Source organism: Nostoc sp. 'Lobaria pulmonaria (5183) cyanobiont', from assembly GCF_002949795.1.
GTDB lineage: Bacteria > Cyanobacteriota > Cyanobacteriia > Cyanobacteriales > Nostocaceae > Nostoc.
This window is the reverse complement of the sequence record NZ_CP026692.1, coordinates 115,344-173,014: the sequence shown is the minus strand read 5'-3', so window position 1 is coordinate 173,014 and position 57,671 is coordinate 115,344. Positions and strand designations below refer to the sequence as shown.

Genomic DNA, 57,671 nt, shown 5'->3' with positions numbered 1-57,671 from the left:
AACGAAGATTGTTTTGTAGGGAGTTCAGAAAAAGAAGACCAGATGGCGATCGCCACCACAGAGACAGGTGACAAAATCTGGCCAGGGCAAGTGGTAGATGATACTGAGATTACTGAGGCAGAATATCGCCTGTTTTTCTTAGAGACAACCAACAGCGACTTAACTATTGAAATCAAACCAGGTGAAATCGGCTTTGCCCAAGGAAATGCGTTTTGTGCCTGGTTGAGTCAGAGAACTAGAGAACGATTTGGTGAGGCAGGAATCTGTTATAGGCGCGAAACCTCAACAGAGAAATTTCACCTAGTCCGGTTTCGCATACCCGAAAAGTATCATCAACTCGCTTACTATCTAGCAGCAGGTATGTGGAAAGAGGCTGATGAGGAAACATTTAAGGTGATGCTGGAAGTCGCAGGAAGGGAAAAACAAGGCTATCTGCAAATAGAAGACATTCAGGAATTTCCCTGTGAAGACTTGAGAACTATTGACCAACTGTGGGTTAATTACAGCAATGGAAAATTTGGGTTTAGTGTTCAGAAAAAAATATATCTCGAAGAGGGTGGAATCTTAGAAGGAAGTCGAACAAGTTCACCTTTGTTGAAGATTTTCGCCCCCTTCATAAGGATATATGCACGTTTTGGTGGTATTAGGGATGATTTTGATTTAGACGAAATATACAAAGCTTTTAGTCGCTTCGGCGATCGCGTGGAGTGGAGAGTGGGTGACAATTGGATAGATTTGAGTAAAGTAAAATATAGTGCCTCTGCCTGTGAGGGACACTTACCTTCTAATTTCAATACCAATACCACGAACAGTAAGAACACCTTCTTTTTTCTCGCGTCGCGACTTGTAAAATGTAACATATAAAGCTTTCAGAAATTTGTAAACATTTATCACAGCCTCTTTTCCCACGCAATAATCAACATTTCATAAATCCGATACCTCACCGCAATAATCAACATTTCATAAATCCGATACCTGGCACCGTCGGCTGATAGCGATTTGCCTGAATAAATTTTTCCGCTACCTCATGCACCTCAGTAGATTCCGTCACCCTCTGGTTATCCCAAGGTAAACTCATCTGCCCAGGCGACGACTTTTTAGCCTTCCCACTCTTAATCATCGAAGGCAAAAAGTGACTTCCCCAAAAATTTCGCTTTTCTGGTTGCGCTTTTGGCTTATATTTCTGACAAAATCTGCGATACCTGGCCGCGCACTCTTCTAAAGTTCGCCCCAATTGTAAAAATGCTGGATGCCATTGAGTTATGCCATCATTACTCAAACGGTCGTGAGTGCCATAATTACTAAAGTCATAGAAAAAACCCTGCTGTATTCCCGCCGCTTTTGGGTTAGCGTGAATATATCGCAGAGTATTCAACGCCCGTTGTCGATCTGTGTTGCTAAAACCTGTACTGTGGTATCGCTTCTCCCAAAAATGCCCAGTGCGGTTCAACATTCGATTAAAGCACATGGCAGTATACCAGTTGAGCCAGTGCATAATTTTGGGCAAATCTTCTGGCTGTTGTGGCTCTATCAAGTAATGCACATGATTCGACATAATGCACAAAGCATAGAGTTTAAATTTATACTTATCCTGTGCCTTCTTAATGGCATAAAGGAAAACTTCACGACATTCTAACCGCGTCAGCCGAAATTCCCGGTTATTGCAACGGGTAGTAATGTGATAACAAAAGCCTGATTTAAGTTCGCGTCGAGGGCGGGGCATAAGTATTTAATTGCGTTAGCGTAGCGGGGCGTAGCCCATTGCGAATTGTTTTTCATATAGTGAAAATCTAGAATAGGCTTTCACACTGCATAAGATTTATGACTATTGTCACCTTAGAGCTACCCGAAGAAATATTTTCTGCCCTGCGCCTATCATCTAATGAGTTTGTCCGTGAATTGCGTTTGGCTGCGGCCATACACTGGTATGGACGCAGTGAAATTTCTCAAGAGAAAGCAGCTAATATCGCCGATTTAGATAGAACAGATTTTCTCCTGGCTTTATCCCGTGAACAAATCGATGCCTTCATTGTTGATTTTGATGACTTACAACGGGAATTAGAACGTGGCTGAACCACCTATGATTCTGGCATTAGTTGGCGAGTAGTAAGCGATCGCCCCATCTCCCCTTCCACTGCTAAACTAAAAAACAACCCTTACTCCTGCAAAGGTAGTCTTATGACCTCTGCAACCGATCCATCCACCGCCCTCACCCCGTTCCCAGACCATACACAGCTTCCTGAGTCTGATGGTACATTCGTGAAAAACTTTCAGGAACATCCCCAAAGCATTCTCCTAACCGACTCGATTAAACCGATATTGCAAAAACGTCATCCTGATGGGCAATACTGTATTGGTCAAGATAGCGGTATCTACTGGCGCATTACTGACCCCCCAGAAAAAGGCGCAGAAGCACCAGACTGGTTTTATGTAGGGAATGTACCACCTACTCTGGATGGACAAACGCGCAGGTCTTATGTACTCTGGCGAGAGTTTATTGCCCCATTAATTGCATTAGAATTTGTTTCTGGCGATGGTAGTCAGGAGCGAGACAAAACTCCTTGGAAGGGAAAATTTTGGATTTATGAGCAGGTGATTCGTCCTCCCTTCTACAGCATTTATGAAATGAATAAAGCCAGTGTGGAAGTTTATGAATTAATTGGTGGACAATATCAGTTATTAATAGCAAATGAACGGGGACATTATCCTATACATCCTTTAGGAGTTGAGTTAGGAATTTGGCAGGGACAATATTACAATATGGAATTACCTTGGCTACGCTGGTGGGATTTGCAAGGTAATTTGTTGTTGACTGGTGAAGAAAGAGCCGATCGCTTGACTGCTCAATTGCGCTCTTTAGGCGTTGAACCAGAAGTCTAATCTTTACCTATTTATTCACATCCAGCAACCGCGAAGTTTGTAACCGACTCATCCACTTCTCTAAATAAATTTGATTACCTTTTTCCTCATTTGGATCTTTAGTATCTAAAGGATAAGGCATCAGTCCCAAAATCGTTGCTGTCGTCACGCAAAACATCGATTTTTGGAAACTCATGCAAATTTGGACTCGCAAATCATCTTCACCCCGCAGACTGCGACGATAAATTTCGTGCAAATATTCTGGAAGATAATGACGCATATCTTGCATCAACAAGGTAGGAGGAATACCCGCACCACCGATGGGTAAAGGATCGGCATACAATGCACCATATTGAAATCGAGTTTGATCTGGGGGAATTTGATATCCTTGGGCGTTGTATGAAACAGTACCGTGGAAAGGAGTTCCTCGGAAGAATACTGCTTCTACATAAGGTATTGCTGTATCTGCTAAGAACGTCAAACCAACGCTTTTAGGAATTATTTCATAGACCTTACCTCGAATTTTGACAGCGTAGGTAATTGGGTTTGATGCATTTGCCACTAACCCTGCTTTAATGTGGTCTACAACTTGGGGAATCGATTTGATTTCGCCTCGGTCATAGCGGTCTGATAAGCTGAGGAACATATCAGCCATGACTCGCCAGAATTGACCTAAACCGGTGTAGTAAGCAGAGACACGCAACTGTTCTGTTAAGAAATCTGGAAACAGTTGGTTAATACCCAAAATGAAGGGATTATTTTTAAATTTTACGGCGATAACAGCTTGCGCTCTTTCTTGAAATTCTTGTGTATCTAAATACGTATCTAGTCCGCCGCCACCGTGCCACATCATGCCTTTCATGCAATATTCGGCATATTCAAAATTAATTCGGTCATGCCACCAGTGACGAAGTAATTTCTGAAAAGAAACGTCCCCATTAAAGTATTTAAAAAATGGGAAAAATACTAAAAACTGATGCTCGGCAATATAGTTAAGATTTTTTGAATAGGCATCTAAAACTACCCCATAGCTTTTAAGAATACCAACAACTTCCAGCACATTCTCTGGACTATCGGGGAGTAATGCATCTCCTTTTTGTAGACGTTCAATATACTCAGCTAAGGGATTGCGAGTAGCTTTTTTTTTAATAGTTACCATTGCCATATCTCCAAAAATTTTAGGGATTGGGGCATTGGGCATTGGGTATTGGGCATTAGGAAAACTTTTCCCCAGTCCCCATTCCCTAGTCCCCATTCCCCACTGCTTTATCCAAGGACACTGCTAATACTACATTTTGGGTATTTACCATTGCTGTAATTGTTGGTTCAGTCCAGCGCACTAACCAACTAGGTTGAATGCCGAAAATCACAATCAGCACAGCTAAAATTGCAGGTGGGATGCGATCGCTCCAATACACACGCGGTAAGTTGGTAACTGATGCAGATAGGCGTCCAAAAAAGGCGCGGTTGACGAGTATTAGGAAATAAACTGCTGTTAAACCAGTACCAAGCATACATAACAGAGTTTGCACTGGAAAAACTGGAAAACTTCCCCGATAAACTACGAATTCGGAAATAAACCCTAGCATTCCCGGTATACCAGCGCTGGCCATGACTCCGACAATCATCAAGCTACCGATTACTGGCATACCTCGTTCTGGGTTCAGTAATCCTTGGATGATTGCTAAATCACGGCTTCCGGCTTTTTTATACACAACCCCTACCAACAAAAACAGCATTGCGGAAATCAAGCCGTGGCTAATCATTTGCATCACAGCACCTAACACACTTAAAGGTGTGGCCGCCGCCGCCGCTAAAAGCACGTAACCCATGTGTCCAATGGAGCTGTATGCTACCATTTTTTTCATATCGCTTTGGGCGATCGCGCATGATGAACCATACAGCACACTTACTACTGCCCAAGTTGCCAACCAAGGAGCTAGATAACTCCAAGCTTCTGGTAACAAGTTCATCCCAAAGCGCAGTAAGCCGTAAGTTCCTAACTTCAATAGCACCCCAGCCAATAGCACGGAAATCGGTGTGGAAGCTTCAACGTGAGCATCTGGCAACCAAGTATGAAAGGGAACTAAGGGAATTTTAATCCCAAAACCTACCAAAATTCCCGCTAGCAGTAATAGCTGTGTTGCTAGAGGTAAAGTTGTCGTGTTCAAGGTTGCTAGTGCAAAGTTAGAGGAACCACTCAGCCAAACCATGCCGAGGAAACTTGCTAAAATCAGGATTCCTGAAACGGCTGTATAAATGAGAAATTTAGTCGCTGCATAACCCCGCTTCGCGCCACCCCAAATGGCTATCAGCAAATACAGCGGAATTAGTTCCAATTCGTAAAACAGGAAAAATAACAGTAAATCCTGTGCTAGAAAAGCTCCTGTCACCCCAGCGCTTAATAATAGTATCAAAGAGTAATAAAATTTCGGACGCTGTAGGGATTCATCGCTGCTGTAAATGGCAATACAAGTTAACAATCCATTTAGAACCAGCAATGGCAAAGATAAACCATCTATCCCAAGGTTATAGTTCAACCCTAAAGCATCTACCCAAGGAAGAGACTCAGCAAACTGTTGAGTAATTTCTTTGGGATGGAACTGAGTTACTAATAGGATTGTCCACAAGAAAGCAATACTGGCAAAGACCAAAGCCACCCTACGGGCGAATTTCCCACTGATGCCAGAGGGTGAGAAACCAATTAAAGCTGCGCCGATTAGCGGCACTAAAATTAAAACACTAAGCATAGACTTTAGGTAAGGGGAACAGGGGAGTAAGGAGAAAATAATAAATTTTTAACTCCTTAACTCAGCACTCAGCACTCAGCACTCTTAAAAAGGCAATTTATCTAGTAAACCCAATGACCAACTGATGAAAAAACCCAGGACGCTGACAACTGCTAGGATGGTCAACATATAGCCCTGAGATTGTCCAGAAATGCTGTACTTTAAAGTTTGTCCGCCAAGAATGGTTGCAAACCCAACCAAGTTTACTAAACCGTCAACCAAGTAGCGATCGCTCCAAGCAGAAATTTTAGATAGCAGTGCTACTACACTTACCACGGTTACAAGATAAACTCGGTCAATATAAAAATCATAACCTAACAGGTCTTGCAGAAATCTCCATGCCAAGATTCTGGATCTAGACCAAGCTTTGTGTAGATAAACTGTACACCCTAAACCTACGCCCACTACTGTAGACCCAAACAACGCTAAGGCCACATACCAATTAATACTTTCCCAATCGGGTAGTAAGTACCATTGCTGTAACATTAGAGGTAGAAGTAGAGTTAGCACTGTCAGAAATACCATTGGGAAGGCCATCTGCCAACCAACTTCTGGGGTGCGACGGGTTTTTTGTTGCGGTTTACCCCAGAAGACTAATCTAAATACTCTTGTCAAATTCAATGCTGTCAAACCATTGACTAATATTAAAACCCCAATTACCCAAGGGCTAATACTCACGAAACCATCAGCCCATGCTAGCATTGCCCAGAAACTTCCTAGTGGTAGCAGTGTCACCATCCCGGCTGAACCGACCACAAAGGCAGTGGTGGTGGCCGGCATCCGTGACCACAAACCGCCCATTTCTGTTAAGTCTTGGCTTTGGGTAGTCAAGATGACTGAACCAGAACTCATAAATAATAATGCTTTGGCGATCGCATGAGCTAACAGCAACATCAAGGCTACACCCCCTTGCTGTAACCCCACTGCTAAAAACACTAACCCCATATATGCACTGGTGGAATGAGACAGCGATCGCTTAATGTCAATCTGAGCTATGGATACTAATGTCGCCCCAATTGCTGTCACTGTACCCATGACTACCAAGGCATTCAAGGCAACTGGCGATAGGGCTAATAATGGTTGAAATCTATACAGTAAATAAGCACCACCAGCTACTACCAGAGAGTTGCGCATTACCGACGCGGGGTTGGGCCCTTCCATTGCCTCATCTAACCACAGGTGCAGTGGAAATTGGGCACATTTACCAGCAGGTCCAGCAATTAACGCCAACCCTAGTAACGTCGATGTCATTGGGCTTAAATTAGCTGTTTGTGCCCACTCATATAAATCCGAAAAGTTCAAACTCCCGGCTAAGGTGGAAAGTGTCACTACAGCCATCAACAGCAACAAATCTCCCACCCGTTTAGTCCAAAACGCATCTCGCGCCGCCGTTACTACTAGTGGTTGAGCATACCAGAACCCCACCAGCAAGTAAGTCGAAAGCGTCAGGACTTCCAAAAGGGCATAACTGAGAAACAAAGAATCACTGATTGCTAGACCACTCAGCGCCGCTTCAAAAAATCCCAGCAGCGCAAAAAAACGCGCTAACGACCAGTCCTTTTCCATGTAACCCAGAGCGTAAACTTGTGCCAGTAAGCTTAACCCTGTAATTAAAACTGTTGCCCCCATGCTGACTGGCGATAGTTCCAAGGCAAAAGATAAGTCTAAATCTGCCGCTTTGAACCAATTGATTAGTAAGTTTTCTGGTTCTCTATCCCAGATATTTTTAAATACAAACAGGCTATGGACAAAAGCTAAAACGGTCGTCAACAAGTTGAAGTATGCCGCAGGTCTTGGCCCTGTTCGCTGAATTATTCCTATTCCCCACGGCAAGGTCAAAATTGCGCCTAATAAGCTATACAAAGGCACAAACCAACTTGTTGAAAATAGAAATTGATCCATTTAAATTTCCCTTGATGACTCAGCCTTGATTTTAAAAAAATTCAAAACAATTTTTTTTAATAAAATTAATTTATCAAAATATCGATGTTTTTTTACTATTATTTTAACTAAACTTACAGAAGTACTTTTACTTAAAGTTACCCTATTAATTATAAGTAAAATATAACTTTACATAAGCAAAAGCATTTACTTGCTTTAACATCACCGACCTTTTTACATTTGTATTTCTACTTTGACCAAAGTACTTTATACGATATATTTAAAAAACTTATATATGTTTCACCTAGTCCTTGTACACTTAGCAATATTTGAGAAAAGATAGATACAGCAAAACATACAGCCGCTGCTTACCCCTCGTCAGATAGGATTAGCCTTGGTTATGAATGTCGTTTTGTAAATGTGATAAAGAAATTATAAAGCATAAGTGGCTGCTCAAGGAATCAGTAAACTTTAATTGCTCAGAAGCCAAGATAAATTTATGTTAAGTTTTTTAAAACTTTCTTATCATAAACTATTATAGTAATTTATATTGCCAGGAACGCCAAGCTTTCCTATGCTTAATTTGGAAGTGTTTTCTTAGCTATAAGATCAGGCTCTCCCCGTCAAAAAATTCAAACGACAGTACAGATTGCATTAATTTTGTAGGAGTTCTGCGATGCCAATTGCAGTTGGAATGATTGAAACAAAGGGCTTTCCAGCAGTGGTGGAAGCTGCTGATGCGATGGTGAAAGCCGCCCGTGTCACCTTAGTAGGGTATGAAAAAATTGGTAGCGCTCGCGTCACCGTGATAGTTCGGGGAGATGTATCGGAAGTGCAAGCTTCTGTAGCAGCTGGAGTTGAAGCGGCGAAAAGAGTCTTTGGTGGTGAAGTGTTATCCACTCACATCATTGCTCGTCCTCACGAAAACCTGGAATACGTCTTGCCGATACGTTACACAGAAGCGGTCGAACAATTCCGTACTTAAAAGCTGTTTAAACAAAGAAATTAACGCTCTTTACCCGATCGAGCATCACTTTTGTCCAAGACTAAAAACTTTGAAATAGGGATTAAAACTAATGTCAATTGCAGTGGGAATGGTTGAAACGCTAGGCTTTCCAGCAGTGGTGGAAGCCGCTGATGCGATGGTGAAAGCTGCCCGCGTCACTTTAGTAGGTTATGAAAAAATCGGTAGTGGTCGGGTGACAGTAATTGTCCGGGGTGACGTTTCAGAAGTGCAAGCTTCTGTGGCCGCAGGAGTTGAATCTGTAAAGCGAGTCAATGGCGGACAAGTGTTGTCTACTCATATCATTGCTCGTCCTCACGAAAACTTGGAATACGTCCTCCCAATTCGTTATACCGAAGACGTAGAGCAGTTCCGGGAGAATGTGAACGCAATTCGTCCTTTCGGTAGAAGACCGTAATTTGTAATGCAAATTGCCAAAGTTCGCGGCACAGTAGTTAGCACCCAAAAAGATCCAACTCTTAGAGGTGTGAAATTACTGTTGTTACAATTAGTAGATGAAAACGGCAATATCCTACCAGAGTATGAAGTAGCAGCAGATATTGTGGGAGCAGGAGTAGATGAGTGGGTACTCATCACTCGTGGTAGTGCCGCTCGTCAAGTTGTTGGCAATGAACAGCGTCCATTGGATGCAGCAGTGGTGGCGATCATAGATACTATTTACGTTGAAGATCGCCTCATTTACAGCAAAAAAGATCAATATCGATAGTCATTGGTCATTAGTCATTAGTCATTAGTCATTAGTCATTAGTTCAGGGCAAATGACAAATGACAACTGACAAATGACAACTGACAAATGACAATACAGGAGGAATCTCGCGATGGCAGTCCGCAGCACGGCGGCACCCCCAACCCCGTGGTCAAGGAATTTAGCTGAACCCAAAGTCCATGAAACTGCCTTTGTACATTCATTCTCCAATGTAATTGGGGATGTACGAATAGGTGCAAATGTAATCGTTGCTCCGGGGACTACGATTAGAGCGGATGAAGGCACACCTTTTTATCTGGGTGAAAACACCAATATTCAAGATGGTGTTGTCATTCATGGGTTGGAGCAAGGCCGAGTAATTGGCGATGACCAAAATAAATACTCAGTATGGATTGGTAAAAACACTTGCATTACCCACATGGCTCTAATTCACGGGCCAGCTTATGTAGGTGATAATTCCTTCATTGGCTTTCGCTCTACGGTGTTTAATGCCAGGGTGGGTGCAGGTTGCATCGTGATGATGCACGCTTTGATTCAAGACGTAGAGATTCCATCTGGGAAGTATGTACCTTCGGGAGCAATAATTACCAGCCAGCAGCAAGCGGACCGTTTGCCAGATGTGCAAGATCAGGATAAAGAATTTGCTCATCATGTGGTTGGGATTAATCAGGCATTACGAGCTGGTTATCTCTGTGCTGCGGATAGTAAATGTATAGCACCCATTCGGGATGAGAACGCTAAATCTTATACAGGTAATGGTATTACTGTTTTAGAGTTGGAAAGGAGTAGTGAAGTGTCGAGCAATAGCTTGGGTGGAGAAACAATAGATCAGTTGCGGTATCTATTGGGGCAAGGGTATAAAATTGGTACGGAACATGTAGACCAAAGACGTTTCCGCACAGGTTCTTGGACTAGTTGTCAACCAATCGAACCGAGATCGCTCAATGAAGCGATCGCAGCATTAGAAAGCTGTCTACAAGAGCATAGCGGCGAGTATGTCCGACTGTTTGGCATTGACAAAGGTAGACGACGTGTGCTAGAAGCCATCATCCAACGTCCCGATGATGATGCAAAACCAGCTACCAGTTTTAAAGCGCCGGCTAGTCGTGGCAATAGTAGTTACAGCAGCTACAGCAGCAGTAATGGTAATGGTAACAGTTCTAGCAGTGGCCAAGTCAATGGCGAAACTCTAGAGCAAATTCGCCAACTCTTGGCAGGTGGTTACAAAATTGGCATGGAACACGTAGATGAGCGTCGTTTCCGCACTGGTTCCTGGACTAGTTGCAAGCCAATTGAAGCAACTTCCACAAATCAAGTCATCTCCGCTTTGGAAGAATGTATAGCAAGTCATCAAGGCGAGTATGTACGTTTAATCGGCATTGACACCAAAGCCAAACGGCGGGTATTAGAGACCATTATCCAACGTCCAAATGGTCAAGTAGCTTCCTCTGGTGGTCACAAATCATTTACTAGTAGTGCAGCACCCTCTGTCGGAACAGCTAGCAGTAACCGCTTGAGTTCTGAAGTGGTAGACCAACTTCGGCACTTATTGGCTGGCGGGTCTAAAATTAGCCTCGAACACGTGGATGAGCGCCGCTTCCGTACAGGTTCCTGGACTAGTACTGGTCAAATTCAAGCCTCCTCAGAAAGAGAAGCGATCGCAGCCATAGAAGCACACCTCGGCGAATACGAAGGGGAATATGTACGCTTAATTGGCATCGATCCTAAAGCCAAACGGCGGGTATTAGAGACCATTATCCAGCGTCCAAACGATCAAGTAGCCTCCTCTGGCACTCAGAAATCATTTACTAGCAGTGCATACTCTACTACTGCTATAGCAACAGCTACCAGTACCCGCTTGAGTAGTGAAGTCGTAGACCAACTCCGGCAATTATTGGCTAGCGGCTCAAAAATTAGCATTGAACACGTAGATCAACGGCGATTCCGTACAGGTTCCTGGACTAGTACCGGTCAAATTCAAGCCTCCTCAGAAAGAGAAGCGATCGCAGCCGTAGAAAGACAACTCGGTGAATACCAAGGGGAATATGTGCGCTTAATTGGTGTTGACCCCAAAGCCAAGCGTCGCCTATTAGAAACGATCATCCAACGACCATAGCAGTGCTGAGTTAAAAGTGCTGAGTGCTGAGTTAACACTTGAAAGACACCAGTCACACCAACTGTAAACTCAGATTTTGAAACATACTAATTACTCAGCACTCAGAACTCAGCACAGGCTAAAGGCCCCGAAGAAAGCTAACAGCACTCAGAACTACATCCGGCTTCCGAGGTTAAAATTTCCATGTCTGTGCCGCTACTGCGCCTCAGCAATAACTTTGATTCTTACATTAGTGGTGAGGTGACTATTCATCCAAGCGCGGTACTTGCACCTGGGGTGATCCTCCAAGCGGCTGTAAACAGCAAGATCGTCATTGGGCCAGGGGTCTGTATTGGCATGGGAGCAATTCTCCAAGTCCATGAAGGCACCCTAGAGGTAGAAGCAGGTGCAAACCTGGGAGCAGGTTTTTTGATGATTGGCAAGGGCAAAATTGGCGCAAATGCTTGTATTGGTTCTGCGACTACAGTTTTTAACTATTCGGTTGAACCTGGACAAGTAGTACCGCCTGGTTCAATTTTAGGAGACACCAGTCGGCAGATTGCCAGGGCAAAGCAGCCAGAACCATCTACAAATAACCCAACTTCTACTACAAATGCACCATCACCGAAGGAAGAGGAAAATCGCTCCGGTGGAGTTAAGGAAAAGGAAATTTCCTCAACTAATTTCTCAGCTTCGGCTTTTGTAGATTTCAAACAAAACAAGTCGATTTCTTATTTTAAATCTCCCGCGACTCCAGAAAGTCAGCCTTCTCCTGTGGAGGAACCAACGAATTATGCTGACTCCACTTTGGCAGAAGCCGCCCAACCGTCTACAGAACAGAACTCAGACCCCAGTCAGCTAGCCGCAGAATCCCCTAACGGTTTTGGGACTCAAATTTATGGACAAGGAAGCATAAACAGACTGTTGACTACACTGTTTCCTCATAGACAATCCTTGAGCGACCCAAACTCTGACGATTAGTCCGAGTAAGTGTTAATTGTAAGTTGTCGGCTTTTTCCGTATTTTGGAGAATTGATCATGGAAACATATAATCAACGGTCTATTCGCACCATTCAGGGAGTGAGTAATCAAGAAACCTTTCAGGATACTGCTTTGGGTTTAGTTTCTACCCGCAGCTTTCCGGCGATCGTTGGTACAGCGGATATGATGCTGAAATCGGCGGGAGTTCACCTCGTTGGGTATGAAAAAATTGGTGGCGGTCATTGTACTGCGATCATCCGGGGTGGAATTGCTGATGTGCGTCTGGCGGTAGAATCAGGTGTGCAAACGGCTGAACAGTTTGGTCAATTGATTTCTAGTTTGGTAATTCCCCGACCTTATCCCAACCTAGATATAGTGCTTCCGATCACAACCCGTTTCACTAAATTAATGGAAGAGGGCAATTCCAGCCGTCTGAGTAACCAAGCAATTGGTTTGGTAGAAACGCGAGGATTTCCCGCGATGGTAGGAGCGTGTGATGCCATGCTCAAAGCTGCTGATGTTCATTTAGCAGCATACGAGAAAATTGGTGGGGGTTTGTGTACAGCGATTATTCGGGGTTCCGTAGCAAATGTGGCGGTAGCAGTGGAAGCGGGAATGTTTGAAGCAGAACGCATTGGGGAATTGAATGCAGTGATGGTAATTCCCCGACCGCTGGACGAAATGGAGTTAACCTTGCCACTAGCAAGCTGCTGGATAGAAGAACGCGAACCGTTAAACTTGCCAGTGAATATTAAAGAACAAGTTGCGGAACTTGAGGTACTAAGATTACCAGACTTAACCAAGCTACCTACAAAAGTTCAAGAAGAATTATGGAATGATGAATGATGATAGATGAATTTTGAGAAATCATTATTCAACATTCATCGTTTAGATGGAAGGCATCTTACGCTTAAGCTATTCTGAATAATAGCTTTTTCAATCCATAAATAAAATACCTTTATTCCAATAGAAAGTATAGAGTTTTATCTATGATAAACCTCGTAACTTTCTGTGAGCATCACTATATCATTTGCCAGTATTCAGCAATACTAGTTTTATATCTATTAATCGCTATATATAGGAGAATCACCCTTGAACCAAGCGACGCTGCACCAGTTAAAGGTGTTCGAGGCGGCGGCACGGCACAGTAGCTTTACTCGTGCTGCTGAGGAATTGTTTCTCACCCAACCTACTGTTTCTATGCAGATCAAGCAACTCACAAAATCGGTAGGTTTGCCATTATTTGAGCAAGTGGGGAAGCGATTGTATCTGACGGAGGCAGGACGGGAATTATTTGCTACTTGTCGGCAGATTTTTCACAATATAGCCCAGTATGAAATGAAGGTAGCAGATTTAAAAGGGCTAAAACAAGGACAATTACGTTTGGCAGTGATTACAACAGCAAAATATTTTATCCCACGTTTGTTAGGACCATTTTGCGAACTTTATCCAGGGATTGATATCTCGCTGCAAGTTACAAATCACGAACAAATTTTGGAACGGATGAGTCAGAATCTGGATGACTTATATATTATGAGTCAAATTCCAGACAATATAGATGTGACTTGTGAACCATTTTTAGAAAATCCTTTGATAGTCTTTGCACCAACTAATCATCCTTTATCCAAAGAAAAAAATATTCCTATACAACGCCTGTCTAACCAACCTTTTATTATGCGGGAACCAGGTTCAGGAACTCGTCGCGCCGTCCAAAAGCTATTTGAAGAAGAAGCGGTGACGGTAAAAGTCAAGCTAGAATTGGGAAGTAATGAAGCAATTAAACAAGCGATCGCAGGTGGTTTAGGAATTTCTGTTTTATCCCGTCATACCTTACTATCAGACGCTTCAGAGTTCAGCATTTTAGATGTGCAACACTTCCCGATTCAGCGGTATTGGTACATGGTTTACCCATCTGGCAAGCAGCTATCTATCGTCGCTCGTGCCTATTATGAGTATCTACTAGCTGCGGCAAAGAATTTTGTCGAGCAAAAAGCTGATACTGCTTATAGTACGTTTTAACCAACTCACGGTTAAAATAATTCCTAATTACGAATTACGAATTCCCTAAAGGGGTTGACTGTTAGACCGATAAACATTGACAATTAACCAGCAGAATCATTAAAAATGGGGGAAAACTAGCAGTGGTTAACCCGGAAATACCGTCTTGGCGCAAAACAGTACAAAGCGAGATTGTAGCTGTTACCGTGTATTCTGACAGAGCATTAGTTACACGGCGGGGTGTAGTTGATTTAACAGGAATTGAACAGGAATTAGTAATTACCCCAGTGCCAATGACTCTAGAAACTGAGTCTGTTCGGGTTAGCGGTACAGGTACGGTAGGGGTGCGCTTGGTGGGAGTTAGTAGCGATCGCATCTATACTACTGAACCGCTAGCGGAGCGAGTAGCACATTTGACAAGGCAAATTCAGCAATTAGAAGCAGAAAAACGCCACCTACAAGCTCAGGTGGATGCTTTAGCATTGCAATCTAGTTTTATCGCCGGCTTACGTGAAAAAACAGAAGAACCCTTTGCACAGAGTTTGTCTCGGAAAAATCTTAGCCTCAGCGAAACTTTGGATTTCCTCAACTTTCTTGGAAGCCAGTATAGTGAGTATGCGATCGCATCTGGAGAGTGCAAAACTCAACAGCAGGAATTAGATAAACAACTGCAAGCACTCCACATTTCATTGCAAATAATTCAAACACCCCATCCCAAAGAAAGTTTTAGCTTAGTTGTAGCCGTTGAAGTAGCGGGTGAAGGTGAATTTGAATTAGAGGTATCATACTTAGTGAATCGCGCTAGTTGGACTCCCCTTTATGACTTACGCTTTAGCACTACCAGCGATATTGTGCATCTGAGTTACCTTGCAGAAATCACTCAAAGCACTGGCGAAGATTGGATTGGTGCAAATCTCACCCTTTCTACCGCTAAACCAGGATTAGGTACACTCCCACCCAAACTTGAACCTTGGTATATTGATACCCCACGTCCACGAATAGCGCGACAACGACGAGCTCGATTTGCTGCCCAGCCACCACTGCTGCCTAGCATACTAGATCAGCCTGCTTCTGCTGCCAGAACGGATTGGCAAGGAGAAGACGAAGTTACAGAGGATAGTCTTATCCCAGCAGAAACCGTTGCAGCAGAAGTATCCAAAGAAGGGAGTGTAGTTACCTTTAAATTGAATGGCGGTGGTAATATTCCCAGTGATGGCGCACCCCATAAAACTACGATTTTCAACGATGATTATCCTTGTAGCTTCGATTATGGGGCAATGCCGCGCTTGGTAAGTTTTGCTTATTTAGAAGCTAATGTGAAAAATAGTCCCAACGGTGCGACTTTGTTAGCAGGTAAAGCAAATATTTTCGGCGATAACGTTTTTGTCGGCACTACTCGGTTAGAAAATATTGCACCAGGGCAAGAGTTTAAACTGAACTTAGGAATTGACGAAGGTTTAAAAATTGAGCGCGACTTAGTTGAGCGCCTGGTAGATAAAAGATTAATTAGCAACCAGCGCCGGATTACTTATAGTTATCGGTTGATTGTTACTAACTTACTTGATAAAGAAGTAAATCTAAAATTAACTGAACAATTGCCAGTTAGCCGCAACGAGCAAATTAAAGTACGTCTCAATCGCAGCAACCCACAAATTCAACTCGCTGAAATGGGAATTTTAGAATGGCTGTTAACTCTTCCAGCCCAAGAGCGACGAGAGATATATTATCAGTTTAATGTTGAATATCCGCCTGATTTAATGGTAGTTGGATTAGATATTTAGGGGATCTTAAAAAATAAATTCTCTAATATTAGTAGGGTGTGTTAATTACTCTGTGGGCGTCCTGGTAGATCGAGATAGCGAGTCAGCCATAACGCTTCTTGATTTTTTCGTTCAAAATAAGCAATTACCGTGAACTTTTCCTCTGTCTAGAGTGGTAAAAGAGGGCTATATACAAGCTGCTTTCATTGCCTAGAACCGCTTCGCCAGAATCTGCGATCGCTGATAAGTCACTTTTAAATCTACTATCAGTCTTTCTTTGTCAAGTCATATTGACGATTTGTAACATGATTGTTATATTTCGTTATATAAGTAAACAAAGAAGAGAAAAAACTATGTACACTACCACTAACGAAGACGGCATTTTCAACAACTACGCAGCAGAACCCAAGATGTACTACGCTGAGTACCCAGCAATTTGGGAACAACGTAAATACGTTTTACAGGGTCTTTTTACAACTTTAATCGTCACCGCTTTAGTTTTGGTTGGTTTTAGCGTTAGCTAAGATTTTTTGATTTCGGTATCGCTGTATCTCATCGTTAATCTCACTTCTCGACTTTACCTCGGCTAATTTAGTCGGGGGTTTTTGTGTTTTAGAGGCTATTTATAAAGTAAACCTAAAAGCGGCAAACTTTGGTTGATAGTCTGGGGCTTTTGTTAAAAGTGGTTGTTAGTGAAGCAAATGCTGGAGAAAGATTACTTGCTGATCGCTTTAGCATATTTTGCACCGAAGCCTAGAAAGTTATGGCTATTAACCCAAGCTGCTAGTTATGCGATCGCTAGCGCTTCAGGGTAGTGTATGGAGTCAGTATGTATAATAAAATCCCCTCCAGGAACAAAAACGGAGGGGAAGATGTTAAACGAAATAATTGCTATCTATGCGTATCACTAATGACTTGTTAAAAGCGATTGGGCATCATGAAGATGTCGCACAGAGATGAGTGATGCGGAAATTATCACAACGGCACTGGTTGCAGCAATATTTTTTAGTGGTAATCAGAGCGCAACTTGTAACTAGATGAAAGACCACAATCTGATTTCTACAATGTTAGAAAAATCACGTTTTAACCGACGATTACATGGAATCTCGATGCTGATGAATGATTTATTCCATCAAATAGGGATGATATTAAAAGAAAGTAGTGATTGTACGGAATATCTTTTAGACTCATTCCCTGTACCAATCTGCGATAATATTCGCATCTTCAATGTGAAAATGGTCAAATTAGAGGATTACAGAGCAAAGCCAAAAACGCTCCGCCTCCGGGTTATATAGCTTCAAAAAAACGCTATTTCTACGGGGTTCAAGTTCAGTTATTAACAACTAAAAGGTTAATACCCTATCCCTTTATTCACAAATTACTTTTTGATCTTCCTAAAACCATACTTTGCTTTGAGTAAAGGTTAATAGATAATCTTAGCAGAAACAGAGACATAAATTGGTTTGCCTTTAAGATCGGTAAGAATTTTAATTGCTGAGTTGGGATGTGCAATCAGACACAAGGTTCTTTCTTGAAAATTGCTGTAACTGTAGCTATGGTATTCACGGCATCGATGCCATAAATCATAAATAAATCTACCGTACCCCCATCAACAATTGAGTACCACTGAGAAGCTAGAGACCACTCCGCCTTGATAGTTACATCTAAACCTGTAGTCTTTGTAAATACCAGTGGCGTAGGCGCAGCCCGTCGTAGACATCGCTTAGTAAAATCCACTGCATTCTGCTTGTGCTATCTAGTTTGTACTAAAGTTAGCTTTAATTCAACCGAGAATTGCTAGTTGACGGTTGGTTGCTGTTAGTACAAGCAGCAATGACGCTGCTCTTAATTCAGATAGAAGCTTATTGAATAAAACTATGGTAACTAAGGCGATGAATTGTTGTTGATGAGGATGATAACGGATTCATAAAACAGTATGATACTCTCTCCTATCTGCCGTTGTAGCTAAATCTAAATGTACATTCTAGAATCAACTTTTGATTCACTAGCGAATAGGGCTGAATTTCTAAAGCACGTTGAAAAGCTCGGATAGCTTGACCATACTCTCCTATTGCTGCATAACATAAGCCCATACCATGAAGCGCTCCAAAATGTATTGGATTTATCTGCACAACCATCTGACAATCTGCCAGAGATTTTTGATAATCGCCAATACTGTAATAGAGGAAAGCTCGACGATTCCAAGCTTCGGCAAAATCTGGCTGGTCTTTAATTAATGCCGTCAGCGCTGTTTCAGCTTCAGCAATTTCACCTGCATCCAGTAACTTTTGACTGCGGTCGATTATTTCCAGCCCATAGATTCCCTTTTGCTGAAACCAGATCCGCCAGATTTTTCTGGTTGCGTTGTCGCGCACTGTGGGATCCGGGTTTTTCAACTCTTCAAGTAAGGAATTGATAAATAAAGAATCCATGAATTTGAGATCAGTGAATATACCTTTGTATTAACTTTCTCACAAAATATATCGATTAAATCATTTTTAAAGTCATCTTTAAATTAGCCATGATTAATCGCTAATTATGAAATTCTTGTGTAATTTATTGGGTTCAACAATACGACTAATACCACACTAGATATTTAAAGCCATAAAAATAAAAACTGATTAGAGGTAGCTAACAGATCCCTTTGGCGACATCAATATGCCAGAACTGCAAGATGCAACAGATAAAGGTTGTTTGCAGGTAGATGGCAAGATTATGAAGCCAGGCGGTAATTTGGTTATTACCAAAGCCGCAGTTGAGCCAGTTCGGTATTTACCAGGAATTACTAAGCGCTTTGACATTGTAGAATCACAGTTGCTTTGCTCGTAAAGAATGTGTCACCAGAGTGGAGGATATGGGCTTCTAAGAATTAATGTCGAATATGTTGTATTGGTTTTTCACAAATTGTCTTAGTGGCTAACATAGTCTTTATTAGAACCTAAATTTATCTGCTTACTAGCTGCACCGGAAGGTATAGAAAATTTTGTAATTTACATTACATTTTGATGTGGTACTATATGCATTTGTCATTGATGACTATTTGGATAAACATGACTAATTAAGTATTGGATTGTGAGATACAGGTACGGTGGGCTACGTCTAAGCTGATGTAGCACAGAATAAGCTGATTAGCCATGAGCAAATGACGATAAAATCCAGTTATTAACCTAACACTGTACAAATTGTGAGTTAACAAATTTTACTTCATCAAATTTGCAAATATTCTTAAATAAATACATACTAAATACATCACATTGATACAGGAACTTTATATAAAATAGTAATTAATTCTCTCAGCTATTCCATAATCATCTACTATAATGTTGAATATTCCAATTCCCCGATTATAACGACAAGTATTACATAGTAGCACTAATGATACAACAGACTATAGGACAATTAGAAACAGAAATATCACAGCGGATTACAAATTTATATAATGATAAACTAGGAAAGTCTCCTAGCCAAATCATTTGTCATTTTTTTGATACTGAAATCGTAATTTCTATAGAAAACTCTGTTACCCAAGCTGAACAAACTTTACTGAAAGGAGGTTATGATACTTTAGCTGAACAAGTACGATTATATTTAGAGAAAATAATTAAACCAGATTTAAAAAATTTGATTCAGGAAATTATTGGTCAACCTGTCCTCTACCTGATGACAAACACAAATCTAACAACAGGTCGTTCTGGGATTGTTGTAATTCTCAAGGAATTATCTGAAGTTCGTAATCCCGAATCTATTCCCAAGATAAATGTTAGGAATTTAGCGGAGTGATGTAGCGACTAATTACTACTTCTAATTGATTAAAATCATAAGGTTTAGTAATGCAATCATCTGCTGTGAGCATTGTGGAGCGATCATCTTGTATAGTTGTTAGAGGTGTGACTGCAATGATGGGAATGGTAGCAGTTTTTGAGTCATGTTTGAGATCGTCAATGACTTGGTTCGCACTCAAATTAGATAGCTTCATATCTAGCAGGATTAAATCTGGTTGATGAGTTTGTGCCAACATCACAGCCCTCACCCCTTGTTTGGTGCAAATACATAAAAAATTTAATATTCCTAGATGAGAATTAAGTAGCTCTAAATCATGTAAACTCTGTTCTACAACCAAAATTAAAGGCTGTCTATTCATAAGCACTTAGTCCTGTCTAAGAAAAGCTGGGCATAAAAACTCTATCGATCAGGAAAACCTGAAAGTCTTTATTTATAGTATGTGTTTAATTCAATGTACGAACGACCAACTCAGGCATAAAAATGAATAGGTTAGTGTATAGTTCATTCGGTTATCCATCGGCGCTAAATTTTAGGAAATAACATAGCAAAGCAGTCATAACATCAAGCAAATATTAGCATAAGTGATGTATGCAATTGCCAGGATTGACTATAAAAATCCGTATTTTATGGTAAGTAGGGGATACTTAAAGGATTTGAAATTGCAGATTCACCAGCCTTAAGCAGGAGTGCCCAAATTGCGTAGGCATGGACTTTGTTACATTACCATAAATTAATTAAGTATATTTAACCATCAATTAACTGACGTGCATAAGCGATCGCCTCTGTTGGTGTAGAAACTTTCCCCTCAGCTTGTGCTATGCCAATTTCAGTCAGCAGTTGGCCAATAATTGGCGAAGCTGGAATATTTAATGTTGTAATCAACTCCTTCCCGCTTACTAGTGGAGTGGGATGAGCGATCGCATCATCAGGGTTGAGGTAGCGGTTAATCAAAGGTGCTAAGACTTGGTAGCTCATTGCTTTATTTTCCACTAGTGTGTGTAGTGGCTTGTCACCAGATATTGCCTCTACCAGATTATTAATTGCTACAGCTAGCACTGCCGTAGCGGGGAACACAATATCTGCGTCATGAAACAAAAAGTATTGTTCTCGCAACGACATATCAACTACTTGAAACTGCGGTAACAGTTTCAGAGCAGTAGTTACACCTCGGATTTCGGCACGACTATAAGTTAGTTCCTGTAGCTCTATTTCTGCTAATTCTGGATCTGGGTTGACAAGACAAGCAAGTTTGGCAACACCTAGCCAAGTAGTTTTAATACTATCGCGGACATATTCTTGGAGTTGTACCCCTAGTTGTTGCCACTTTTCTGTGAGTAAGGCGGCGGCTGTGTCAACTGCTGCTAGTTTGAGTAAGCTTTCACGGGTAGCATTTTTGAAGAAAGGGGCAAGTAAACCATCTTCCCAAGCCATTGTTATCCAAGGAGTACCCTGAAAATTTGCCAGTAGATAGCCAATTTCTACCCTAACTCTTTCGGCTGCAACTTTGCCAAGATGTGATGCCAAAGAACGAATTGCGGCTTGGGTAGCTGGCTCAATAGTAAAACCTAGTTGGGCGGCTTGGCGATAACCTCGCATTAACCGCAAAGGGTCATCTTCTAGGTTCGCGGATGATACCATTCGCAAAATGCCCTGTTGTAAGTCTATATAACCTTGCAGAGGATCGATAATTTCTTGCGTATGGGGATTATAGGCGATCGCATTTACTGTAAAGTCTCGTCTGTGCAAATCAACTTCTAAACTATCTCCTTCCTGTTGGGCAAAGTCAGCCGTAGCATGGGGAAAAACCACACGCGCAATTTGTCGTTGTGCATCAAGTAACACAAAACCAGCTTTATAATGATGAGCGATCGCTCTTGCTACCTTTACCGCCTTAGATGGTATAACAAAATCTAGATCCAGATATTCGCGAGTTCTGCCAAGGATCGCATCTCGGACAGCGCCACCTACCATGTAAGCTGGTTGTGGCAAGAATTCCAAGCTGAAAGGCCAATTTTCGGGAGCTAGGGTAGAAGGAACTGATTCGTGCATTGTAATAAAAATCAACCCAGCAACTCATGAATAACAGTTGGGCTTAAGTTAGATTAACAATAAAGGCCCCTGGAGTTGGTTCTATTATGTGTATTTGTGTGAACTGCCACTATGTAGACAGCTGTTTTACCTATCATGCCGTAGAAGGGCAGCACCAACAGCCTCACTTGACCGAAACACCAAATTTTGATCCGAATGAACCTTCTATCAATGTCAACATTCGGACTCAAGATGATGTGATTGAAATGGAATGGGATGTTGTTGGTTGTCTGAGCTTTAAGCGGGAAACAGGTAAGTGGTCGAAATTGCGTCCTGGTGAATTAGTGCCGACTTGATAGAAAATGATTGGTGTATCTTACAAGCTATTTTCAGGTAAATAGACCACGCGGTAGGGGCACAGCATTGCTGTGCCCTTACGACAGATGTACATCAAATATATGAAAACTGCTGTAGTAAGATTTTGTCCTTCAACGATCGCAAATTCATGGTACAGGGAGGAGATGTCAGGAAAGCGATCGCTATTAGAAAGTCAACAGCAAGCGAACATTTGCGATCGCCTACAGCGGGCGCTTGCGCCATCACGTTCTGATTTTGTTGAAACAGCAGAACCTTTGCCCTGAGAATTCTGTCCAAAGCAGAAGAAAAGATATGTAGTCTATTCTAATTAAGAACTGCTATGTTATATGCTTGAATAATTCACGTTAACTTTATGAAAATAGATATTTTAAATAACTTTGCTAACGGAACAAGACGACCTTGCCATAAATAAATACGCTTTAGCACTACATACCACCACACCAGAATTAGGTTTGGAAATTAGTAATTTTGCAGGCGATACTCGCTCTCAAATTTGGAATTTAGGGCGCGATCTATCTAGCTTAGTGCATCAATATTTAATTGAATTTATCAAACCGCAAATTTGGGCAGATTTATCCTTTATCGCAGTTGCAAAAGGACCTGGTGGCTTTACGGGAACTCGGATTGGCGTTGTTACTGCTCGTACTTTAGGGCAACAGTTAGATATTCCTGTATTTGCGATTTCAACTTTGGCTGCGGTAGCTTGGTCAGAAGCAGGTAAAAGTCAAAATCCAAAAACTATTGCTGTGGAAATGCCAGCACAACGAGGTCAAATTTTCGCTGCTATTTATCAGTTTGAGCCAGATAATTCTAAACTAAAAGTGTGTTTGTCAGATAGAGTATTAACACCAGAAGCATGGCAGAAAACTTTAGCGAATTGGAACACTGATTATCAGTTGATTCAAGCTCAATCTGGGTTAGCAGCGACGGTGACAAGTATTTTGGAATTAGCTAACCTCGATTGGCAAGAGGGCAAATTTCCTAATTGGTCAGAGGCTTTACCATATTATGGACAGCATCCAGTACAGGGTGCATAATAAGTACGCTCATCGGCACACGGTGGTTTCTACCGTGCGTATGGTGAGATTCAGAAATTGAGCCAGCAATAAGGCGTGGAAAAATTTGGTTGTTTAGGTATCAAGTAAGCATTAAGAAGTTATAAACATTGATAGCAGCGGGGGAGTGATAGAGGTGAAATGTGAGTGTTAAATAGCAAATACTACAAACAGCGATCGCATTCTCAAAAATCCGCTTCAAGGAACTTGTAGTAATAAAAAGTTATATTTGACAACACAGCTTTCTTGACGATCAAATTTATGCTAGCTAAATTACTGGAGTTTAGACTAAATCTGTCATAAAAAAAAGTGGAAATGGAAACGCACCCGCCATACTCATAAGAGAAAACAAGACCCAGAAAAACAACGACTTGAAGCTTGCAGACCTAGATACCTTAAAGCAAGCGGTAGTAGAGGGTTATGTCGAGCTTAAGTATCTTGATGAGTCTGGGTGTTGTCCTTGGAGTGCCGTTAGCTACAGTTATATAGCGGTTCCCATTCAGATGCAGTACAACATTATATCGTGGGGTGTAGGGGCACGGCAGTGCCGTGCCCCTACGGGTGTATCTCACGCAAACGAGAAGCGCTATAGTCGTATCGGTAGCCAAAAACAAATGGCACAAGTTGGTAGCCGTGGTGGTTGCATTAGTATTTTGGGTTTATGGCAACCTCAAGTCAGTTTCGAGTACGCCTTAGTTCAAGGTGGTTTCAAAACAACACGCTACATCGAGGTTATGGATTGGGTTACAGCTAAGGCACAAAACACTTTAGTTCAAACTGGTCGCATCAGTGTCATTGTTCACGACAATTGCTCCTTGCATACCAGTAAGAAAGCAAAACAAAAATGGCTTGAGTGGCAGGAAATAAGTTAGAGATGATTCACTCTTAAAAATATGCTTCAATGTAGCATAAGTTATATGAATCTATTACATTCTCATGAATGACGCGCCCTCTGCCACTCATTTCTACTAGCTTACCGCGCTACTTATAACACCCTTAAGGGCTGCTATTCCCTGTTCAATGCTAGCCCACAGACCCATGTCAGGTTCCTTACCGGCTATCTCTCGTGTTCCGACGAAGTAAAGAACGCCTTTAAGAATCTCTTGGTGAGCGCGATTTTCAAAATTAACTCGGTTGAGCGGTTCCATCAAATCTTGAAGGTCATCATTCAAGGACTGGGCAACCTTGTGTAGAACCAGCCCGGTCATTGTCTGTTGATGCTTTAGCAACTCAAGCTGTAAGTACTTGTCATACAGAGTTAGCTCGGAGCCGCTCATCATTTGGTTTACCTTCTGGGCATGTTGTTGAGTAATGTCGCGAGGTTCTGCTGCGTTGCCGTATCTAGAAATAACTGCTTCGATGATACCGAGATTTTCGCGGTCGCTGTTTATCATTCCTTCGAGCCGCTCGCAAATCGTATTGTCGTCAGTCTGTGCTATTAACTTCTGCTCACTTTCCAACAGAACATTCTGAAAAAGCTTTAGATCAGCAAGCTTAGTCGCTATATTTGTCACATCGGCCATTTTTATTAACTCCAGACTATAGGTTTTATCGGTTATCACAAGCAAACTCACTTTTTCCATATTCTCGTGAAGTTTGAGTAAGTCCGTCCCTCCTCAGAAAGATTTATATCAAGTTTAGTAAGTATGTTTCAGCCTTTTTCTAGAGACTGGAGTTTAGACTAAAAGCGATATGAGAGAACGCAAATCAAAAGGAATTACAGGTTAAAAATATTCTCAAGTCAGCCTCAAAGCATCCGTGACCTTTAAACAATTATTGTGTAGTATGGTTGGCAATAAAATAATACAATAATGATAATCATGAAAAGGGGTGTCTGATTGAATACAGTCCCCCTTTTGACAGAAAGTGAGAAAAGAACTACCATTACTCACCTGCCAACATTCCATGTGACATTCTTGTACGGTTGCGTAGTAGCGATCGAGTTTATGCGGCAAGTTTAGCGATGAACAAGGTCAACAAAAGACGCGCTACATACATCTATGTCACAGAACTGGTCAGGTGTTAGAACCATTGGTGCAGGTTGTACTTCCACCTTCGACTAAGCGGATAGTACAAGTAGATGTGATTTATCCACCAGATTCGACACCACCGCAAGTGCTGAGTGTAAGAACTTTAGAAAAGTGAGAGATATTTCTTCAGCACTGTCAAGAAAATCAAAAGCTGGTGATCACAGAAAGTTAATCATATTGACAGATCGCGTCACAGTGCAAAAATCCAAAATCAAAATAGCCACAGCCAAACTGGGAGAGTAACCAGTAATACTATAGCCCCAGCAGCTAAGGCAGTAACTGCCAGATCGCGATCAAGATTGAATGTCTCAGCAATTACCAGTGTGGCGAAAGCTGGAGGCATAGCCATTTGTAGCACGATTATCTTTGCTATGGGCCCAGTTAATCCAAACAGTGGTAAAATGCTGCCCAATATCAAGGGAACTAGCAGCATTTTGATTCCCAAGCTCATCCCTGCTTGTGGTAGGCTACGCCAAGATTTGAGCAGCGCCAGTCGCATTCCAATTAATACTAGAGATAAAGCTACACTACTCCAAGCAAATTTTTCTAACCAGAATTCCGCAACTGTGGGAATTGTCACCTGCCGAAACAGCAAGCCAAATCCGAAACCCCACAGGGCAGGATTAATTAAGATGGGCCTAGCAATCTGCCAATGATTATGGATACCACCGCCAAAACGCGCTGCTAGTAACACACCCAAGCCATAAGCTCCTGGGAATGAACCTAGCAAATCGTAAAATAACGCCCAAGCAAAGTATTCCTTGCCTACCATTGCTAAGGTAATCGGAAAGCCAAGATAACCTGTATTACCCAACATTGCTGCTAATATCAAGCTAGCCTGAGTTGGTGCTTGGGGGACGGTATTTCTAAAATGGACTTGTGCTTTAATCCCTAAGCAAGCTAAAAATGCTCCTAGTAAAATGGCTAGGTAAGCGATCGCAGGTGCAATCCAAATTTGCCCCGACAAGCTAGATTGACGCAAAAACGATACTATGCTTATAGGTACTCCCACCCAAAAAAGAAACCGTCCCAAACGTGTAGGAACTGTTACAGGTAGTTTGCGTCCCAGTATAAAACCTACCAGGACTAATCCTCCCAGCTTGACGTATAGTTCTAAAAGGTTTGTCAAGGTTGCGCCTAAGAACCACAGATGTAAAATGCTACCTGTTACGTCTACTTTTGTCCAGTGCAAAATCTGTTATGGCTATTCCACAAAAACAGGAGTTTACCCTTGAATAAGGCAGGGTTTTCTGGAAAACCGCAAAACTCATCGAATGACCTTGGCGATGATATTCCAGTGGCTGTACGCGATACCCCTGTTGCAGCACCTAAAATTTGGTTGCAACCCCGAATTATCTTTATTGGGGGAATTGCAGGATTTGTCTTGCTGGCTTTAATTAGCAGTTTTTTGTTTTTCGTCACAGCACCCAAAAAAACCGCCGATTCTCAACTTTTACCAGCTACTTCTACTCCTACAACTCCAACAACATCTAATAATTCTAGCGATACTGTGTTAGGGCATTTTCCATACCCAGAAGCCCCTGAGTCAGAACTAGTAACCATCTTTGCAAATAGGGGCATTAGAATGCGAAAAGCTGCTGCCCAAAAGTTTGAGGAGATGGTAGCAGCAGCGCGGGGTTCAGGTGTAATTTTAGTGCCGATTTCTGGCTTTCGCTCCATCAAAGACCAAGAGCAGTTGTTTTTTGCTGTCGGCGCCCAGCGAAATCAAACGCCAGCAGAACGAGCTGCCCTCAGCGCTCCTCCTGGTCATAGCGAACATCACACAGGTTATGCTGTGGATGTTGGAGACGGAGCAGTACCAGCAACTAATCTTCAAACTAACTTTGACAATACCAAGGCTTATCGGTGGCTGCAAGCAAATGCAGCACGTTTTAGCTTTGAAATGTCTTTTCCCAAAGATAATGCTCAAGGTGTAAGTTATGAACCTTGGCACTGGCGTTTTGTAGGCGATCGCAATAGTTTAGAAATGTTCTACAAAGCCAGAAACTTGAAACCCGCTAAGATATCGCCATAAAAGACAGCAGTCAAAATAACTCCCTCAGGAGTAATTAGTTTTGCTCTCTGTGTGCTAAAAGAGGCTGAAGAACTAGTTCTGTAATAACTGGACAATAGTATTCAGCAATTTTCTTAGCGATCGCATCTGGTCGAGAAATTTTATCTAGATTGCAAAGTAAAATCACGGTAATTTTGTCATCAATAAAGCGGGTAATATTACTTGCGAATCCTAGTCTCGAACCATTATGACCAACTACTCGGCGATCGCCATAATTCAATACCCACCAACCTAATCCTGCAACATATCTTAACTTTTCCCAATCATCGCCCTGATTTGGAAAATGAGGAGTCCACATTAAATCAAGGGTTGATTGTTTTAACAGAGTTGCACCACAAAGCGCCTGTTCCCATTTCACCATATCTTCTACACTGGAAAGTTGACCTCCAGCAGAATAGATAACAGAAGGACTGTAGTAAGGTTTGTTAACAAGTTTGCTGTTTGTGAACCGATAGCCAGCAGACCAGTGTGGCACTATGTCACTGGGATTATTCATCACGGTTGCATTCATTCCCAAAGGAGCAAAAATGCGCTCTTGTAACAAATCTCCATAAGATTGTCCAGTTACCTTTTCTAGGATCAAACCCAATAGATAGTAGCCTGTAGCCTACACATTAACAATGCAAGCCATTGCATTAACAATGCAAGCCGACGCATTGGCATTGTAGGATATTGCCAAATTTAATTTGCTATGAATTAATGAAATGCTGTACTAAGTCTCTGCTCAATGCCCAATGCCTAATGCCTTCTGAGAATTAAGAGAACGAACCGCATTCGCGTTAGCGTCTCCCCTTGGGAGAAGGACGCAAAGAGCGCAAAGTATAAGAGGTAAAGAAGAGAAATTTAAAACTGATTCACCTATCAAAATTAATGGGATAAACTAGAAACTCTTACACTGTATATCTGTTTGACTTTTGAATGCGTGACTTTCGCCCTGCGGTACTAGTCTCCAGTACCATGTCCTGAACTTTGAGTTTTAGCTTCTGATGGGTCAGGCTGAGGTTTTTGATACTTACCTGGATACTTATGCAGAAAATAAGCTTCTAGTACTTGTAAAACCATCGGGCCGCAAATAGTACCGCCATGTTCGCCAGTATTTTCCCCAAAGGCCACAACCACAATTTCTGGCTTATTACTGGGCGCATAAGCACCAAACCATGTATGATTTGGGCGACCAACACCGGCTTCAGCTGTGCCACTCTTCCCGGACGCAGGGGCAATTGTCGGCACGTCCAAGCGCTTACCAGTGCCTTCACTCACCACCTTCCGCAGTCCGTCGCGGAGAACTTTGATAGTTGTCGGCTTCATATTTAAGGATTCTCGCCAACTTTTTGCTTCTTCGTTATCTTTAAGCAAATGCGGCTGAACTCGATACCCACCATTAGCAGGGACAGAAAACATAATCGCCGATTGCAGAGGTGTCACTTGCAAAGCGCCTTGACCAATTGACATATTAATGGTGTCGCCAACAGTCCAAGGCATTTTCAAAGCTTTCTGCTTCCATGTTTCATCTGGAACCAAGCCGATTGATTCTTCATCACGAAATTCAATACCAGTTCTTTGACCAAACCCGTATTTGCGACTCCATTTGATTAAAGTTGGGCCACCAACTTTTCTGCCAACTTGATAGAAGAAAGTATCACTACTCATAGCGATCGCTCTCGGAAATCCTAATGGGCCGAATCCGGCGTGGTTCCACTCACCAAATGTCACCCCACCCACGGTAAGAGAACCAAAGGTTTGTAGTATTGAGTCAGGAGAAAATTCACCTGATTCGAGTCCAGCTGTTGTAGTGACAATTTTGAAAGTACTGGCGGGTGGAAAGGCACTCAGGGCACGATTAACCAAGGGATGATCTTTACCTTGCAAGCTTTCCCAATCTTTCTGGGAGAGTTTTTGTTTAGAGAAGATATTCGGGTCAAAGGTGGGATAAGATACCAACGCGAAAACAGCACCAGTATTCGGATCGAGTGCTGCGATCGCACCTCGGTGATTTCCCAAAGCTTTTTCGGCTGCCTTTTGCACATCTAAATCTATGGTCAGGTGCAAATCATTACCAGCTTTTGCCTGTTTCTCCCCGATAACCCGGATTGGTCTACCCGCACCATCGACTTCCACTTGCTGACCGCCCCATTCACCTCGTAGAGCTTTCTCATAAGCCTTTTCCACGCCCATCTGACCGATTACATCTCCCAGTCGGTAGCCTTCCTCCTTCTTCCCTTTTAACTGGTCGGCGGTCAACTCCCGCGTATAACCTAGTACGTGCGCTAATTCCTTGCCGTGAGGGTAATAACGTACAGAATCTGTATTGATTTCCACTTCTGGAAGTTCATTTTTATACTCCTTTAATGCCGTGATTTCTGCTTCGTTTAAATCGCGAGCAACCCGGATGAGTGAAGAGGAATTAGCACCTGCTTGTTCTAATTTCTTTTCCATCTCATCTTGGGGAATGTTGAGAATTTGCGCTAGACGCGGGCCGACTACAGACCAGGAAGGCTTAGTATGTGCCATCGGCCACAAATATACAGAGCTAGGATAGCGAGTACTGGCTAAAAGTTTGCCATTCCGGTCAAAAATATTGCCCCGTTCTGGTTGTTTGGGAATCATCCGAATTCGGTTTGCTTCGGCTCGTTCCCGGAGTTTTGGCCCTTCAACTATTTGCAAGTAGGCCAAACGAGCCTCAATCCCACTGGTCATTAATAGGGTAAATACGATTAAAAATATTGATTGGAAACCACGTCCAACTGTACGTGTATCTTTTTTGCTGCCAATTGATGGGAATAAAGACATAACTATCAATTCAAAATTCAAAATGACTAAACGCAATTCCAGCCGGCCTTTTAGCAATTGCTAATATGCAATTTTAAGGCATGTTAACTTAATCACAGAGTTTATAATGAATTTTTAGGTATATAAATTTACCATAATTCTATTTTTTTCCTGAGTATGAAAGAATCGGACGAGTATATTCTTGAACAATTGTTTTTGGCGGATACAATAAACCAAAGTGTCAAATATAGTCTGCCCAAAAGACTAGAGCAATTGACAAAATAACGTAAGATCGCGGCATTCTACTGAGGATTATGGCTCAAATTGTCATGCAAAATCAGAGGGGGATAACAAGTTTTCAGCCACTTGATGTTGAACTGCGTAACGTCTTCAAGCTTTTTAACCAAGAACCAGCAGTAAATGGCATTGATTTGGATGTCAGACAAGGAGAATTTTTTAGTATTTTAGGCCCCTCCGGTTGTGGTAAAACAACAACACTACGCTTAATTGCTGGGTTTGAAATTGCTGACGCTGGTAAGGTGTTTATTCAGGGTCAGTCCATGACTAATGTGCCCCCTTACCGCCGACCCGTCAATACTGTATTTCAAAGTTACGCTCTATTTAACCACCTGAATGTTTGGAATAACATCGCCTTCGGACTGCGGTTAAAAAAAATACCCAAATCGAAAATTGAAGCTAGAGTCCAAGAAGCTTTAAAACTCGTGAAAATGGAAAGTTTGCGATCGCGCTTTCCCAGTCAACTTTCTGGTGGTCAACAGCAGCGAGTAGCTTTAGCAAGGGCTTTAGTCAACCGTCCCACTGTCGTACTACTGGATGAACCTTTAGGGGCGTTAGATTTAAAACTACGTAAGGAAATGCAGGTTGAGTTATCAAATTTACACAAAGACTTGGGGTTAACCTTTGTGATGGTGACACACGACCAAGAAGAAGCATTGTCTTTGAGCGATCGCATTGCTGTAATGAATCAAGGCAAAATTGAACAAGTTGGCACTCCCAGCCAAATTTACGAACGTCCCTGTACATCCTTTGTTGCTGATTTTATTGGTGATACTAATTTATTCAGTGGTGAAATCGTCGCGGTAGACTCCTCTAATATTAAAATTTCAACAAAAATGGGACTATCAATTGTTATTAGCCGTGCTGAAGATACACCAACTGAATTATCACAAGCTGTAGTAGTGAGTGTACGTCCAGAAAAAATACAGCTTTCGCTATATCCACCTAATTTGCCAGCTAACTGCTTTGAAGGACGGCTTGTCAACGTTATGTATTTGGGCACACACGTTAATTATGTTATGGAATTAACAAATGGCATTAGCATTAATGTGTTGCAACCTAATATTTTTGGTACTTTACCAGACCGTGACACACCTATTTACGCCTGGTGGGCAGAAACTGATTGTTTAGCTATTAGTCAATAGTTAATGATCATACAAAGCGGTGGCAAACCAGTACCGTCGGTTTCAATCGATGCAAATAGTTCCTGGGTTCGTTCAGTGACTCGTTGCTCTAGTTGCTCAGTGAACTGTTGCAGTTCTGTATTTCTAGCTTCAAGAGACTGGCTCAATTGGTTAAACTTTAAATGAGTCCGCACCCGTGCTAAAACTTCACTTTGTTGAAACGGTTTGGTAATGTAGTCAATGGCTCCAAGTTCAAAACCTGTGACTTTATTTACCGATTCAGACAGGGCGGTGATAAAGATAATCGGAATATTTCGAGTTTTCGGATTGGCTTTGATGCACTGACAGGTTTCAAAGCCATTCATACCTGGCATCATTACATCTAATAAAATCAAAGACACTGAAGCATGTTCCAATTGCTGTAAAGCACCCTCACCACTGGTAGCGATCGCAACTTCAAAACCAGCTTGGGCTAAGGTGTCTGAAAGCACCTTCAAGTTATTTGGCACATCATCGACAATCAGGATAATACCATTATCAAATGGGTTTGTAACAGGATTGTTAAATGCAATGGAGTCAGGATGAATCTCCTGCGCCTTTGCCAATCCTTCTCGACCATTGCTGACATCAATCACTGTAAAACCCAAAGGTTCCAGTAAACTCACCAAAACTGAGCGATTGTCCCAACGGTCATCGACTACCAGCACTTGGCGCTTACTACCTTCAAATCCGATAATCTTGCTTTGGTTAGTTGTTCGCCAAGTTGCTGCCCATTCTTGAGCTTCGGGAAGTTTGACCTCAAACCAGAAAGTGCTACCTTTTCCCAACTGGCTGTCCACATTTAGGGTGCTACCCATCAGGGAAACGATTTGCTGACAGTAGTAACTTATTAACAGTTGCACAGGTAGATACACTTAAGTTAATCTTTAAACTACCTATGGGCACTCCAATTAAAGGCATATTTAGAATCAATCGGCAAAAATACAAAAGATGATTAACTATTAACTTAATGACTAACAGACGCCAATTTTTAAAAGGGGTGGCAGCACTTTCTAGCTTATCTTTAGGTGGTTGTGGCTGGAGGCTGGCTGAAGTACGTGCTAATTCTAATACCAATAGTCAGCGTGACCAACTTTATATCTTTACCTGGACGCAATATACTGACAACCAATTATTGAAAACTTTTAGCGCCCAAACTGGCATAAAAGTGCTGGCAGATGTCTATGATTCCAATGATGTCATGCTGGCTAAATTGCAAGCTGGAGGCGGTGGCACTTATAGCATCATCAACCCATCTGATTACATGGTACAAAAGATGGTAGACAAAGACTTGTTGACAGAAATAAATCACGATCGCTTAATCGGTCTAGAGAATTTATTTCCCCGGTTTCATAATCCTAGTTATGATCCCAATAACCGCTACAGTATCCCTTTTAACTGGGGGACAACAGGTTTACTTTACAATTGTGAAAAAATTAAAGATATACCCCAAGATTGGGATTTTATTTGGCAAAATAAAAAGCAACTTAATCAGCGTATGACCTTGCTCAATGATGTTCGAGAAGTGATGGGTGCAACCTTACGAATGCTTGGTTATTCTTATAACTCAAAAAATGAACAAGAAATCAAACAAGCTTATGAAAAATTGAAGGTGCTAAAACCTGCGATCGCCCGTTTTGACACTGACGCTTGGCAAAATCAAATTCTCGCAGGAGATTTGCTATTGGCAATGTGTTATTCAGCAGATGCAGTGAAAATCTCTCAAGAAAACCCTAAACTCAAATATGTGATTCCTCGCAGTGGTTCTTCATTATGGACAGACACTATTGTGATTCCCAAAACAGCCCCCAACCAAGCTGGAGCCTATGCTTGGATTAATATGATTTTGCAACCAGAAATAGCAGCCCAAATTACTCAACGCCTGAATATTTCTACACCGAATAGCGCCGGATTTGAGCAGTTGCCAAAAACAATCCGAAACAACGCTAATTTGTTTCCGCCAGAGTCGCTGTTAAAAAATTGTGAGCGTGTTACACCTGTAGGAGAATTTGAAGAGGTTTACGATCGTTATTGGACTCAATTAACTAGCAGCTAAAAGAGTTAAGAGTTAGGAGTTAGGAGTGATTAATTTGGAAAAAAATGAGATTTATAAAATAGAAAAATTGCAGCATTCCGTCAGAAATTGGCTCCAACCCTTGGTATTGCTTGCACCATCTGGGATTTGGTTATTACTTTTGTTGGTGCTGCCAACTTTGATAATTTTCGAGTTAAGTTTAGTTGCAGACATCCGACCGGGAGATTTGGTCAATCCCAACGGATTCAAAAACTACATCCGAATATTTGACTCACTTTACGTGCAAGTAATTGGGCGATCGCTATTTTTTGCGTTTGGTACTACAATAATTTGTTTAATTTTGGGCTTCCCCGTCGCCTATTGGATTGCTCAGATAGCACCACAGCGTTGGCGAAATTTGCTGCTATTAGGCTTTGTTCTACCTTTGTGGACTTCTTCGTTACTCCGTTCTTATGCTTGGATTACAATTCTTCGTCCTACTGGTTTATTGAACAGTTTACTTAGCAATTTAGGCTTGCCTACTTGGGAATTACTCAACAATAGTCAAGCTGTATTGATTGGTATGAGTTACAGCTTATTACCTTATATGGTTTTGATTTTATATGCTTCTCTTGAAAAGCTAGACAAGCGGTTACTAGAAGCAGCAGCTGATTTAGGTGCAAATCCGGTGGAAACTTTTTACCAAGTAACTGTACCGCAAATTATTCCGGGAATTGCGGCTGCTTCCATGCTTGTATTCATCACAGGCTTAGGGGATTTTGTCGATCCAGAATTACTTGGTGGTGCTTCTAGTATGACGGCGGCGCGGTTAGTTTATAACCAGTTTCTTGGAGCAACGCAAAATTGGGGATTTGGTTCAGCCTTGAGTATGACGTTAATTTTGCTTGTTAGTATTGCGATCGCACTTTTAATTAAGTTTGGGGAAGCTACACCCAAACGTTAAACTTTTGGTCACTCACTTATAATAAAAGCATCAAACGCCAGCGAGACAAAGGTTATGCTCTCACCCGATCTCAAAAATGCGTTACCAACGACCGACGAACTCCCCTGTTCAGACGATACACCAGTGGATAACGAAGATCAAAACTTTTTGCCCAATATTTTACTCTTCTTACTCAACTCTATTTGGGCAAATCGCATGGATTGGTACTTCGGAGTAGATATGGGAGTGTATCACACCACAGGAGTAAATCCTAGAGTACCTGTAGTGCCAGATGCTTTTTTAAGTCTGGGAGTAGAACGCAAAAAGGGTGGCAAATCACGCAAAAGTTATGCAGTTTGGGAAGAAAATGAGATAGTTCCAATATTCACATTAGAAATGGTATCCCATACTCCAGGAGGTGAATATGACGAAAAGCTAAATATATATAAAAAACTCGGTGTATTGTACTACGTAATTTATAACCCTGAGTTTTGGCAACGCGAGCGACATCAACCCTTGGAAGTGTATAAGTTGATTGATGGAAACTACCAACTAGAAATAGGTGAACCCTATTTGATGCCAGAGATAGGGTTAGGTATTGGGCGACACCAAGCTGTAATTGGCGGCATACAACAGGAGTTTTTATGTTGGTATGACGAGCAAGGAAAGCGCTATTTGACAGATGCAGAACAGGCACAACAAGAGCGATCGCGGGCCGAACAAGAACGGCAAAGGACTGAACAGTTAGCGCAGTATTTACGTTCTCTAGGTGTAGATCCAAATAATTTACCTGGTAATTCGTAATTCGTAATTACGAATTCTTAATTGTTTTTCACTATGAGTAAACGATCTAAATTATCTGACACAAAATACATAGTATGTAAGGCTTTAAAAACCACATCTGTCGTAGGGGCACAGCATTGCTGTGCCCCTACAGCGCGGGTTTACTGATCATCAAAGAACAATTAATAAAGGCTGAAACGACCTATTTTCGTGAAACATACTATGATTAATTTGTACAGTGCGTAAGTCCTAACCATTTTGAGCTTGTATAACCTGATAGCCAGATTTTTGTAGAGTCAGAGAGAGTTTGCCGGAGACTAATTGCATCATCTACTAAAGCAGCCTTTCCCTGATTTCGCTGTACCAAAAGTACCGGATTTTTGGCTATGCTTGGGTCGTGAGTATTTGATGTGTTGTATGGAGTAGCATTATTAAATAATGAATCATTATAATTAGTCAACTTTGAAAGTTGATGAAGGTTGACTATAGTGTCATCATTGTCTATATTCCAATGTAAGACTTTTTTCCCTTCAATTTATTTAAAATATTTATTTAATTTTACTATTTTTAATTATTCTAATTAATGTCAACTTTTTTAGGGAATATTTTTATTAAAAAAGGCGTGCTACTAAAACAAGTAGCAGCCAGATTATAAAGTATTTATTTAGAAAATTTCTTCAAGGTTCGTTATGGTTTTGATAACTGACAACAGCTGCCCTGAGATTACTTTGGTGTTCTGAAAGCAGCCGATCGCCTTCGTCTTTTTCCAAACCAGTCCAGTGCATCAATAGTGCCAGCTTAACCCATTTACCACTACGTTCTAGTAAAAAACCAGCAGTTTCCCGACTTAAACCTGTGAGGTCTTGCAAAATTCGCAAAGCGCGATCGCGTAATTTTTGATTTGTTACTGCTACATCCACCATGCGATTGCCATAAACTTTGCCTAGCTTAACCATCACACCGCTAGAAAGGATATTTAAAGCTAATTTAGTGGCTGTAGCAGCTTTCAGGCGAGTTGAACCGGCGATTATTTCTGGCCCTGTCAATAGGCGAATATCAATATCAGCATCAAAGCTAACTTGTTCAGCAGGAACACAGGCGATAAAAATAGTTGTGGCTCCTCGCTGACGAGCAGCATGAAGCGCACCGTGGACATAAGGCGTTGTCCCACCAGCGGTAATGCCAACTACGACATCTAATTGGGTAATCTGTCGCCCTGCGATCGCAGCCTCACCATCTTCAACGCTGTCTTCTAAATCCTCAGAACTGCGTACTAATGCGCCAGCACCACCAGCAATAATCCCCTGTACCAACTCTGGGGGTGTACAAAAAGTAGGTGGACACTCAGCAGCATCTAACACCCCTAACCGACCACTTGTCCCTGCACCGATATAAAATAGGCGTCCTCCGTGGCGCAAACGCTCTGCGGTGCGCTCAATTGCCTCTGCTAACTGAATTTTCGCTGCTGCAACTGCTGCGACAGCCTTTTGGTCTTCGTCATTAAACAACTCCACCAATTCCAGAGAACTGAGCTGGTCTAAGTTCAGACTGTTAGGATTTACCAGCTCAGTTAAAAGATGCCCGCGTTCTTGCAAATTTGTCATTTGTCATTTGTCCGTTGTCATTTGTCATTTGTCCGTTGTCATTTGTCATTTGTCCGTTGTCATTTGTCAGTTAGCGACCAGTGACTAATGACCAATGACCAATGACTAATGACCAATGACTAATGACTAATGACTACTTACAACAATCCTTCCAATTTGCGACGAATCTTCTCTAGTTCAGAATCAGACAATTCTGGTTCTTCTAGTGGCTGTTCATTGAGAGGGAAGGTGTCTTCAACAGTATCCTCCTTCTGGGCATCTTCTTGCCAGTCAGTTTTTTCGACGTTAAGTTCTGGGGGAGTTACAACTAAATTGCTGTTTTCTGGGATGATTTCCCATTCATACCCAGCACTTTCGCAAAATTCCTTGATTTCTTCAGCATCCATCGGCTCTGGTGTGGGTGGAGGGAAATCCTGAGCTTCTAACATCAGGGCAAAGCGCGTGGCATCGTCTTCTGACTCGAACATCAGAATTTTATTGCGCTCGCCCTCCCGAATCGTGTGAATCCCCTCATTTTCCGTTCGAGCATTAAAAATTAACACAAAAACACGCATTGGTGTAATCATCTGTCCTTTTTAAGGTTTATTCATATTAAAGTTCGAGATTGTGTCTTAAGGAAAGTCATAGGAACAATTTTCACTCTAATTCAGATTTTCCTGAAAACGCCAATATCATTAAGCATAAGTATTGGATCGAGCAAATACCGTAACTCAACCAATGGGGTCTTGGGTTTCGTTGGCGTATCCTGGAAATGGCATACTGAACCAATGTGCCAGTTAATGCTTGTGTGTGCCAGCGACATCCGGCAATTAATACAGTGAAAGCAAATGACTAAATATCCCGATCGAGATCCTTACTACCTTTCCCCTAACCGCAAGCGTATGTGGTTGCTGGTGTTGAGTCGGGGTAGCATTGCTTTGAGCGGACTTTTACTGTTAGGAGTGATTGTCGGTATTTGGCGGTTGTGGACTTTTGTTCAAACAGAGTTAACACCCTTGGCACAACAAAGTCTCACTACTACACTCAACCGTCCGGTAAACCTGGGAAGAGTTACACAATTTTCATTGACGGGAGTGCAGTTTGGGGCTTCAACTATCCCACCCACACCCACAGATCCAGATCGGGCCACAGTCGAATCTGTAGAGGTGGGTTTTGATCTGTTGCAATTAATCTTTAACCACCATTTAAAGCTAGATGTCACCTTAGTCAACCCAGATATTTACATTGAACAAAATGACCAAGGACGCTGGGTTTCCACTACTATAGCGTCGTCAGGTAAAGAGGGTGCCATTAAAACCGATTTGGAAAATCTGCGGTTTCGCAATGCCAAGCTGGCATTGATGCCGCAGAAGAGAGTAGGGGTAAATGAGGGGGCAGGGGGGCAGGGGGGCAAAGGAAAATACCCAATTTCTAACTCAGCACTGCCTAAACGCCCCGTTACCGCTAACAAGACTCAGCACTTACCCGTGCTATTTTCTCAACTCAACGGCTCTGCTCAACTTTTAGCAAACAACCAGTTGATACGGTTTGAAGTCGGGGGTCAAGCAGACAGTGGTGGCAATATTTCCATTCAGGGAGAGACACGTTCTAGGGTGCTAGCAGGGAACTTCCAAGTGCAAGCACAAGATTTTCTGGCTGAGAATATTACTCGGTTGATTAAGTTACCAGTGAACTTACAGGCGGGTCGAGCTAATGGCGACTTGTTAGTTCGGTTGACACCAGGACAGCAGAGTTTATTGTTTGGCAACGCTACTGTGCAAGGGGTAACGCTTCAAATACCCAAAGTCCCGCAATTATTGAGCAATAGCCAAGGAAACCTCCACTTCCAAGGAACGGAGTTGCAGTTAAATAATGTTACTAGCAACTACGGCAAAATTCCTTTAGTGGCTACGGGAATCATCGACTCTAAAGCAGGCTTTAAGTTGGCAGCGCGTGTAAATGCGGTGAGTTTGGCGAATGCCCAGGAGACTCTCAAGGTAAAACTACCTGTGCCGATCGCTGGACAAGTACAAGCTTCTTTGCAGATTACTGGATCGACAAAAGAGCCAATTCTTTCCGGCTCAGTTGCCACGATTCAAACTGCCCGAATTGACAAAGTTGATTTTAATAATATCAGTAGTAAGTTTGAGCTTGTTACTAGTTCCTCTTTAATTACCCTAAAAGATATTCAAGGTAAAGCTAAAATTGGTGGTGAGATTACGGGTGCTGGTACAATTCAACTTGGTAAAAGCCCGCAACTGGATTTAAATTTCGCTGCCAAGAATGTTCCAGGAGATGCGATCGCCAAAGTTTATGAAATAACACCCACCTTTCAAATCGGCAATGTCTCAGGTACAGCTCAACTAACTGGCGCTCCCACCAATGTCCAAACTGTGGTACAGTTTCAAGCTCCCAATGGAACTTACCCCGGTACAGGCGAAGTTGCGTTCCCCTCTGGGGTTGCCGGAGGCATCGCTCCAAATCGCACCGTCTCTTTCCGTAATGTGGCTCTGAATGTAAGTGGTGGTACTGTCAGGGCAACTGGTAGTTATGCCAATGAGCGTTGGCAAGCTGTAGCTGTTGCCTCTGGGGTAAAATTAGAACCCTTTGTAGACAAAAGTCAACTGCAAAATGTCTCTTTGGCTGGGGCACAATTCAATGGTCGTCTCCTCCTCTCAGGCAGCACAGCACCATTTAAAATTGCCACAATTCGCAGTGATGGTGCAGGAGTTCAAATTGGTGGCGGCACAGTTGCAGTTTCTAATATCCAACTGCAAGACCAAAGCTTCTCGGCTCAACTTGTAGCTAATGGTGTACGGTTGGGACAAATATTAAAACAGTCTCCCCCAGCTTTAAATAATCCTTTAGCGGGAACGTTCCAAATCGCAGGTAGCAGAGATAATTTCAGCCTGAAAACCTTCCGTGGCAGTGGTGAGGGCCGCCTTGCTATTGGTGGCGGTACGGTTACAGCCTCTAATATTCAAGTGGCGAATGGTGTCTATCAGGCGCGAGTTCAGGCTAAGAATGTGCCTGTGCAGCAATTGGCAACAGTGCCAAAGCAGTTTCAAGGGGCGTTAACTGGTCAGTTCGACGTAGCGGGTTCTGTTGATTCTTTTAAACCACAAACTATTCAAGCCAACGGTCAGGCGCGGGTAAATGTTGCGGGTGGGACTATTACAGCCTCTAATATCCAACTGGATAATGGTGTATACCAGGCACAAGTTCAGGCAACTAATGTACCTGTGCGGCAGTTGGCAGCAGTACCACCGCAATTTCGAGGGACGTTAACTGGTCAAGTAAATGTGGCAGGTTCTGTTGATTCTTTTAAACCGCAAACTATTCAAGCCAACGGTCAGGCGCGGGTAAATGTTGCGGGTGGAACTATTACAGCCTCTAATATCCAAGTGGGTAATGGTGTATATCAGGCGCAAGTTCAGGCAACTAATGTACCTTTACAGCAGTTAGCAGCAGTACCACCGCAGTTACGAGGGACGTTAACTGGTCAAGCAAACGTGGCGGGTTCTGTTGAATCCTTTCAACCACGAACTATCCAAGCCAGTGGTCAGGGACGGCTGGATGTTGCAGGTGGAAATATTACAGCCTCTAATATCCAAGTAGCTAATGGGCGCTATCAAGCTGTAGTTAATGCTGCTGGTGTGGAATTAAATCGATTAAATCAGCAATTAAGGGGTCAGTTTGGCGGTCAGTTACAATTAGCTGGCACGCTCGGATCGTCTAAATTAGCTGATGTGCGTGCTGCTGGACAGGTGCAATTATCCCAAGGTATTCCTGGTCTTGAACGACCCCTGAGTGCTGCAATCGCTTGGAGTGGTGAAAGACTGACCATTGAGCGAGCAACGGCTCCCGGTTTAAGTGTGACTGGTAACATATTAGCCAATGCAACAAAGGTAGGTATACCGGAAATTACTGCCCTAAATCTCAACGTCCAGGCGCAGAATTACAACTTAAAACAGTTACCAATTAATCTTCCTAATCAGGTTGCTGTGGCGGGAAGAGTAGATTTTAATGGACAAATCACTGGTAAACTACCCTTGCCAAATGTAGTAGGGCAAATTAATTTACGAGACTTAGTTGTTGAAGATATTGCTTTTGAGCCGTTGTTAACTGGAAACATCGATACCGCACAGGGACGCGGTTTGAGTTTGAACTTGGCGGGAAATAGCGATCGCTTATCCTTCAATTTAGATGCCAATAATCACCCGAAATCTTTCTTAGTCAAATGGCAGCAAGCATCAGCCATAGGTAATGTTCAAGGGAATGATTGGGCAGTGAAAGTTGCTAATTTCCCCTTACAAATATTGAATTTGACTCCGCCACCAATTACTCGACTGGGTGCTGGTAAGATAGCTGGATTGTTAACTGGGGATTTGTTGTTTAATCAGCAGACATTGGCAACAACGGGGAATTTAGCGATCGCAAATCCCCAAATTGGCCGGATTAAAGGCGATCGAATAGCTGCTCAATTCCGCTACGGTGACGGTAAAGCCACACTCGCAAGTAGCGAATTTGTCAAGGGGAAAAGTCGCTACGCCCTTGTCGGTACTTTTGCTCAAAGTGCTAAAGGCCCTCAACTACAAGGTAAAATCAACGTCAACCAGGGTGAGATCCAAGATGTTCTAGCTGTAGCAAAGATATTTGATTTACAAAATTTGCCCGGTGGTTCAGCAGAAATCTACGGCACAGCAGCGGATCTGACTACCAACCCCCAAGGAACGCCAAACGAACCCTTATTCACCCAAATCCAACGGTTTTCTGAAATTCAAGCTTTGCTGGCAGAACAGGAAGAACAGCGACTTAATTCTACTCCCATACCAGATTTGGCAGACTTAAAGGGGACTTTCAATGGGGAAGTGGCTGTAAATACAGCTACAGCTAATGGATTATCAGTGGATTTTAATTTGAATGGACAAAAGTTTGTCTGGGGTAAAAAGGAAGAACCAAATCGTTTTTATACTGCTGATCAAGTGATTGCCGAAGGCAACTTTGAGAACGGTGTTTTGAGTTTGCGACCATTACGAATCCAGTCTCAAAACAGGCTGATTGCCTTTACGGGTAACGTTGGTGGTGATGAACAATCTGGTCAGTTACGGGTGAATAATTTTCCAGTACAACTATTGAATAATGTTGTCAAACTACCAATTGGAATCACAGGTAATCTTAACGCTACAGCAGCTTTAGCAGGTAGTATTGCTAATCCCCAAGCTAGAGGGGAATTGCAAATCACAGAAGGAATACTAAATCAGAACAAAATAGAGTCAGCGATCGCAAGTTTCAGCTATGCCAATGGACGCTTAAACTTTGGTAGTACTGTAGCAGTTGCTGGGCCAAAACCCGTTGATATTACTGGCAGTATCCCTTATAAATTACCTTTTGCTTCCGTCGCACCAGACAGCGATCAAATCAGTTTAGATATGAAGTTGGAAAACGAGGGATTGGCACTATTAAACGCATTGACTAATCAAGTGGTATTTGAGAAAGGTGAAGGAGAAGTAGACCTCAAAGTGCGGGGAACACTGCAAAAACCCGAAGTAAATGGAATTGCTACTATTAATAATGCTACTTTTTCAGCCCAGGCTTTGCCAGGTAAGTTGAGACGCGTCACAGGTAGAGTACTGTTTAATTTTGACAGTATCTTAGTAGAAAATCTTCAAGGTAGATTTAGCCGTGGGACGGTAGAAGCTGCTGGTGAAATTCCCATTTTCAACAATGAGAACATAACTATCAAAAATCCTCTGACTGTTAATCTCGATCGGCTGAAGTTAACTCTAAAGGGACTTTACCTGGGAGGTGCTAGCGGCAATTTACAGATTACTGGTTCTGCCCTTAACCCAGTAATTGGCGGTCAAGTAAATTTATTTGATGGTCAGGTATTGCTCGCAGAATCTACCAGCACCGCTTCATCTGCAAATGGTAGTTTTGGTGTATCACCCACCAAAGCCAATAAGCAGAGCAAATTTGAAATTGAAAATGGGACGGGAAATGCGATTGCTAGATTTAATAATCTAGATTTAGAACTCGGTAAAAACGTCCAAATTACCCGTCCACCTATTCTCAGTTTCCGCGCAACTGGTAATCTCATAGTTAACGGCTCAATTAATCAGCCAATACCCGATGGTACTATCCAGTTAGAAAAAGGTGGGGTGAATTTATTTACTACCCAATTTAACCTTGTTCGTGGCTATAAACACACTGCAACTTTTAGTCCTTCTCAACCCCGCGACCCCAACTTAGATATTCGGTTATTTGCCAAAGTACTGGATGTAATTCAAAGTAATGACTTTGGGCGGGTAAATTCCACAGGTTTATCAGCGTTAGAGAGTGTTCGAGTCGAAGCCACTATCAACGGTTTAGCCAGCAAATTGGATAAAAATTTAGAATTAACAAGTAGTCCGTCACGTAGTCAAACTGAAATTGTTGCTCTTTTAGGAGGTGGATTTGTAGACACCCAAGGACGTGCAGACAGTACTTTAGGTCTGATTAACATCGCAGGTTCGGCTGTGTTTAACAATTTTCAGTCAGCTTTTAACCAGATTGGAAGTACCTTTGGCTTAAGTGAACTGCGGATATTTCCTACCGTTATTTCTGAGAATCCCGAAGCTGGAAGAAGCAATTCATCTTTAGAATTAGCAGCGGAGGCTGGGGTTGACATTTCTTCTAAAATATCCGTTTCCAGTATTAAAATTTTGACAACAAACGACCCCTTCCAATGGGGTATTAATTACCGGATAAACAATGAATTTCGTGTGCGTGCTTCCACTAACTTAACTGATGACAGTCGTGCAGTAGTGGAATATCAAACGCGGTTTTAAATAAATAAATCTCTTAAATTACAAATTACTCTTTATGTTCTCTCTTCTCCTTGCTTCTCAATAGCTTGTCGTATCTGTTTAACATCCAATTCTAATGCTTCAGCAATTTGCTCTATACTTAAACCAAACTTAAGTAGACGTGGTATCGTATCGAGCTTTGTTTCTTCCTTTACTTCCTGGTAAAATTTAGTTTGTCTCCAATCGGTTAATCCAAACATCGCTTCTAACTCCTGCTGAGTTTTGTTTACAAATTTGTAGATAAGCATTCTCTCTACTAATTCTAAAAGATTGCTACGGTTAGCTTCATCCGTTTTTTGTACTTGTTTTATCAAGTTTTTCGCTTGCTGTACGGCTTGATCTTCTGCTGCAAGTACTAACTTAATTATGCCTAGCCCAATCGAAGGTGATGGTACATCATCTAACTCGTCTAAATAAATTATACGAATTTGCTGTGGAGCTAATGAAGCCATCGATGCAACGTGCTAATTATTTGATTTGTACTGAGGTAAATTGGTAGTGTAATGCTAAAGCTTGCGATTGTTCCAAAAGTTAAAATAACACACCTGGAAGAGTTTGGAATAAGATGTAAAAAATCGTGTCTGTTTTCATGCACTCTCGATATTTGAATATTTTCAGATTATCGGGGCTGAGAGAAGATGATTTGTCTATATTTAATATATTTAAATTCAGGCAATATTAAATTGTGATATTATCATCACCTTGCTGATTAATAGTTAATCGCAAAACTGACAATGCTAAAATTATCAAAAATAGCACTAGTCCAATTGTGCAAGCATAGCTAATTTCCAAGTTGTTGAAGGCTTGCTCATATAAATAATAAACAATCGTTTTCGAGCTACTGAGTGGGCCTCCTTGAGTCATAATATAGACTTCTTCAAACACTTTGGTCGCAGAAATAGCCGAAATTACCGCTACTAGTGCTAGATATGGCTTCATTAAAGGTATGGTAATATCCCAATGTTTGCTAATACCATCAGAGCCATCAATGGCTGCGGCTTCATACACATCAGCGGGAATTGATTGCAACCCCGCTAAATAAATCACCATGTAGTAGCCTAATCCTTTCCACACGGTGACAGCCATGACGCTGGCAAGAGAAATTGGTACAATGCCAAAAATTTTTGCTGGGCTAGTTAGCCAAGGAATACCTTCTGGAAAAAGACCTAAAGCTTTAAATAACTGATTCAGTAATCCGTTTTCTGCATACAGCCATTTCCAAGCTATTCCCGCAACCACCATTGAAATTACCACTGGAGTGTAGTACGCTGCTCTAAACCAATTCATTCCCCGCAGTTTCTGATTTACCAAAATTGCCAGTATTAAGGGAGCAATTACTAAAATTGGTACTACACCTACAAGATATAAAAAAGTGTTTTCCAAGGTTTTCCAAAAAACTGCATCCTTCCAAAGCTTAAGAAAGTTGGCGAAACCTATCCATTGTGGCGGCTGGGCAATGTCTTCATAGCTGGTAAAGCTGAGGTAAAACGCTTGCAGTGCAGGCCAAAAGACAGTTAAGCCTAAAATAACTAAGGCGGGTAGTAAAAATAAATAAGGAGTGAGCCGCTGTTTGATGAAAATCCAATTTTTAGGTATCAATTGATTCATAAGAAGTTTAATAGTTGTTTTTGCTTTGTCAGAACAAGGATTTGGAGATGTGAGTAGATTTAAGCTTCAATATTTTAAGGGCATATATTTACTTGCGTAAGTATTGGTGTAGCCTCTCGTAGAGAAGCTCGTCGTAAACATCATTAATTAATAACTTGGAGATCAACTGCAATGGAAACTCAGCACAATCCGCCAATTGAACATCAAAATGTCCCCATAAACCACCGTGGACTGCATGATTTTTTGTATAGTTCTGACAACGAACACGCCGCCATTGAGGTGAGTATAACTCCTGAACTGGCAAACAATGGTACTGAAATTATTGACTTTGAGGCTTGGAGTGTAGCTGCTCAGAACGCTAAAATTGCCGGAGTTTACGCAGTATTAGATGCAGAACGTTACACGCAGTACATTGGCTATTCTCGGAATGTGTTGCTTTCCTTAAACGGCCATCTTCGCCAAAATGGTGAGCAAAAGTGTGCTTTTGTACGTGTGCAAGCATTCAAGTTTCCCAAACGTCAAGAAATGGAAGATTTGCGAGATGCGTGGATAGCAGAACTCGAAAGTACGCCACCTGGTAATGCAACTGATTGCGGAATGTGGGCTAGTACGGTAGGTGAAGCGACTAAGGCGGTAATGTCAGAAGCCCAACTTCAAGCCTACGAGGAGAAAAAGCTAAAACTGCGGAAAGCAATGGCTGATACAACCCTTTCTAAAGAGTCAGAAACAATAGATGCAAGTGAAGCCGAACGTCAGCGTCAACTTGAAGCTGCTGTGAAAAACGATGACTGGAGTGTAATTATCGACGCACAGACACAGGAAACTAAGTATTGATTTTTGTCTGCTTGAGTGCGCTATCTGACTTTTTGAGTAAGTGGCATGAAAGTGCTGTGAAACATGAGAGTTAAGATTTTAAAACGCAGAGGGGCGCTGAGGGAAGCGCAAAGGTTTGCAGAGGAGTTAATTATCTGCGTTCCTTTGCGTTTCTCTGCGTTAAAAAAAAAGGATATAAGTTATGACGACAAAATTAGATGCTCTGATTAATTCTCTAGAAGGTATAGAAACTATTACCGACTCTACCCAAGTCGCAAAACTATCCCAGGATTATCACACTTTTAGCCCCGTGTTAGTGTCGAAACTAGAGGGAAAAGTTGGAGATATCGTAGTGCGTCCTGCTAATGAAGCAGAAGTTTTAAAAGTTGCAGCCGCCTGTGCAAAACATCGTATACCTATAACTGTGCGAGGCGCGGGAACTGGGAATTATGGGCAATGTGTACCGTTGCACGGTGGCGTAATTTTAGATATGACGCGGCTGCAAGAGATTCTTTGGGTAAAACCGGGAGTGGCGCGGGTGGAAGCTGGGGTGAAGTTGGCAGCTTTGGATAAAAAAACACGAGAAATCGGCTGGGAAATCCGTATGGCACCCTCTACGTACCGCACAGCGACAATTGGGGGATTTATCGCTGGGGGAAGTGGCGGTATTGGCTCGATCCAATATGGGTTATTAGCCGATCGCGGTAATATCTTAGCACTGCGAGTGATAACTGTAGAAGACGAACCCCGTGCGATCGCATTACGCGGCGATGATGTCCAAAAGGTAAATCATGCTTGGGGAATTAATGGCATCATCACTGAAGTCGAAATTCCTTTAGGGCCAGCTTATCCTTGGGCAGAAGTCATTGTCACCTTTGACGACTTTATGACAGCAGCAAAGTTTGGTCAGGCAATTGGCAATGCTGATGGCATGATTAAGAAGTTGATTTCTGTCTTTGCATCCCAAATTTCTCAGTACTTTCACGCTTTACAAGAGTATATTCCTGAAGGGACTCACTCAGTCTTTTTGATAATTTCCGAGCCAAGTTTGGAATTTTTACCGACTTTGGTGCAGCAATACGGCGGACAAATTACATATAAAAAACTAGATGAGGAAGCAGCCAAAGGTACACATTTAGCAGAATTTTCCTGGAATCATACCACTTTACTTGCCCGGAGTGTAGATACTGGTATTACATACTTACAAAGTCTCTTTCCTAGTGATGCCTCTGGCGGGCTGCGCCTACGCAGTTTGCAACTAGTAGAGCAGATGTATAATTACTTCGGCGATGAGGTAATGATGCATTTAGAGTTTTTTCGGGTGAATGGTGTCGTAGTTCCTGGTGCATTGCAACTTGTGCGCTACACCACAGAAGAACGCCTCAATGAAATTATCCGCTATCACGAAGAACAGGGTGTGAGTATTGCCAATCCTCATACGTATATTATTGAAGACGGCGGCAGAAAAGTTATCGATCGCGAGCAGTTAAAATTTAAAGAAATAGTCGATCCTTATGGGTTGATGAACCCTGGTAAAAGCAAGGTTATTCAATTCCAAATTCAAAATTAGCAAACTAGAGAAATACATATCAGAAATTTCTCTGTATATTTGTGTAACCTCCCTCTAAAAAGCTAGCTGTTGGGCGTTTATAATTTGTGGTTTGATTTTAACAGCCGTGGGGATAACCCAAAATCCAACATCTCAAAATCGCCCATGATTGAAATTGACGGTTCCTACGGAGAGGGAGGCGGACAAGTTCTTCGTACTTCCTTAAGTCTAGCCGCCATCACCGGTGAACCCATACGAATTACTGGCATTCGCGCTGGACGTAAAAAGCCAGGATTAGCAGCACAACATTTAACAGCAGTTCGGGCGGCGGGTAGAATTTGTAATGCCCAACTACGAGGTGATGCTTTGGGTTCAATGCTGCTGGAATTCATCCCAGGTAGTGCTGTGCAAGCTGGAATTTATACCTTTGATGTTAGTAAAGCACAACAAGGTGGTTCTGCGGGTGCGATCGCTCTAGTTCTTCAAACAATTCTCTTACCTTTGGCGCTAGCATCTGGCAATTCCCTGGTGACACTAAAGGGTGGAACTCATGTGAACTTTAGCCCGACAGCGACGTACATTGAGCAAGTTTATCTGCCCATACTGCAACGCATGGGTATAGAGGCCCAAGTCAAGTTAGGCGCTTGGGGGTGGTATCCCCAAGGTGGGGGAGAGGTAAAGTTACAGGTGCATGGCGGTGGTAAACTCGGTGGGATCGACTTGTTGGAACGGGGCGATTTACAACAGGTGCGGGGGCTAGCAGTGGTGACGGAATTGCCTTCTCATATTCCGCAACGCATGGCGAATCGTGCCGAGAATTTGTTACGGTCAGCCCATTTAAAAGTTGCTGTACAGACCTTGCGAGAAAGAGGTGTCGCACCTGGGGCGGGTATTTTCCTCACTGCTGAGTATCAGAATAGCTTAACTGGCTTTGGTGGATTTGGGCGTTTGCGGTTGTCGGCGGAAACAGTTGCAGAGATTGCTTGTCAGCAACTGCTTGAGTTTCATTACACCGGCGCAGCAGTGGATGAACATTTAGCAGATCAGTTATTATTGCCAGCTGCTTTAGCTTCACAAGAAAGTCAGTATCGAGTCGCTGAGGTGAGTAGGCATCTGACGACAAATGCAGCGGTTATTGAACAGTTTGGGCTGGCGCAAATAACAGTAGATGAAGCTGATAAAATAGTGTCGGTAAAGAGTTTGAATAGATGAACAAGTGCTATTACTTTAGTACTGCTATATGGTAGAGTCTTATAAAGAACTATTCTGTAAATTTAAATCAATCTTGTGATCCCTTCTACCTTCAAATAAAAGCTGCAAGTTTTAGCAGACAACTTTGATAAAGATTTAAACCTACTTTCCGAGATTCGGGTCATAAAGCAACTTATGTCATTGCAACCTGATCAAGCTATTGAAGTGTTTTATTCTTATGCTCATGAAGATGAAAAACTTCGCGACAAACTAGAAAAGCACCTCACTCTTTTAAGACGGGAAGGAGTGATTACAGAATGGCATGATCGCAAAATTTGAGCAGGAAAAGAATGGCAGAATGAGATAGACACTCACTTAAATTCATCTCATACCAATTCTCTATGAAGTTGCACTTAATAAAGCGGAGGTGATGTAATCCCATCCACAAATTGAGGCGATCGCAAGTAGGGTTAAAACTGAGTTCAGTTGTTCTTGATACTTACTATTTACTTAAATATCGAACATAGTTTTTGAATTTACCTCTGCTAAAGGCATATATTTAGGTTAAGTTAGTTTGCGATCGCAAATACAAGGGACTGGGAATTGGGCATGGGGCATCGGGCATTAGACACAGAGATATTTGTTGTTGGCTGTGATTATGCCCAATGGGGTATCGGACTTTTGCATCTAGTAAATTATGCTCTAGGATGAACCTTTGAGCTTTGTGGATAGACCTAATTTTTGTCAATGGGATCATGCATGGAGTGTTCAGCAAAATAGAAATTGGCCCTATTCCCAACACTGGAAATAAGGCAAAGGAGTTTTTATAAGGGGAGATAGAAAACTGAGGAAGCTGTCATTAGCGGACAGTTTCTGCAATAAACATACTACTTTGAACCTAGCCTTGTGGATAAACCTCCACTCTTCACCCCTGAAGAAGAATTTGCCCGAACCGGTATGTTTACAGAAACGATTTAAATACTTAGAATGCTATAATTTCCCTCCTTCAAAGTTTCGTAAGGAGGGGAATTATAGCGCAACCTATTAAAACCCGTTTGCTTGACCTACAGCGTACCAAACACTTGTGGGTAGGGACTTCCAAAAAATAGTCTAATGAGAATCGCCCTTGGTAACTTTAAATATCGATGATATAAAGGAGACAATAAAAATAGCAAAAGTAGAAACTTGCCCCGAAAAGGCAATTTCAATGCTTTGAAAAGTCACAGCATTGGCATCTCACGCTGTATGTATATGCCTTTGAATATCCTCTAAAATCAATGTTTAGAAGCGTAAAGGTCTAATTTATAGAGGATTTTTCCTAACAGACAACCACCGATGTAGCCTGTAACCAACACATGACCAATCGAGAGGAATTAATGAAGAACGAGTCAACGTTAGCAAGCAACGCCGACGTAAATTTCCTTATCGGTGGGGGTGAAATGGGTGCTAGGATGCGAGAACAGGATTGGTCAAAAACATCCCTCGGCCCAACACAGCAGTGGCCACAGAGTTTGAAGACTGCCGTGCGAATTATGCTAACTTCCCGTCAACCTATGTTTGTTTGGTGGGGTGAGGAACTGATTAACCTTTACAATGACGCTTATAAGACTATTATTGGTGGCAAACATCCAGCAGCATTTGGACAGCCAGCTTCATACGTGTGGCGGGAAATATGGGATCAGGTTGGGCCGAGAGCTGAATCTGCGATGCTGAAAAATGAGGGTACTTACGACGAAGCGCTGCTGCTAATTATGGAGCGCAATGGCTACCCAGAAGAAACTTATTATACTTTTTCATATAGCCCGGTTCCTAATGACCAGGGCGACACAGGTGGGATCATTTGCGCCAACACAGAGGACACGCAACGGATTATCAGTGAGCGTCAGTTGGCACTTTTGCGCGAATTAGCGGCGAGGACAGTAGACGCGCGAACATTCGATGAAGCCTGTACGCTAAGTGCGAGTTGTCTGGAGAGCAACCCTTACGATCTCCCTTTCGCCATGATTTATCTGGTTGATCCCGATAAGCAGGAAGTTTTCCTGGCTGGAACGTGCCGCATTGGGCAAAACCACGTAGCAGTTCCAGAAACAGTGGCTCTCGATGCTGATTGCGTTTGGCCCTTTGCGGAAGTGATCAGAAAGCATCAAGCCAAACTAATTTCCGATTTGGAAGTGTCTTTTAGTAGTCTACCCTGTGGTGTTTGGCAGCGATCGCCCCATCAAGCGATCGCAGTACCCATTGCCCCATCCGGTCAAACCGGAAAAGCTGGTATATTAATCGTTGGTTTGAACCCCTTCAGGCTATTCGACGACAATTATCAAGGATTCATTGATTTAGTTGCGGCTCAAATTGCAGCCAGCATCGCTAACGCCCAAGCTTACGAGGAAGAACGCAAACGCGCTGAAGCCTTGGCAGAAATCGATCGCGCGAAAACCGTCTTTTTCAGTAACGTCAGCCACGAGTTCCGTACCCCACTTACTTTGATGTTGGGGCCATTAGAGGACACCTTAACCACTTGTGCTACTCTGCTTCCAGCCAAAGAACGAGAGCAGCTAGAAATGGTGCAACGCAACGGACTTCGGCTGCTGAAACTGGTCAACAGCTTACTAGATTTTTCACGCATTGAAGCCGGAAGGGTTGAAGCATCTTATGAACCCACCAACCTTGCCACCTTCACCGCAGAACTAGCTAGTGTATTTCGTTCAACGGTAGAACGAGCAGGGATGCAGTTATCAGTCAATTGTCCTTCCCTGCCAGAACCAGTGTATGTAGATCGAGAGATGTGGGAAAAGATTGTTCTTAATCTGCTCTCGAATGCCTTCAAGTTCACAATGGCTGGAAAAATTACAGTTAGTTTGCACTGGTCAAACGATCGTATTGAGTTCGCAGTTAAAGACACAGGCATCGGTATCCCAGCAGCAGAAATCCCCCACCTTTTTGAACGATTTCATCGGGTCAAAGGGGCGCAAGGACGCACTTTTGAAGGGTCAGGAATTGGATTGTCACTGGTGCAAGAATTGGTGCAAATGCATGGTGGAAGAGTTGATGTTACCAGTCTTCTCGGAGTAGGCAGTTGCTTTACTGTGTCAATTCCAACAGGATATACTCATTTGCCTCCAGACCGGATTAGTGCCCCGCGAACTTTAGCTTCAACCGCATTAGGGGCAACACCTTATCTAGAAGAAGCCCTGCGGTGGCTACCACAAGAAGCAGGGGAGCAGGGGAGCAGGGGAGCAGGGGAGAAGGAAGTATTTTCCCTTCTGCCTCTGTACCCCTCTGCACCCTCTGCGAGAATTCTCCTAGCTGATGACAACGCAGATATGCGTGATTATGTCAATCGGCTATTAAGTCAGCAGTATGAAGTGGAATCAGTGCCGGACGGTTTAGCTGCTTTAGATTCTGCTCGTGGACGTGTCCCAGATTTGGTACTGACAGATGTGATGATGCCTGGATTAGATGGCTTTGGACTGCTGCAAGCATTACGAGCCAATCCGCAGACACAAAAAGTTCCGATCATCCTGTTGTCGGCACGGGCGGGAGAAGAGGCACGGGTGGAAGGGTTAGAAGCGGGAGCCGATGATTATCTGATTAAACCTTTCTCTGCCCGTGAATTGTTGGCGCGGGTAGAGGCAGCTCTAAAAATGGCTCGTCTCCGCCAAGAGGCAATGGAACGTGAGCAAGGGCTGCGAATTGAAGCTGAGGTAGCAAAAGCACACCTAGAGACTGTCATCGCTGGTATCCAAGACCAATTCTTTGTATTGGATCGAGAGTGGCGTTATACCTTTGTCAACGATCAAGTAGCAGAAATTGTTGGCATCCCAAAAGAAGAATTAATAGGTAGGATCGTTTGGGAAGTTTTTCCAGATGTGATTAACAGCGAGTTTGATACCGAGGTTCATCGGGCGATGGCTCTACCAACGCCTTTGGCGAACGCACAAAACACTGTCGTTCAGTTTGAATACTTTTATCCGGCTTGGCAACGCTGGTTTGAAAATCGCATCTACCCCTTTGCAGAAGGAGTAAGCATTTTTGTTACAGACATCAGCGATCGCAAACAGGCAGAAAAAGCACTTCGGGAAAGCGAAGAAAAGTTCCGCAACATGGCTGACAATGCCCCCTTCATGGTTTGGGTAACAGACAGCGATGGCTACTGCACCTATCTCAGTCAAAGCTGGTACGATTTTACAGGTCAGAGCGAGGAAATGGGTCTGGGATTTGGCTGGTTAAATGCTGTGCATCCAGAAGACTACAATGACGCTAGGAATGTTTTTCTGGAAGCTAATAAAAGTTACTCGGCCTTCCGTTTGGAGTACCGCTTGCGGCGCAAAGATGGCAAATATCGCTCTTGCATCGATGCCGCTAATCCGTGGTTTGGGGTGGACGGTCAGTTTAAAGGTTACATCGGCTCAGTAATTGATATTACAGAACGCAAAGTAGCAGAAGCCGAACGCGATCGCCTCCTAGAACTTGAGCAAGCTGCCAGAACTGAAGCCGAAAGAGCCAACCGAATTAAAGATGAGTTTTTGGCGGTACTTTCCCATGAATTGCGATCGCCTCTCAATCCGATTCTTGGTTGGGCGAGACTCTTGCAGACTCGTGAGTTTGAACCAGCAGCCCTGAAGAAAGCGATCGCAACTATCGAGCGGAATGCTAAATTACAAGCTCAACTAATTGAAGATTTGCTCGATGTCTCTCGGATATTACAAGGTAAGCTCAACCTGAAGATGTTACCTGTCAACCTAGTATTTGTGATTGAGGGGGGATTGGAAACAGTGCGTTTGGCAGCAGAAGCTAAAAATATTCAAATTCAGACGATGCTGGATGCTTCTTTTGGGGAAGTTTTGGGTGATTCCGGTCGTTTACAACAAGTTATCTGGAATCTCTTAACGAATGCCGTTAAATTCACTCCTGAAGGAGGAAAAATTGATATTCAACTAGAGCGCGTTGACACTCAAGCTCAGATTACCGTCAGTGACACAGGTAAGGGAATCAGCCCTGACTTTCTGCCTTATGTGTTTGAATATTTTCGTCAGGCTGATAGTACAATAACCCGAAAATTTGGTGGCTTGGGGTTAGGGTTAGCAATTGTCCGTCATTTGGTAGAATTACATGGCGGCACAATTTGGGCAGAAAGTTTAGGTGAAGGGCAAGGAGCTACTTTTAGAGTCATGATACCACTAATTAAAAAAGATTTAACTCCAAAACAACACATAGATATTGCGGCATTAAATCCTTCTTCTCCGACTGAAATCCTTGCAGGCATCCAAATCTTAGTTGTAGATGATGACGATGATACCCGTGACTTCCACACATTTGTACTAGAACAGGCTGGAGCAATGGTGACAGCAGTCACATCAGCAAAAGAAGCATTACAAATTTTGGCAGAGTCAGAACCAGATACGCTGCTCAGTGATATTGGGATGCCAGAGATGGATGGCTATATGCTAATGCGCCAAGTTAAAGCATTACAGGCAAACCAAGCCAAACAAATTCTGGCGATCGCTTTAACTGCTTATGCCGGAGAAATCAATCAGCAACAAGCGCTTGAATCAGGGTTTCAAAAGCATCTCTCCAAACCCGTTGAACCAGATGAGTTAGTCAAGGCAATTGCAACTCTAATTGGTCGAAGTGGGAATGTCTGAGTATTCAGTTGCAGTGCATAAACTATATAAATGTCTCTACACGAGGAATTGATAAATTTATTCGTGGAAGAAATATTAACATTAGATATTTATTTCCCCCAAACCATTCAATAGACCACTTGCACAAATGCAAAATTCGCCCTCATCCCTCAACCCCTTCTCCCAAAATTAGGAGAAGGGAGCTAATTTCAAAGTCCCTCTCCCAAAATTGGGAGAGGGATTTAGGGTGAGGGTTTTTGATTAATGGCTTAATTTATTAAATTTTCTCAAAAGTTTTGTTGTTTATTGAGGTAGATTCACTCTTCCAAAAGATATATTTATATCTGAATTAATCTAGCTAAAAGCTGTTCCTAAACTGGCTAATTTTGCCTTTATTTTGTAACTTAAATTGTTAATATAACTCCTCGTTCTGTTGCTTAATTGCACAAAAACATCGGCAATTACTTGTGGTTTTAGTATAAATTTTGGTATATGTTGCAAAGTCACTTACTCAGCTAAATTATTCAGTTTACTTAACTCATCAAATCTTCACGTATTTGAAGTGTAGTTTATCTTTTACAGTAAAAATAGTGGGAATAATAGAATAAATCAGATTGAGCAAATTATTTAGCTATGAGCCAAATATATCCTATCTCCAAAACCTGTGCTTGTCGTAATGTTGCACGCTGCCGGACTAAAGAGGCAGGTAGGCTCTTTCTCTGGTTCCCCGTTCCACATACCCTAAAAAAAGTCACTTCCTACCTACAACAGTTTGCCTTTAAGTATGAACTGATGCAGGAGCGACCAGGTTTGAGTTTGGAGTGTAGACCCGGACAGTCCCTAGAAATTGCTCGTAACCTGGCCAAACTACTTGCACCAAGAGAATTAAAAGAGACGCAAGTCCTTTTCATTCAAGGCACTTTCCAACCTCAACTCCATGATTTTAGTGACATAGCCTCATTACAACGCTTCATTAAGTTGAACCAATCCGGCTGGCTGGTTGAAATGCTGGCAACAGAACGATTCACCAGTTACTTCCAACCAATTGTCTCAATTAACGATACATCGCAGATTTTTGGATATGAATCGCTTTTGCGGGGACTGGATGAACAAGGCAATTTAGTGTTACCGACACCAATTGTGGAGTTAGCAACCGAAGCCGGACTTCTACCACAAGTAGACCAAGTTGCTCGCCTCAGCACAATCACTCAATTCAGCCGATATGAAGTGAGTGGGCACATCTTCATCAATTTTGCCCCAACATCACTTTATGACCCAGCTTTTTGCCTACGTAGTACGGTAGAGGCAATTGATACTGCCGGAATTTCCCACGATCGCGTTGTTTTTGAAGTTGTAGAATCAGACAATCCTCAAGATTTAACCCATCTGAAGACAGTGCTTAAATACTACCGGGATGCTGGGTTTTTAGTCGCTCTTGATGACCTTGGTTCTGGCTATTCCAGCCTAAACTTGCTGCATCAGTTACGTCCAGACTTTATCAAGCTGGATATGGAGTTAATTCGAGATGTACATCAAGACCTTTACAAAGCTTCAATTACCGAGAAACTTCTAGAGATTACTCAAAAGTTAAACATCCAGACTGTTGCTGAAGGAATTGAATGCATTGAGGAACTGAATTGGTTGCGAGAACGAGGTGCAAATTTTGCTCAAGGCTATTTGATTGGTAAACCCAGTGCAGTGCCTGTCACTACAACCCCTTACTTTGATCCGATCGTGTTAACTGTAGCATCGACATATTCTCAGCAGGTTGAACAGCGTGTTGTCCGACACCAAAGCGAACCTGAGCGAATTGTCGCAGATGTGACGCAGCGCATTCGCCAATCCTTGGAGTTAGACGAGATTTTGCAAACCACGGTAGCCGAGGTGCGACAACTGTTTGAGGTAGATCGAGTGGTGATGTATCAGTTTAAGCCAGACTGGAGTGGGTTAGTTGTTGTAGAATCTTTAGCAGAAGGGTGTATGTCGATTTTGGGATTTCACGTCATGGATACCTGCTTTAAATCCACGCGTGCAGCTTACTATCAACAAGGTAACACCAGAGCGATCGAAAACATTGAAACTGCGGGATTATCGCCATGTCATATTCACCTCCTCAAAAGTCTGCAAATCCGGGCAAACCTTGTCGTGCCCATTTTGCAGCAAGGGTGTTTGTGGGGACTATTGATTGCTCACCAATGCCGTCATCCCAGACAATGGCAGCAATCGGAGATTAACTTGTTTAACCAGTTAGCAGGTCAAGCTGCGATCGCTATTCAGCAATCAGAACTTTACCACCAATTACAACAAGCAAACCAGGAATTACAGCGCCTTGCCTGTTCGGATGGTCTAACCCAAGTGGCAAATCGACGCTGCTTTGATGAGACGTTAAACACGCAGTGGCAATGGTTGGCACGAGAGCAAGGTTCGCTATCTTTGATTTTGTGTGATGTCGATTACTTTAAGCTTTACAACGATACGCATGGGCATCTGGCAGGAGATGATGCACTTAGACAGGTTGCTAAGGCAATCTCTCAGACAGTTAAACACCCCGCTGATTTAGTTGCTCGTTATGGCGGAGAAGAGTTTGCAGTCATTTTGCCGAATACTGATATTGAAGGGGCCATTGCAGTTGCAAGAGATATTCAGACCAATATTAGTGGATTACAAATGCCTCATCCCCATTCTCAGGTCAGTGAATTTATTACCCTAAGTCTTGGTGTGGCAACCATTACTCCTGATAGCCAATTATCTCCTGCAACCTTAATTGCTGCTGCTGACCAAGGACTCTACGAAGCAAAAGCACAAGGAAGAAATTGTGTGGTGCAGATGGATTGTCAGGATGCTGATGCTAGATAAGCTATGCTCTTTTATTCTGCACCGAAGTTTACTTGGGCAAAATATAGACCATACAATTCACACGAAAAATTAACGCCTAAGTAAAATGTTTATGGCTTGACAATCCATAATTATATGAAATAATTATCATTTTAGAGATACCTTGATAATCTCAGTAGATTCTGATATACAACCGTTAAAATAATTCAGTTT

General features: G+C 42.4%; 46 protein-coding genes and 5 pseudogenes (1 of these 51 only partly in view). 33 read left to right on the top strand and 18 right to left on the bottom strand.

Annotation, left to right across the window (positions count from 1 at the left end; translation table 11 throughout):
• Positions 1-864 carry the 3' end of a GUN4 domain-containing protein gene (locus NLP_RS00710; RefSeq protein ID WP_104904711.1) on the top strand. It extends 2,034 nt beyond the left edge of the window, so the window shows 864 of its 2,898 coding nt (coding positions 2,035-2,898); its start codon lies off the left edge, out of view; its stop codon occupies positions 862-864.
• Between the two features lie 88 nt (positions 865-952).
• On the opposite strand, the gene NLP_RS00705 is transcribed toward NLP_RS00710, so the two are convergent.
• Positions 953-1,723 (bottom strand): transposase, encoded by a 771-nt coding sequence (locus NLP_RS00705; RefSeq protein ID WP_104904710.1) that lies wholly within the window; start codon positions 1,721-1,723, stop codon positions 953-955.
• Positions 1,724-1,821: 98 nt separating this feature from the next.
• Between NLP_RS00705 and NLP_RS00700 the strand changes: the two genes are divergently transcribed.
• Both NLP_RS00700 and NLP_RS00695 read left to right on the top strand, forming a co-directional pair.
• Positions 1,822-2,073: a UPF0175 family protein gene (locus NLP_RS00700; RefSeq protein ID WP_104904709.1), complete on the top strand. Its 252-nt coding sequence runs from the start codon at positions 1,822-1,824 to the stop codon at positions 2,071-2,073.
• 105 nt (positions 2,074-2,178) lie between these two features.
• Complete coding sequence (locus NLP_RS00695) at positions 2,179-2,880, top strand: Uma2 family endonuclease (protein ID WP_104904708.1); 702 nt, start codon at positions 2,179-2,181, stop codon at positions 2,878-2,880.
• Between the two features lie 7 nt (positions 2,881-2,887).
• On the opposite strand, the gene NLP_RS00690 is transcribed toward NLP_RS00695, so the two are convergent.
• The 3 genes from NLP_RS00690 to NLP_RS00680 all read right to left on the bottom strand — a co-directional run bounded on the left by NLP_RS00690 (position 2,888) and on the right by NLP_RS00680 (position 7,550).
• Positions 2,888-4,018 carry a CO2 hydration protein gene (locus NLP_RS00690; protein ID WP_104909721.1) on the bottom strand — a complete coding sequence of 377 codons (1,131 nt, stop codon included), beginning with the start codon at positions 4,016-4,018 and terminating at the stop codon, positions 2,888-2,890.
• An 85-nt stretch (positions 4,019-4,103) separates the two neighbouring features.
• Positions 4,104-5,609, bottom strand: coding sequence for an NADH-quinone oxidoreductase subunit M (locus NLP_RS00685; RefSeq protein WP_104904707.1), 1,506 nt, complete (start codon positions 5,607-5,609; stop codon positions 4,104-4,106).
• Positions 5,610-5,693: 84 nt separating this feature from the next.
• Positions 5,694-7,550 carry an NAD(P)H-quinone oxidoreductase subunit F gene (locus tag NLP_RS00680; protein WP_104904706.1) on the bottom strand — a complete coding sequence of 619 codons (1,857 nt, stop codon included), beginning with the start codon at positions 7,548-7,550 and terminating at the stop codon, positions 5,694-5,696.
• A 655-nt stretch (positions 7,551-8,205) separates the two neighbouring features.
• Here NLP_RS00680 and NLP_RS00675 point away from each other — a divergent pair.
• The 11 genes and pseudogenes from NLP_RS00675 to NLP_RS35910 all read left to right on the top strand — a co-directional run.
• Entirely contained in the window at positions 8,206-8,514 is a 309-nt protein-coding gene (locus tag NLP_RS00675) for a carbon dioxide-concentrating mechanism protein CcmK (protein WP_012410633.1), read from the top strand.
• Between the two features lie 91 nt (positions 8,515-8,605).
• Positions 8,606-8,950 (top strand): carbon dioxide-concentrating mechanism protein CcmK, encoded by a 345-nt coding sequence (locus tag NLP_RS00670; protein WP_010995041.1) that lies wholly within the window; start codon positions 8,606-8,608, stop codon positions 8,948-8,950.
• Positions 8,951-8,956: 6 nt separating this feature from the next.
• Entirely contained in the window at positions 8,957-9,259 is a 303-nt protein-coding gene (locus NLP_RS00665; RefSeq protein ID WP_094327600.1) for a EutN/CcmL family microcompartment protein, read from the top strand.
• Positions 9,260-9,371: 112 nt separating this feature from the next.
• Entirely contained in the window at positions 9,372-11,375 is a 2,004-nt protein-coding gene (locus NLP_RS00660; RefSeq protein ID WP_104904705.1) for a ribulose bisphosphate carboxylase small subunit, read from the top strand.
• Positions 11,376-11,558: 183 nt separating this feature from the next.
• Positions 11,559-12,335, top strand: coding sequence for a transferase (locus tag NLP_RS00655; RefSeq protein ID WP_104904704.1), 777 nt, complete (start codon positions 11,559-11,561; stop codon positions 12,333-12,335).
• A 57-nt stretch (positions 12,336-12,392) separates the two neighbouring features.
• The gene (locus tag NLP_RS00650; protein WP_104904703.1) at positions 12,393-13,181 is read left to right on the top strand and encodes a BMC domain-containing protein; all 789 of its coding nucleotides are present in this window, start codon (positions 12,393-12,395) and stop codon (positions 13,179-13,181) included.
• Positions 13,182-13,427: 246 nt separating this feature from the next.
• Positions 13,428-14,354, top strand: coding sequence for a LysR family transcriptional regulator (locus NLP_RS00645; protein WP_104904702.1), 927 nt, complete (start codon positions 13,428-13,430; stop codon positions 14,352-14,354).
• 122 nt (positions 14,355-14,476) lie between these two features.
• Positions 14,477-16,114, top strand: coding sequence for a mucoidy inhibitor MuiA family protein (locus NLP_RS00640; protein ID WP_104904701.1), 1,638 nt, complete (start codon positions 14,477-14,479; stop codon positions 16,112-16,114).
• A gap of 332 nt (positions 16,115-16,446) precedes the next feature.
• Positions 16,447-16,617: a photosystem II assembly protein Psb34 gene (gene psb34, locus NLP_RS00635; RefSeq protein WP_104904700.1), complete on the top strand. Its 171-nt coding sequence runs from the start codon at positions 16,447-16,449 to the stop codon at positions 16,615-16,617.
• Between the two features lie 116 nt (positions 16,618-16,733).
• Positions 16,734-16,817, top strand: a pseudogene (locus NLP_RS00630) (IS5/IS1182 family transposase); the annotation flags it as partial.
• Positions 16,818-16,965: 148 nt separating this feature from the next.
• Positions 16,966-17,465: pseudogene (locus NLP_RS35910) on the top strand (IS982 family transposase); the annotation flags it as partial.
• 140 nt (positions 17,466-17,605) lie between these two features.
• On the opposite strand, the gene NLP_RS00620 reads toward NLP_RS35910, so the two are convergent.
• Positions 17,606-17,830 carry a hypothetical protein gene (locus tag NLP_RS00620; RefSeq protein ID WP_104904699.1) on the bottom strand — a complete coding sequence of 75 codons (225 nt, stop codon included), beginning with the start codon at positions 17,828-17,830 and terminating at the stop codon, positions 17,606-17,608.
• A 212-nt stretch (positions 17,831-18,042) separates the two neighbouring features.
• Positions 18,043-18,525: a tetratricopeptide repeat protein gene (locus tag NLP_RS00615; protein ID WP_104904698.1), complete on the bottom strand. Its 483-nt coding sequence runs from the start codon at positions 18,523-18,525 to the stop codon at positions 18,043-18,045.
• Between the two features lie 220 nt (positions 18,526-18,745).
• Between NLP_RS00615 and NLP_RS00610 the strand changes: the two are divergent.
• Both NLP_RS00610 and NLP_RS00605 read left to right on the top strand, forming a co-directional pair.
• Positions 18,746-18,910: pseudogene (locus tag NLP_RS00610) on the top strand (GTP cyclohydrolase II); the annotation flags it as partial.
• A 558-nt stretch (positions 18,911-19,468) separates the two neighbouring features.
• Entirely contained in the window at positions 19,469-19,873 is a 405-nt protein-coding gene (locus NLP_RS00605) for a DUF2294 domain-containing protein (RefSeq protein WP_104904697.1), read from the top strand.
• Here NLP_RS00605 and NLP_RS00600 read toward each other — a convergent pair.
• Together NLP_RS00600 and NLP_RS00595 are read right to left on the bottom strand one after the other, a co-directional pair.
• Positions 19,854-20,234 (bottom strand): response regulator, encoded by a 381-nt coding sequence (locus tag NLP_RS00600; RefSeq protein ID WP_104904696.1) that lies wholly within the window; start codon positions 20,232-20,234, stop codon positions 19,854-19,856. The genes NLP_RS00605 and NLP_RS00600 overlap by 20 nt on opposite strands.
• Before the next feature lie 386 nt (positions 20,235-20,620).
• Positions 20,621-21,925, bottom strand: a complete 1,305-nt coding sequence (locus NLP_RS00595) for a CCA tRNA nucleotidyltransferase (protein WP_104904695.1) — start codon at positions 21,923-21,925, stop codon at positions 20,621-20,623.
• An 86-nt stretch (positions 21,926-22,011) separates the two neighbouring features.
• Between NLP_RS00595 and NLP_RS00590 the strand changes: the two genes are divergently transcribed.
• The 4 genes from NLP_RS00590 to NLP_RS35905 all read left to right on the top strand — a co-directional run bounded on the left by NLP_RS00590 (position 22,012) and on the right by NLP_RS35905 (position 24,209).
• Positions 22,012-22,260, top strand: coding sequence for a Ycf34 family protein (locus NLP_RS00590; RefSeq protein WP_104904694.1), 249 nt, complete (start codon positions 22,012-22,014; stop codon positions 22,258-22,260).
• A 102-nt stretch (positions 22,261-22,362) separates the two neighbouring features.
• Positions 22,363-22,545 carry a hypothetical protein gene (locus NLP_RS32630; RefSeq protein ID WP_158680242.1) on the top strand — a complete coding sequence of 61 codons (183 nt, stop codon included), beginning with the start codon at positions 22,363-22,365 and terminating at the stop codon, positions 22,543-22,545.
• A 114-nt stretch (positions 22,546-22,659) separates the two neighbouring features.
• Positions 22,660-23,319 (top strand): tRNA (adenosine(37)-N6)-threonylcarbamoyltransferase complex dimerization subunit type 1 TsaB, encoded by a 660-nt coding sequence (tsaB, locus tag NLP_RS00585; RefSeq protein WP_104904693.1) that lies wholly within the window; start codon positions 22,660-22,662, stop codon positions 23,317-23,319.
• Between the two features lie 389 nt (positions 23,320-23,708).
• Complete coding sequence (locus NLP_RS35905; RefSeq protein ID WP_158680241.1) at positions 23,709-24,209, top strand: hypothetical protein; 501 nt, start codon at positions 23,709-23,711, stop codon at positions 24,207-24,209.
• A gap of 96 nt (positions 24,210-24,305) precedes the next feature.
• Here the strand turns inward: NLP_RS35905 and NLP_RS00575 are convergent, their stop codons facing one another.
• A complete protein-coding gene (locus tag NLP_RS00575; RefSeq protein WP_234017147.1) occupies positions 24,306-24,731 on the bottom strand; it encodes a hemerythrin HHE cation-binding protein in 426 nt (141 codons plus the stop codon).
• A gap of 559 nt (positions 24,732-25,290) precedes the next feature.
• Here NLP_RS00575 and NLP_RS00570 point away from each other — a divergent pair.
• A pseudogene (locus NLP_RS00570) lies at positions 25,291-25,482 on the top strand (DUF3370 family protein); the annotation flags it as partial.
• A gap of 96 nt (positions 25,483-25,578) precedes the next feature.
• Here the strand turns inward: NLP_RS00570 and NLP_RS00565 are convergent.
• The gene (locus tag NLP_RS00565; protein WP_104909719.1) at positions 25,579-26,496 is read right to left on the bottom strand and encodes an AEC family transporter; all 918 of its coding nucleotides are present in this window, start codon (positions 26,494-26,496) and stop codon (positions 25,579-25,581) included.
• A 102-nt stretch (positions 26,497-26,598) separates the two neighbouring features.
• Here NLP_RS00565 and NLP_RS00560 point away from each other — a divergent pair, with 102 nt between their 5' ends.
• Positions 26,599-27,402, top strand: coding sequence for a M15 family metallopeptidase (locus tag NLP_RS00560; protein ID WP_104909718.1), 804 nt, complete (start codon positions 26,599-26,601; stop codon positions 27,400-27,402).
• 34 nt (positions 27,403-27,436) lie between these two features.
• Here NLP_RS00560 and NLP_RS00555 read toward each other — a convergent pair.
• Positions 27,437-28,033 (bottom strand): annotated as a pseudogene (locus NLP_RS00555) (serine hydrolase domain-containing protein); the annotation flags it as partial.
• Between the two features lie 350 nt (positions 28,034-28,383).
• Positions 28,384-30,231 (bottom strand): penicillin-binding protein 2, encoded by a 1,848-nt coding sequence (gene mrdA / locus NLP_RS00550; protein ID WP_104909717.1) that lies wholly within the window; start codon positions 30,229-30,231, stop codon positions 28,384-28,386.
• 293 nt (positions 30,232-30,524) lie between these two features.
• Here mrdA and NLP_RS00545 point away from each other — a divergent pair, with 293 nt between their 5' ends.
• Positions 30,525-31,652, top strand: coding sequence for an ABC transporter ATP-binding protein (locus NLP_RS00545; RefSeq protein WP_104904691.1), 1,128 nt, complete (start codon positions 30,525-30,527; stop codon positions 31,650-31,652).
• Here the strand turns inward: NLP_RS00545 and NLP_RS00540 are convergent.
• Positions 31,646-32,488, bottom strand: coding sequence for a response regulator (locus NLP_RS00540; protein WP_104904690.1), 843 nt, complete (start codon positions 32,486-32,488; stop codon positions 31,646-31,648). The two genes, NLP_RS00545 and NLP_RS00540, sit on opposite strands and share 7 nt — an antisense overlap.
• A gap of 152 nt (positions 32,489-32,640) precedes the next feature.
• On the opposite strand from NLP_RS00540, the gene NLP_RS00535 reads away from it, so the two are divergent.
• The 3 genes from NLP_RS00535 to NLP_RS00525 are packed head-to-tail and all read left to right on the top strand — an operon-like array spanning position 32,641 to position 35,431.
• Positions 32,641-33,726, top strand: coding sequence for an ABC transporter substrate-binding protein (locus tag NLP_RS00535; RefSeq protein ID WP_104904689.1), 1,086 nt, complete (start codon positions 32,641-32,643; stop codon positions 33,724-33,726).
• 28 nt (positions 33,727-33,754) lie between these two features.
• Positions 33,755-34,648, top strand: coding sequence for an ABC transporter permease (locus tag NLP_RS00530; RefSeq protein ID WP_104909716.1), 894 nt, complete (start codon positions 33,755-33,757; stop codon positions 34,646-34,648).
• A 54-nt stretch (positions 34,649-34,702) separates the two neighbouring features.
• Positions 34,703-35,431, top strand: coding sequence for a Uma2 family endonuclease (locus tag NLP_RS00525; protein WP_104904688.1), 729 nt, complete (start codon positions 34,703-34,705; stop codon positions 35,429-35,431).
• A gap of 656 nt (positions 35,432-36,087) precedes the next feature.
• On the opposite strand, the gene murQ is transcribed toward NLP_RS00525, so the two are convergent.
• Together murQ and NLP_RS00515 are read right to left on the bottom strand one after the other, a co-directional pair.
• Positions 36,088-37,014, bottom strand: coding sequence for an N-acetylmuramic acid 6-phosphate etherase (murQ, locus tag NLP_RS00520; protein ID WP_104904687.1), 927 nt, complete (start codon positions 37,012-37,014; stop codon positions 36,088-36,090).
• A gap of 137 nt (positions 37,015-37,151) precedes the next feature.
• Positions 37,152-37,580 carry a DUF3110 domain-containing protein gene (locus tag NLP_RS00515; RefSeq protein ID WP_104904686.1) on the bottom strand — a complete coding sequence of 143 codons (429 nt, stop codon included), beginning with the start codon at positions 37,578-37,580 and terminating at the stop codon, positions 37,152-37,154.
• 261 nt (positions 37,581-37,841) lie between these two features.
• Here NLP_RS00515 and NLP_RS00510 point away from each other — a divergent pair, with 261 nt between their 5' ends.
• Entirely contained in the window at positions 37,842-43,823 is a 5,982-nt protein-coding gene (locus NLP_RS00510; RefSeq protein WP_104904685.1) for a translocation/assembly module TamB domain-containing protein, read from the top strand.
• A 32-nt stretch (positions 43,824-43,855) separates the two neighbouring features.
• Here the strand turns inward: NLP_RS00510 and NLP_RS00505 are convergent, their stop codons facing one another.
• Entirely contained in the window at positions 43,856-44,293 is a 438-nt protein-coding gene (locus NLP_RS00505) for an Rpn family recombination-promoting nuclease/putative transposase (protein WP_234017145.1), read from the bottom strand.
• 226 nt (positions 44,294-44,519) lie between these two features.
• Complete coding sequence (locus tag NLP_RS00500; protein ID WP_104904684.1) at positions 44,520-45,449, bottom strand: carbohydrate ABC transporter permease; 930 nt, start codon at positions 45,447-45,449, stop codon at positions 44,520-44,522.
• 171 nt (positions 45,450-45,620) lie between these two features.
• On the opposite strand from NLP_RS00500, the gene NLP_RS00495 reads away from it, so the two are divergent.
• The 4 genes from NLP_RS00495 to NLP_RS32620 all read left to right on the top strand — a co-directional run bounded on the left by NLP_RS00495 (position 45,621) and on the right by NLP_RS32620 (position 49,341).
• Positions 45,621-46,283, top strand: coding sequence for a GIY-YIG nuclease family protein (locus NLP_RS00495; RefSeq protein WP_104904683.1), 663 nt, complete (start codon positions 45,621-45,623; stop codon positions 46,281-46,283).
• 181 nt (positions 46,284-46,464) lie between these two features.
• Positions 46,465-47,832: an FAD-binding oxidoreductase gene (locus NLP_RS00490; protein WP_104904682.1), complete on the top strand. Its 1,368-nt coding sequence runs from the start codon at positions 46,465-46,467 to the stop codon at positions 47,830-47,832.
• A gap of 144 nt (positions 47,833-47,976) precedes the next feature.
• Positions 47,977-49,023, top strand: coding sequence for an RNA 3'-terminal phosphate cyclase (gene rtcA / locus NLP_RS00485; RefSeq protein ID WP_104904681.1), 1,047 nt, complete (start codon positions 47,977-47,979; stop codon positions 49,021-49,023).
• A gap of 174 nt (positions 49,024-49,197) precedes the next feature.
• Positions 49,198-49,341, top strand: a complete 144-nt coding sequence (locus NLP_RS32620) for a hypothetical protein (protein WP_158680240.1) — start codon at positions 49,198-49,200, stop codon at positions 49,339-49,341.
• 220 nt (positions 49,342-49,561) lie between these two features.
• Here NLP_RS32620 and NLP_RS32615 read toward each other — a convergent pair whose 3' ends face one another.
• Positions 49,562-49,759 carry a hypothetical protein gene (locus NLP_RS32615; RefSeq protein ID WP_234017144.1) on the bottom strand — a complete coding sequence of 66 codons (198 nt, stop codon included), beginning with the start codon at positions 49,757-49,759 and terminating at the stop codon, positions 49,562-49,564.
• A 619-nt stretch (positions 49,760-50,378) separates the two neighbouring features.
• On the opposite strand from NLP_RS32615, the gene NLP_RS00480 reads away from it, so the two are divergent.
• The gene (locus NLP_RS00480; protein WP_104904680.1) at positions 50,379-54,644 is read left to right on the top strand and encodes an ATP-binding protein; all 4,266 of its coding nucleotides are present in this window, start codon (positions 50,379-50,381) and stop codon (positions 54,642-54,644) included.
• A gap of 612 nt (positions 54,645-55,256) precedes the next feature.
• Complete coding sequence (locus NLP_RS00475; RefSeq protein WP_104904679.1) at positions 55,257-57,479, top strand: EAL domain-containing protein; 2,223 nt, start codon at positions 55,257-55,259, stop codon at positions 57,477-57,479.
• Positions 57,480-57,671: the final 192 nt, after the last annotated feature.

What these genes read in the sequence shown, in the direction of transcription:
- mrdA (WP_104909717.1), bottom strand. Translation starts at nt 30,231, where the DNA reads ATGTCTTTATTCCCATCAATTGGCAGCAAAAAAGATACACGTACAGTT.
- NLP_RS00480 (WP_104904680.1), top strand. Translation starts at nt 50,379, where the DNA reads ATGAAGAACGAGTCAACGTTAGCAAGCAACGCCGACGTAAATTTCCTT.
- NLP_RS00665 (WP_094327600.1), top strand. Translation starts at nt 8,957, where the DNA reads ATGCAAATTGCCAAAGTTCGCGGCACAGTAGTTAGCACCCAAAAAGAT.
- NLP_RS32630 (WP_158680242.1), top strand. Translation starts at nt 22,363, where the DNA reads ATGAAAACTGCTGTAGTAAGATTTTGTCCTTCAACGATCGCAAATTCA.
- NLP_RS00660 (WP_104904705.1), top strand. Translation starts at nt 9,372, where the DNA reads ATGGCAGTCCGCAGCACGGCGGCACCCCCAACCCCGTGGTCAAGGAAT.
- rtcA (WP_104904681.1), top strand. Translation starts at nt 47,977, where the DNA reads ATGATTGAAATTGACGGTTCCTACGGAGAGGGAGGCGGACAAGTTCTT.
- murQ (WP_104904687.1), bottom strand. Translation starts at nt 37,014, where the DNA reads ATGACAAATTTGCAAGAACGCGGGCATCTTTTAACTGAGCTGGTAAAT.
- NLP_RS00690 (WP_104909721.1), bottom strand. Translation starts at nt 4,018, where the DNA reads ATGGTAACTATTAAAAAAAAAGCTACTCGCAATCCCTTAGCTGAGTAT.
- NLP_RS00510 (WP_104904685.1), top strand. Translation starts at nt 37,842, where the DNA reads ATGACTAAATATCCCGATCGAGATCCTTACTACCTTTCCCCTAACCGC.
- psb34 (WP_104904700.1), top strand. Translation starts at nt 16,447, where the DNA reads ATGTACACTACCACTAACGAAGACGGCATTTTCAACAACTACGCAGCA.
- NLP_RS00650 (WP_104904703.1), top strand. Translation starts at nt 12,393, where the DNA reads ATGGAAACATATAATCAACGGTCTATTCGCACCATTCAGGGAGTGAGT.
- NLP_RS00595 (WP_104904695.1), bottom strand. Translation starts at nt 21,925, where the DNA reads ATGCACGAATCAGTTCCTTCTACCCTAGCTCCCGAAAATTGGCCTTTC.
- NLP_RS00695 (WP_104904708.1), top strand. Translation starts at nt 2,179, where the DNA reads ATGACCTCTGCAACCGATCCATCCACCGCCCTCACCCCGTTCCCAGAC.
- NLP_RS00545 (WP_104904691.1), top strand. Translation starts at nt 30,525, where the DNA reads ATGGCTCAAATTGTCATGCAAAATCAGAGGGGGATAACAAGTTTTCAG.
- NLP_RS00600 (WP_104904696.1), bottom strand. Translation starts at nt 20,234, where the DNA reads ATGAATAGACAGCCTTTAATTTTGGTTGTAGAACAGAGTTTACATGAT.
- NLP_RS00590 (WP_104904694.1), top strand. Translation starts at nt 22,012, where the DNA reads ATGTGTATTTGTGTGAACTGCCACTATGTAGACAGCTGTTTTACCTAT.
- NLP_RS00680 (WP_104904706.1), bottom strand. Translation starts at nt 7,550, where the DNA reads ATGGATCAATTTCTATTTTCAACAAGTTGGTTTGTGCCTTTGTATAGC.
- NLP_RS00685 (WP_104904707.1), bottom strand. Translation starts at nt 5,609, where the DNA reads ATGCTTAGTGTTTTAATTTTAGTGCCGCTAATCGGCGCAGCTTTAATT.
- NLP_RS00605 (WP_104904697.1), top strand. Translation starts at nt 19,469, where the DNA reads ATGATACAACAGACTATAGGACAATTAGAAACAGAAATATCACAGCGG.
- NLP_RS00475 (WP_104904679.1), top strand. Translation starts at nt 55,257, where the DNA reads ATGAGCCAAATATATCCTATCTCCAAAACCTGTGCTTGTCGTAATGTT.
- NLP_RS00495 (WP_104904683.1), top strand. Translation starts at nt 45,621, where the DNA reads ATGGAAACTCAGCACAATCCGCCAATTGAACATCAAAATGTCCCCATA.
- NLP_RS00655 (WP_104904704.1), top strand. Translation starts at nt 11,559, where the DNA reads ATGTCTGTGCCGCTACTGCGCCTCAGCAATAACTTTGATTCTTACATT.
- NLP_RS00670 (WP_010995041.1), top strand. Translation starts at nt 8,606, where the DNA reads ATGTCAATTGCAGTGGGAATGGTTGAAACGCTAGGCTTTCCAGCAGTG.
- NLP_RS00705 (WP_104904710.1), bottom strand. Translation starts at nt 1,723, where the DNA reads ATGCCCCGCCCTCGACGCGAACTTAAATCAGGCTTTTGTTATCACATT.
- NLP_RS00490 (WP_104904682.1), top strand. Translation starts at nt 46,465, where the DNA reads ATGACGACAAAATTAGATGCTCTGATTAATTCTCTAGAAGGTATAGAA.
- NLP_RS00505 (WP_234017145.1), bottom strand. Translation starts at nt 44,293, where the DNA reads ATGGCTTCATTAGCTCCACAGCAAATTCGTATAATTTATTTAGACGAG.
- NLP_RS00500 (WP_104904684.1), bottom strand. Translation starts at nt 45,449, where the DNA reads ATGAATCAATTGATACCTAAAAATTGGATTTTCATCAAACAGCGGCTC.
- NLP_RS00700 (WP_104904709.1), top strand. Translation starts at nt 1,822, where the DNA reads ATGACTATTGTCACCTTAGAGCTACCCGAAGAAATATTTTCTGCCCTG.
- NLP_RS00540 (WP_104904690.1), bottom strand. Translation starts at nt 32,488, where the DNA reads ATGGGTAGCACCCTAAATGTGGACAGCCAGTTGGGAAAAGGTAGCACT.
- NLP_RS00515 (WP_104904686.1), bottom strand. Translation starts at nt 37,580, where the DNA reads ATGATTACACCAATGCGTGTTTTTGTGTTAATTTTTAATGCTCGAACG.
- NLP_RS00575 (WP_234017147.1), bottom strand. Translation starts at nt 24,731, where the DNA reads ATGATAAACAGCGACCGCGAAAATCTCGGTATCATCGAAGCAGTTATT.
- NLP_RS00525 (WP_104904688.1), top strand. Translation starts at nt 34,703, where the DNA reads ATGCTCTCACCCGATCTCAAAAATGCGTTACCAACGACCGACGAACTC.
- NLP_RS00535 (WP_104904689.1), top strand. Translation starts at nt 32,641, where the DNA reads ATGACTAACAGACGCCAATTTTTAAAAGGGGTGGCAGCACTTTCTAGC.
- NLP_RS32615 (WP_234017144.1), bottom strand. Translation starts at nt 49,759, where the DNA reads ATGATCCCATTGACAAAAATTAGGTCTATCCACAAAGCTCAAAGGTTC.
- NLP_RS00615 (WP_104904698.1), bottom strand. Translation starts at nt 18,525, where the DNA reads ATGGATTCTTTATTTATCAATTCCTTACTTGAAGAGTTGAAAAACCCG.
- NLP_RS32620 (WP_158680240.1), top strand. Translation starts at nt 49,198, where the DNA reads ATGTCATTGCAACCTGATCAAGCTATTGAAGTGTTTTATTCTTATGCT.
- NLP_RS00675 (WP_012410633.1), top strand. Translation starts at nt 8,206, where the DNA reads ATGCCAATTGCAGTTGGAATGATTGAAACAAAGGGCTTTCCAGCAGTG.